Below are 48,079 nucleotides of genomic sequence, written 5' to 3'. Positions count from 1 at the left end.
GCGCGCGCAGCGTCGCCGCAAGCTGCGCTTCCTGCGCCTCCTCTGCGGCCACCACATACGCCACCAGCTGCGGCTCGCCGGCCCGCTCCTCGCGCGCCACCACCACCGCCTCGCGCACCCACGCATGTCCGCACAGGTGCGCGGCCACCTCGCCCGGCTCGATGCGAAAGCCCCGGACCTTGACCTGCTCGTCGGTGCGCCCCAGAAACTCCAGATTGCCGTCCGGCAGGTACCGCGCCAGGTCCCCCGTGCGGTACAGCCGATCGCCCTCCACAAAGGGACTGGCGATGAACCGCTCTGCTGTCAGCTCGGGGCGGTTCAGGTAGCCACGCGCCACCCCCGCCCCGCCAATGTAGAGCTCCCCAGCCGCCCCGAACGGCACCGGCTCGCCATGACCGTCCAGCACGTACACCCGCGTGTTCGCAATCGGACGGCCGATCGGGATAGAGGCGGATCCATCGATAACTTTGGATATTTCAAATGTGACGCTTCCAACTGTCGCTTCTGTAGGACCGAAGTGGTTGATCAGACGCACATTCGGGAAGCGCTTTCGCCAAAACTGAATATCCGCAGGTACTAACGGTTCCCCACCAACCATCAGTGCCTTCGTCGGAGCCGGACCTTCGTAACACTCCAGTTGCCGGTTTAACAGGCTCAGGTGCGAAGGCGTCAGCTTGATCAAATCGTAGACCCGACCATCGTTAGCAGGAGAAAGTAAATCAGTTTCAACAGGAGGTTTTAGAAGATACAGCGCTGCACCTGCCAACAGGGGCCCGAATAAAGTTGTAACGATGCCGTCAAAGCTCAACGAATGTAATATCGGCGAACCATTCAACGCTTCTTCGTAATAACTGCGATGTGACCATTGCAAATAATTCAACAGGTTTCTGTGCTCGACCATGACGCCCTTGGGCGTGCCGGTGGAGCCCGAGGTGTAGATCACATAGGCCAGATGGTGCGGGCCCAGGCCCAGCGCGCGCGCATCCGGATCCGATGACGGCTGCCCGGCCCACGCCAGCGACTGCGCCTCCAGCTCCACCAGCCCCACCCCAGCGAGCGCCTCCCCGCCCAGCGCCGCACGCCCCGCCGCATCGGCCAGCACCAGCCGCGGCGCCGCCTCCCCCAGAATCTGCCGCAGCCGCGTGCCCGGATACGCCGCATCCAGCGGCACATACGCGCCCCCCGCCTTCAGGATCGCCAAGAGCCCCACCACCATCGCCGCGCTGCGCTCCACGCAGATCCCCACCGGCTGGTCCGGCCTGACTCCGAGTGCGACCAGATGATGGGCCAGCCGGTTGGCCCGCGCGTTGAGCTCCCCATAGCTCAGTCTCTCATTCTCATGCACCAGCGCCACCGCCTCCGGTGCCCGCCGCACCTGCGCCTCGAACAGCTCATGGATGCACCGCTCCGACGGATACGCCGCCTCCGTGCGGTTCAGCTCCTCCAGCAGATACCCGCGCTCCGCCGCCGGCAGGATGTCGATGCGGCCCACCGGCTGCCGAGGCTCAGCCATCACAGCACCCAACAATTTTTCCAAATGCTGTGTAATACGTTCGACATTCTCCGGTGCCAAGCGGCTTCTGTCGAAGTGCCATCGAAAGCTACCGTCCAAAGAGCACACTTCAAGCGTCAGCACGTTGCCCGAGCGAAGTATTCCAGAATTCGGCGCTGATCCCAGCTCATGCGAAGAAGCACCTTCCCTTATCGTGATACCAATCGGCCACGGGCACCGCGATCGAAGTGCCTCTATGTTCTTTAACGCCGGGTAGCGTGCAACGAGATCCCCAGCAAAACTTTTGTGTGCTCGAAGCAGAGCGAATTCGGTCTCAACTGTCCTACGCACCTCTGCAAAAGCATCATCGAGATCAACTACAATTTTCATCGGCACGACTGCGGCAATATGCAACCCTGTTGCTTCCGATGCAACTCCCGATACATTGAGCGTAGGACTCCATCCCAACTGAAGCTCAGATTCACCTGAGATGCGGGAAAGATAGATTAGCCAGCCGACCACTATGTGTACCATGCGCTCGATCGGTGCCAATTCAGCCAAAACGCTAAAAGCATTCTCCGAACTGGACTGCCATTTCGTCATGGCCAAAGCCGACGACAAAAAAAAGGGAAGCTGCAACGATCTGAACCCGGCAAGCCGCTGGCGCCAAAATGACTCTTGCACGGCTAACATTTCGAGCTCGGAAGTAATGCTCGACGCCTGTTCTACACCGAATATGTGAAGACGGTCTCCGATATCCAGACCGTGATGCTTCGCGAGCGCCGACGCGTCAATAGATTGACCGTCCGGACCAGAAAACCAAACATCGACATCTTGCGTAGCTGTCGCGACACGCCAATTCCAACGGTGGATCCCCAGCAAGGAACCCGGAAGCTCATCCGAGCATCGATCCAGAACCTTTACGCGTTTGACTGCCACAAGATCATCGACCAAGATAACCTTTGGCATTCCCAACGGATTTGGATAATTTGCTCCGAAATCCAAGGCCCGCACCATTGCAGACAAATCTTCCGCAGATCGATCCCAACGTAAACAGCCCCCAACATCGGGCCTTCGATATCTCGGAAAGTAGCTCCTGTCCAGCATCCTTTGCGGACGTATATCGAGGGCCCCATCGGTCAATCCAATTAACAACTCACGGAACCCCTCGATAGCAGCTTCATAACATCTAATGTTTAGGGTGAATGCAGTGTCGGTCGGCGTTATTAAAACCTGACGCCGAACGACCACATCACCAGTATCGACGCCTTGATCCATACAATGCCACGTAATTGCATATTCGCTTTCACCAGCAAGCAAGGCCCAAGAAGTGGCATGAGTTCCCGCATATTGAGGGAGGGGTCCATCGTGATAATTGAAAGCGCCTTGACGTGCCTGCCTAAGCATACCCACTGGCAATATGAACGGATTGGCGACAGAAAATATATATTCAACGGGCTCAATATCTATAAATGTCGAGAGCTCGTCGACGCTGCTACAACACAGGATATTGGCACCGGTGGCCCACTCGGAAAACCGGGAGTCCGCACAAAGTACCGCGCGGATCACGTGCCCCCTTTCTTGGGCTAGCTGAGCACACCTAATGGCTAGCGTACCGCTACCGACAATAACGCTAGACACCTTTGATAAGGTTAACTGCTTATTCGCCCCATGATCCGGGCGCGCCAAGGAAATACGATTTAACATCTTAATCTCCCAGCCAAGACCGAAGTCATTTGGCCAAGCGTGCCGCCGTTACGACGACACCGCCACGGAAAGCATCGAACGCAATGCTGCCGCCGAATGCGGGTTCGTGAACACGCGCCCGCTATTTGACACAGCCGGCGCGTTGACGAGCTCCCTGCGACTCACGAACAAAGATCCGGTGCTGCTGATGTCGCGATTTCTCCCGTACACGTCAGAATGGCAAGCGTTCGCATCCGCATCACGTCGACGCCTACTGCGAGCAGAAGCTGAGCGCACCGCTTCATCACGATTCCCGCCCGCAGATGTATCTCTCCCCCCTTTGCTCCAGCCCAAACTACCGCTCATGCATTTGCGTTTGCGCCGATCGGCGACGTAGCCAAGACAACGCAACTACTTTTTGCAAACCCGAATAAAGTACCCGACCTTCTGGAATTCGCCTGCCAACGCACGAATGCGCCCCTATCAGTGAAAAACCTTGTGCACGCAAAGCAAATCAGACACTGCAGCCGGTACGGAATGGGTACCATCATGCCACCGTTCGTGCACCGCATTGATATCAAATGTTTTTTCGATGTCCTAGCGATTTTCTAATATCCCCCAGTTTCTGAGGCTTTGAGCGGCACCGAATTTGGCGGAAGCTCCAGAGCGTGGGGAGTTATTCATCCGGTAGTGCCCGACCCAGAAGCATGAATCGAACGACTTCTGCGGGCGGATCAGAGGAGGAGTGCGAATACGAGGCAGCGCTGGCTGAGGTCAGCCGATTATCTAGTGCACCCGAGCCCAAGACGCATGGTCGCGGGTTTGAAGTCGCGCGATCGTTGCCACCTGGCGAGGGTGCGCCCGTTCTGCAGGGAGGCGTCATCTACAGTCGTTGTGGTCGCTTTTCCGACTCCGTTACGCTACGCGGAAGACAGGAAGCCTAATATGTCTGCGATCAAGCACAAGACGCTCTTGGAGAACCTTGCTGCCAGTCAATTGACGGAGCGCCGATCGGGTGAAACAGTTTACGCGTTGATCGTCGCGTCGATGACTCCCGCTGCCGATGACTTGGCAGGGGAGATGCGCAGGGAAATCGAAGCGCGTCACGCTGAAGCCGATCGGTTACGCCTGCGCGCTATAGAACGCGCGCAGGTCGACGCAGATCTTGCGCAACGGCGCTTCATGCTGGTCCATCCAAGTAACTGACCGGTCACCGACACACTCGCGCAAGAATGGAACGACAAGCTGTCGCAGATTGCAGTCTTAAAGAGTTTCTCAAGCAATCGAACGCTGAGATGAGGTGGCCAGCTAGCTAAGATCGGCCAGCCGTGCATACGGTCACGCAGTCACGGGCTGCATCACGTCTGTAGGCGGCGCTGTCCCTGATTGGACAGCAGCGGCAGAAATGGGCGTTGCCAGATGAACTATGGATTGCCCAAGCTATGAGACCGGCCAAGACGCGTTCTGGATCTGTCATGCCTTGCAAGGTCGCGGGATCGAATGCTGTCTTGTCGATCCCACGAGCATCTCTGTGGAACGCCAGAAGTAGCGCGACAAGACGCACCGAATGGAAGTAATCGTGCTGGCCATCAACCTGCGTGTGTTGGCCGCATGGTAAACGGGATCGCATGCACGCGATCCGTGTGCCGTTGCTGCCCGATGAGACGTCGTGCAACGTCATACGCGACCGTGGGCAACTGGAGAGGGAAGTCCCGCAACACCGGCGGCGCACGTGCAAGCTACTGGTCCCGCTCGGTTACTGGGGTCGAGTCGACAGCCGGAAGTTCACCGCACGTCTGTGCACGCGGCGAGGTACGGTGCCACGACGGTACGCCACTACCACTGGAACTTCAGCGACGGCTGTTGCGCGAATGCGAACAACTGGTGCTCCTTAAGCAGTAACTGGCGACACTGGAAAAGGAGACGCTCGGGAGCCTCCCGAAGCCGAGCGGAAGCGAATCGATCGCCTCAAACGCCTGAGTGGCATTGGGGCCGGGTGGCTCGCGACTGGCACTGGAACTGTTCTGGCGGCGGTTTGAGCCTCGTGACAATGGTGAGAGCCAGGTCGCCAAGGCCATCAGCAATCAAGGCAATCGGAGAGTGCGGGCACTACGGATCGAGACGGCATGGGCGTGGATCCGTTATCATCCAGAGAGCGTCATTGACGTATTGGGTTCTCGCAGCGAACAGCTGGCACGGCCCCCAATCGCCGCGCGCGACGGATAGCAATCGGTGCACTCGCACATTTCGTACGGCGGGAAACTGGTCGAGAGCATGCGCCAAGATGCACCGGCCTGCACCATCCAGCGCAGCGCGTTGAAAATATCGCGAATCACATGTCGGCGCTGCGGCGCGGCTTCGCTCGTCAAGAGTACCGTCACTATCGGAGCGAATTGATGACTGTCCCAGCAACCTCGGCTTTCGATGTGCGCGAGCTCGCTGTACCACGTGCTTCGGCAGCAGATATTGAGATCTTTTTCATCACCTTCGATTTTCGCGCGACGCTCGACTGTCCCGCATTCGCTCCACTCTCGGACGATGAGCGTGAAAAGGTCGCGCGCTTCCGACGCCGCGACGATGCGCTGCGTTGTGCCATCACGCGCGTCGTGCTGCGTCAGTTGCTGGCCGAACGAACAGATTTGAAGGCAAGTGAATTGCGTTTCGAGCTAGACACCGGTGGTCGACCGCGTCTCGATAAGTCGATACAAGGGGGCCCCGGTCGGCAACTCGACTTCAACGTTTCGCATTCTGAGCAGTATGGTCTGATCGCAATTGCGCGGCGACGGACGGTTGGTGTAGATATCGAATTTGCTCGCAATGACCTCAACTGGAGGAAACTCGCGTCAGCGGTGTTTGCGCCGCGCGACGAAGCACACGTAACCGCATTGCCGATGCACAGACGAACCGACGCATTTTATGACGTATGGACGGCAAAGGAAGCGGTGTTGAAGGCGCGTGGCGTCGGCATCGGAGGAGGCATGACATGGTTTTCTGTACTTGGCGACGGGCAGCACGAGCCAAGCATCGTAGTTTCCGAGGAGAGTGTGTGCAATCGCGACCTGATTGCGAATCTCGACGCAGTTTGGCTTCGTGCCCTGAACGGTTATGCCGCGTGTGTCGTGTGGTCGCGCGACGCCGCTTGGTGCGATGCGTAGGCACAATGTAGCTTGAGCGTTTCGAGAATTTAACTCCAACCAAAGTTTGCGCTAGCGCGAAGCGAAAGCAGCCGGTCGGCGCATCCGAAATGCATAACCTGTGCAAAAATCATCGTGATCTGATCAAAAGCGCCGTTGCAGAGAAAAGGAATTGGTGAGATTCGGCCCGTTTCCTGAGACCAGAAATACCAAAAATCGAGATTGCCCGTATGGCACGTGCCAACCATGACATGCTAGCAATGGCTGGACTGCCCTTTACACGTCGATGTGTATGTCCAGACTCCCATGTCCCCCCAATACTCTGGAGCCCACATGTCAACGCCATTCGTCTACTTCGTCTGGTCAGCCAACATGTTGTAGACATCGGCGGTGATGCGAGTTGTAATGTCGAGGACGGTAGAGGAAATTTTAGCGCACATCCGGCTGCGGACGTATTCTTCGAGTCGCCGGTAAAGACTACCATTGCTGGGTCTCCGTTATAGGCAGTAATCACACCCCCTTTCATTCCTGATGATGTCGGAAGCGCACTTCAAAAAGGTCTTATAAATTTGTGCGCTGAACTCCCATTTCATGGTGTTCACCATGTCGGTCCAAGTCCGCGTAAAGGACGGTCGCGGCCTAAGGTCTTTCGCGTGGCTAGAGTTGAGACGCGAATCCTCGGGGTTAGGGATACCAGTACTCTCCAGTGAACGTTTCACCAACCCATTTCTTCAAATCGTCGGTCAGAGCCATTGATATTCCCCACTTGTTTGCCCCCAAGGTAAGTCGAATACTAAGTTGGCCATGGCACGACCCACCTTCGGCTTCGAGATCGATTTCGGGAATATTTAGGAAATCGTTCCAAGGCTGATGATGTGCTTGCGGAACGCAGTCGCGGCCGGGCCAAACTTCGCCTCTGTATCGTTCTTTTCGCCGTAGACGTAGCGGATCGTCGTCACGCCGGCCATGTCGCTCGGAAGCTGGACGCCCTCGCCGCGCGGTTCCATCAAGATTGCGCGCTTGCGGCTGAGGCGTCCCATGAATAGGCCAAGCTCGAAACCGACGTTATCGCGCGGGCGCCGACCATTCAGTGACGCGGGCATTGGTGACGCGGGCATTGGTGACGTCGTCGCCATGTGCGATCGCCACCGCGAAATCGCACTAAACCAGCTCACGTTCGATATCGTCGCGCGTATCGTTTGCGACCTCGAACACCCCCTGGTTCCATGGCACGGTCAGGAACTTGTCGTGTGCGAACATGGATTGCAGCAGGTGCGAGACATCAAGCGCCTCAGCGCTCGAAATCACGAAAACGCGGATTTTGTCGCACTTCGCGTTTACGATCTGGTTGCGCCCCGATCAGGCGTTTCCAGGGTTCTTTTGCCATCCGGCGTCAGAGGTCTGCATAGCGGCTGCCGAGCTCGCTCAGTTACTGTTCCGTGATTTTCGCGACAAGGGAATCCTCTGCCTCACGAACCGTCACAGACCATTTCTGGATCGGCTCAACGGCTGCCATCTCTCCGACCGAATCGCCGGGGAACCGCCGGGGAACCGCCGGCGGATCGGCGTAGGGTTGACGACGATGTCGAACGCGCCGGTGATGATGAAATACACGTCGTTGTCGGTGGCGTCCTGCTGGATGATAACGTCGCAAGCCTTGACCTGAATCAGTTCGGCCATGTCGGCCAGCTCCGCGGCCAGATCTTTGTCGCCGCCGACGAGCTTCTGGCCCGTGAACGCTTCAACACGCAGGCGTTTGCCCGTTTCCCCAGAAAATCTCTCAATGATTCTTGCTCTCTCCGTGCCGCCTTTGGGAAACAAGCAGCAGCGATATTCTGATGGAGGACAGGCTACAATTCGGTGCCGGCAGCGCCGTCCGTGGGGTGTCTGCGAACGTGAGAAAGCGGAGTCCGGTCGCAGGTCATCTATCCGGTTATTTCGAGATCGAGTTCGTGCCGCATTGTGGTGGCGGCAAGGTCGACAGCGAGCTCGTGCACACGCTTGTGATGACTGATATCGCGACGGGATGAACCGAATGCCTGGTCAGGCCGTGTCGCAGAGGCGCATTCGTTCTGGAGCATATTAGGCAGGTCCGCAGTGCATTGCCGTTTCCCCTGCGCGGTCTAGATTGCGACAACGATAGCGCCTTCATGAACGAGACGGTGTGCTACTTCTGCAAACCGACGGGTATCGAGCTTACTCGGTCGCGTGCATACAAGAAGAACTACGAGGCGTGGGTCTAGCAGAAGAATGGCGCTATCGTTCACCGCTTGGTCGCCTACGGAAGGCGCCAAGGTCTGGAGGGCCACGGAAATCCTTGCCCCCTTTAGCAGGTCTCGCCGCTCTACATCAACTTCTTCCAGGCGTCGTTCAAGCTGAAATCCAAGACCCGTCACTGCGCGAAGGTGCCAACGTTTTTTTGGGGCGACATGGGGCCGCCAAGGCGACGGCAGTCTCGCTTGATCCTTATGGGTATGTGGCGCGATCCGTCGCAGCCACCGAATCGAAGAAACGGAGGCACTCGGCTGCTGCGATCGGGATGAAGTTGAGGCTGGCCTCACGCGGCCATGGTAAGTACTGGTCGCGTGACACCTACCCGCTAATGGGTGCGGGTAATTGCAAGGGTGAGGCATCGCTTACAGATACGTAGCGCATCGACCTCGCGCAGGCTCAGATTGAAGCGGTGATACAGCGTACCGCGGAGCCGATCACCGCGGCCGGGAAGCGCAACCTTGGAAGACGATTGACTCTTCTTCATCCTGCCGATCTAATGGACTCGACCTTCAATTTGACAAAGTCCGCGCCGGGCGATCCAAGGTGCGGCATTACCGGTCTGATACCGTGCGCTACTATGGTTTTCCAAAATTCAAATAAATGGGCTTCGAATAGGTCCCACGCCCTGCATATGTCACATTGACCCTCGATTCGATTGCGTGAGCGTGCCTGGCGATATCCAGCATAGGTTGACGAATACTTGCGTCGCACGACCATTTCCCCCATTGAAACGGGAGGAAGATTGAGAGCCTGCGAGGCCAATCTCACACTCCCCACCCTGAAGATTTACTTTTGGACTAGAAATATACCCCTCATGATAATATCCCCCGCCAAATACCAAACCAGATGGCAACATCACACCTGCCATCGAAATACAAAGAACATATTTTTTGGCCCACATTTCGCACATCCTAGTAAAAATTCAAAATTAACTACCCATTAAAAATCACCACGCAAAAGCCCGACAGGCGCCCCCATCTACCGAATTCAAACAAATCGCGACTACGTAAGAACACGCGAAAGACAATCAGAATCCCATATTACACCGCCCGATATTACCCTGAACACAATCGTTATATGGAAGGGATGGAGTCTTTGATACGATCTTCTTGCCCGTGCTGGTCGTCATTCCGAAAACGTCTCTGACGTTTGTTAGTAAGATCGGGGCCACGCCATGCGTAGCAATTTTTATTGCGCCGTACTGAACCTTACGTATTTCATCGCTTAGCCGATCCCACCGCGTAGTTCTATTTGAATCTTCGAGACTCAATCGATATGGAGTGAAAGCATCATCGCCTAATGCAGTCGATGCAAAACTCCCTTGGATGCTACGAAACCTTACCGCCTCTGATAGCACTGTTGCGTACGATAGCAAGGCCCTTGCCTCCGCTCCGTTTATCGTACTAGTCGAAGAAACATGATTCATTAGGTTCCTATACCCCTTCATCAGTGAATATCTATCGATTGACAAATCTGTTCTATCCGCGCTTACTCCGGCACTCCTTGCCAACGAGAGATAGCTAGAATCTCCTGTCATATTTACCGTGAAATCTGCCAAACGCCGTGGCGCATTCACCTGTACTCTTCCGCTGGCTGTATCCGAAAAATCAGAAAATCGGTAAAATATACGCGCAACGATAAACCCTGTCAGGTACAAATCGGATGGGTTCATCACAAACCTAACATCTGTATTTGAGGATGGGTCATTGGGACCAACTCCAATTATTTCAATGGTAATCCCCTCTACAATATTTGACGCATCGGGCCTTAATTGATACAAAATTTTATTGCCAGGGATATTCGCGAGCGACATCGCATCGCCCATTGCAGTTCTAATTGCACCCAACGATTGAACATATTTTTGCGGGGAACTAAAATCGACCCTGAATTCGGCAGCATATAAAAATGAACAGGTCGAAAAACACCACAAAATTAAAATGGCCTTCATGAATTTTTTCATCAAAACTCCACCGTTATATCGCGTCATCTCAAAACGAAATTCGCGATCCTGATGCCCCTTTACTTATTAAGCGAAGTTGCCACATATTAAGCACAATCAATTTTATTATCTAATAATCGCATAAATGCACTCAAAACTGAAGCGGCCTTTTTCACATAGCGGCGCCAATTATCAATTTGCGCAAATACAGGGTCACACCGACATTGGATGAGCCTAGCAGCTGGATTACTTACGCATAGCCCCACTCCCACAAGATTAGCCTAACCACATACTCAATTGCTAAATCTATGCCAACAAGCCAACGCCAATAGCAAGTAGAAGCTCGAAAGCCCTTAAAGCCCATTCACCGATAGCATCAACAGACAAACCGGACAATTCCGACAATTTGTGTCGCTACCGTTAGGGGCGTCGGGAATTCAGACAGTGGTGCAAGTGGAACGACTGGTCCTGTCTGCTGCTATCGTTCGGCAGCGAAAGCAGACAAACCTTTTGAGCGGGGCCACAACGACATGTTCAAAAAATCCATGAAAGAATCAGAGACTCGACATCGGTTACACTCCGGTCGGCGGCCTTTTTATTGGCTTTGACGTGATCGCGGGACTTGCAGCTCTGGCATTCTGAGGAGCTTCATGGATGTGACTCTGACTGCGATTCCTCGCTGCGTCCTAACGTAGCGTTCCTTGTGTTCGCTGAGTTCCTCTATCGGTACTTTCACAGCGAAGAGAACAAAGAGCTCTGCTGGCTAAAAACGCGGGAAACCTTCCATTTTTGTCGAGTCGAACTCGAACACTCTGATCTTGGGCTTGTCGACGCTGGAACGCGTGGTTCGGCATGAGAGGAAGGACCGGCGACAATAACCACCGCTATGTGGAAGAGTCAGGCACAGTAGAGACCGCCGGAAAGTGGCGCGGTGCCTTGAAACCGGCAAAGCGGCCTTATAGATATGTAACGTCGGCGGTCTCGGAAACAGGAAACGATCCAATAAAATTGGTCGATCGAATTCGTTAGTGGTTAATAAGGTGACGCAGTCTAACGAATTTGTAACCCGTGCAGCCGTACTCGTCACCAATGGCAACCGTCGAACTTGAACCGCAGGTGCTCGCCAGTCGCCTCGGCGTGGCATTTTCTCTGCCTTCCAGAACCGCGCGATCGAATGCATGATCACGATTACGGCGCTGCAAGCGTATTTGTGCCTCGAGCCGCGCGCAGGCGACGCGCGCATCCTCAAACCTTCGCGATGGTACGGCCGCATGCAGGCGATAGCCGAACGAAAGTTGCTTGCCCATCCCGCAGCAGGAATTGAGCTGACGCTGGCAGATTTCTCGCGCCCAAGAGACACCGGTTTCCGTCTGTGGCGACGGCGACCGAGGACGAGTTCCTGTTACAGGTATAGGCTGTCCCGCTGAATGCTCCTCATCAAATTCCCGTTGCGCTCACTTCGTTTCGATTCGGTCGACACACAGGCGAGCCGTGCGAAAATGCGCGTGTAGTGCGGCCAGCCAGGCAATTTCCCAGACGATTCAATGGCTTGGGCTAGCAGGGGAGGCATCGCCCCAGCGCTTCCTACAGATAGTGAGACCAGTATGGGGTCGAACGCGAGGTCCACCATGCTCAACCGGTCTAACTGGGTCGGCTTAGCCTTGTGACGTCGTAGGTTGCACAAGTTCGAGACGGCCCGCGATTCCACTGACCGACAGAATTGCCGTTGCGCGATCGCTTTATCGGCACGCGCTGACCGCCTCCGGCGAAGCGACGAAATGCCCCGGCGTCACGCCGACCGCGCGCCGGAAATGTCGACCAAGGTGACTCTGATCGAAAAACCCGACCTCGGTCGCGACCTCAGACGGCGGGACGCCGTCGCGCAATAGCCGCTTGGCGTGCTGGATCCGCACCAAACACACATAACGATGCGGCGAGATTCCAACTTCTTTGCGGAACAGCGTCGCAAAACGCGACACACTCAAGCCCGCCGTCGCCGCGAGCGTCGCAAGACTGACCGGCTGCGCGAACGAGCTGTCGATAAAGGCCACGGCCCGCCTGATCGCACGCGACATCACCACGGTCGTGCCGCTGGCGGTGTAGTCGAAGATTCCAGTCATGTCGTATCCCTTCGGGCCACAAAATCATGCGCGCCGCTCGGACGACACCGATTCGGCAAGGCCGATGCCGTCATCGCGCAGCGCGAGTTTCCATCAGACGCGCAGCGTGACGGACTGTGCGAGCCCACCAGCCGCAGTAGCGCCGTCCGGCGGTCCGTTCTGGTACTGCTGCAGTTCCGCTTCGCTGCGATGGCACACCACCTGCGCGCCGCTCTCGAGCGTGCGCGCGGCCGGCTGCGTGCGGTTGCAGACCCCATCGATGCGCAGCGGGCAGCGCGCGAGAAACGTGCATAGCTGCGGCTCATCGGCCGGCTCGCCGATCGGCGGCAGCGTCTGATGACAGCGCTCGCCCGCTTCTTCGAGCCAGCCGGCGCGAAGCTCCGGCGCGGACGACACCAGCAGATGCGAATACGGGTGGTACGGCGGCGCCGACAACGCGTCGCGGTTACCCGCCTCGACGCGGTGCCCCGCGTACAGCACGACGATGTCGTCGCTGATCGCGCGCACCTTGGCGATGTCGTGCGTGATGAACAGATACGACACGCCGAGCTTTTTCTGCAGATCGCGCAGCAGTTCGAGAATGGCTGCGCCGACCACCGTATCGAGCGCGGAGGTGACTTCGTCGCAAAGGATCAGCTTGGGTTCGGCGGCCAGCGCCCGCGCGAGATTCACGCGCTGTTTTTGCCCGCCCGACAACTCACCGGTGCGACGCTGCGCCAGTTCGGCTGGCAGGCGAACCAGGCCAAGCAGTTCGGCGACGCGGCGCCGCGCGGCCTCGCCCTTCATACCGTGATAGAACTTCAACGGGCGCGCCAGCGTGCGCTCGACGGTATGCGTCGGGTTGAGCGCGGTGTCGGCGTTCTGGAACACGATCTGGATACAGCGAAACTGTTCGCGGCTGCGACGGTTCAGGTTGGCGGCAAGCGGCTCACCATCGAGCAGCAGCTTGCCGCGCGCCATCGGCACGAGCCCCGCGATCACCTTCGCGAGCGTCGTCTTGCCCGAACCCGACTCGCCGATCACGCCCACCGTCTGGCCACGGCCGATTGCGAGGTCGACGTCGCGCAGAATGAGCTTGTGCGGCCAGCCGTGCGCGTCGGTGCCGCCGTAGCCGGCCGTCAGCCCGCGCAGTTCGAGCAGCGGCGCCGCGTTGCGTTGCGACGCGTCCAGCGCGGCAGCAGCGGGTGCAACGGGCGTCACCGCGGCAATCAGGCTCTGCGTATAAGGATGGGCCGGCGCATGCAGAATCTGCTCGGTGCGGCCCGTTTCGCGAACCTCACCGTTGCTGAGCACGACGATCCGATCGGCCATCTGCGCGACCACCGCCAGATCGTGCGACACATAGACGGCGGTCATTCCGCATTGCCGGATCACGCCGCGAAACGCTTGCAGCACGTCGATCTGCGTCGTGACGTCGAGCGCCGTGGTCGGCTCGTCGAGGATCACGAGGGCGGGGTCGGTGATCAGCGCCATCGCCGCCATCAGCCGCTGCAACTGGCCGCCCGACACCTGGTGCGGGTAACGCTGGCCGATCTTCTGCGGGTCCGGCAGCGCGAGCGCGCGGAACAGTTCGACCGCTTTTGCCTGCGCGGCGCGCTTGCTGAGCGTGCCGTGAATCAGCGCGCTTTCGATCACCTGGTCCATGATCGAGCGCGCCGGGTTGAACGCGGCCGCCGCGCTTTGCGCGATATAGGCAACCTTGCGGCCACGCAATCCCTCGAGCTGTTTCGGCGAGAGTCCGAGCACGTCGGTGTCGCCGACCCGGATCGAGCCGCCCGCGATGCGGCAGCCGCTGCGAGCATGGCCCATCAGCGACAGCGCGATCGTGGTCTTGCCCGAGCCCGATTCGCCGATCAAGGCGAGCACCTCGCCGCGCGCAATCTCGAAATCGATGTCGTGCACGATCGTCGTATCAGGCTCGCCGGGGCGGCTTCCCACCACGCGCAGGCCCCGCACTTCGACCAGATTGGACGACGGTGACGACGCGGTCTGCGAGGCGGCCGGAAAGTCCGCGTGAGCACGTCTGAACAGGTGTCCCTTCATCAATGGCCTCCATCGGCATCGGGCATGTTCTTGCGGCGCCCACGATGCGGCAGTCCGTCGATCAGCAGGTTCACGCCGACCGTCAGCACCGCAATTGCGATCGCGGGCAGGATCACCACGGGCACGCCTTCACCGAGACCGGCGATGTTCTCGCGCACCAGCGAACCGAGATCGGCATACGGCGGCTGCACGCCCAGGCCGAGAAAGCTCAGGCTGCTCAGCAGCAGCACGACGAACGTGAAACGCAGCCCGGTGTCGGCGAGCATCGGGTGGATCATGTTCGGCAGCATCTCGAAGCACGCGATGTAAAGCGCGCTTTCTCCGCGCGCCCGGGCGACCTGCACATATTCGAGCGTGCCGATATTGACCGCGAGCGAGCGGGCGATCCGGTACGAGCCCGGCATGTAGCTGATGGCCGCTGTCGCGATCAGCAACGGCAGCGACGAGCCGAACGCGGCGACGATCATCAGCGCGAACATCTTCGACGGAATCGAGGTGACCGCATCGAGCAGCCGGCTCATGGTTTCGTCGATATGGCGGCCGGCGACGGCCGCGAGCAAGCCCAGCATCGTCCCGGTGAGCGCCGCGAGCAGCGCCGCGGCGAGCGCCAGCACGACCGTCAGCCGCATGCCGTAGATGATGCGGGTCAGCATGTCGCGGCCCAGGTAGTCGGAGCCGAGGGGCAGCTTCGCGCTGAAGCCAGCGAAGACGTCGGGCGTGATGATCGCGCCCACCGCGTGCGGCGCGATCCACGGCGCGAACGCCGCGACGAACAGCGCGCAACTCACCATCGCGAGACCGATCCAGCCGCCGGTCGACAGATTCATGCGCTGCGCGACGCTGCGACGGCGCACCGGCCGCGGCGCCGGAGCGCCGCCGCCACGCCAGGACCGTGGTGGCTCCGCGCCCTGCGGCAGCATGCTGCTGCGCTGCACCGGCTCGAGCGCGCCGAGTTGGTGAGACGAATCGGAAGAAGGTCGAAGAGTCGTCATGTCCGCAGCCTCGGGTTCGAGATGATGGCGCACAGGTCGGCTAGCAGCACGAGCATCAGATAGCCGAGGCAGAACAGCAGCGTGCAGGCCTGCACGAGCGGGAAGTCGCGGTTGCTCACCGCGTCGACCATCAGGCTCGCGAGGCCCGGATAGTTGAAGATGGTCTCCACGACGATCACGCCGCCAAGCAGATAAGACAGGCTCAGCGCGATCGCGTTGGCGATCGGGCCGATCGCATTCGGCAGTGCGTGGCGCAGTACCACGCGCGCGGGGCTCGCGCCCTTCAGCATCGCCATTTCCACGTACGACGAACTGAGCTGCTCGATCACCGCGGCGCGGGTCATGCGGGCCATCTGCGCAATCACGACTGCGCAGAGGGTTACGACCGGCATTGCATACGCGCGCAGAAAGTCGTGCAGGCTCTCAATGTCGCCGCTGTACGACAGCGCGGACAGCCAGTGCAGCTTGACGGCCAGCACCAGCACCGCGAGCGTCGCGATCAGGAACTCGGGCGTGGCGACCAGCGACAGCGTACCGAGGCTCACGATGCGGTCGATCAGCGAGTCGCGCTTGACCGCCGCCAGGATGCCCGCCGACACCGCGATCGGCACCGACACCGCGGTGGTGATCGCCGCGAGGGTCAGCGACTTCGGCAAGCGCCCTTCGATCAGCTCGGAGACCGGCAGATTATTCGATAGCGACACGCCGAAGTTCGCGTGCAGCAGACCGACGAGCCAATGGAAGTACCGCAGGTAAGCCGGCTGGTCGAGACCGAACTGCTGGCGCAGCGCCGCGACCGTTTCGGCCGTCGCCGACTGGCCGAGTGCGGCCTGCGCGGCATCGCCGGGCAACAGATTGGTGATCACGAAGATGATGATCGAGACGATCACCAGCGTCAGCGCGGTGACGCCGATGCGCCGGCCGATCAACTGGGCGATATTCCCGTTCATAGGCATGACCTCCTCGGTTGAGGCTTTGGGGCACGCGCCGGGGCGACGCCCGGCGCGTGCGCGCGCTTGCGCGTATTACGCGTTCCACCACACGTACTCGGCGAAGCTGAAGCCCATCATCGCGCCGGTAGGTATGGGTTGAAGCCCTTGCAGGCGCTTATCGTTCGCATCGAGCAGGCTCAGGAAGGTCGGAATGCCGATGCTGCCCTGCTCCGCTACCAGCACCTGCATGTCGCCGTACATCTGCTTGCGCTTCGCATCGTCGGTTTCCGAGCGCGCGGCGACCAGCAGCTGGTCGAACTTCGGGTTGTTCCAGCCCGACTCGTTCCACGGCGCGTCCGACTTGAAGAACTGCGTGAACAGCACGTCGGCGCTCGAGCGGGGATTGACGCTGCCGAACCCGAGCGGATGCTTCATCCAGTGGTTCGACCAGTAACCGTCGGCCGGCACGCGGTTGATGTTCAGGTTCACGCCGATCTTCGCGGCGGACTGCTGCAGCAGCACGCCCATTTCGATCGAGCCGTTCGCGTCGGTCGTCGCATAGATCGGTGGCAACGCCGTCCCGATCGCTCCGGCTTTCTGGAAGTAGAACTTCGCCTTGTCCGGATCGTGCGGCCGCTGCGGCAGCGACGCATTGAAGTAACGGTGGCTGGGTGGAATCGGCTGATCGTTGCCGACCACCGCATAGCCGCGGAACACCGCCGTGCGGACCTGGTCACGATCGAACAGATACTTCATGCCCTGCACGAAATCGGGGTTGCCGGTCAGCGGATTGTCGCGTCGCATGATCAGATCGGTATAGAGACCCGACTTGGTCTCGCGCACCTCATAGCCCGGCGTCGCGGCAATGCGCTGCGTCGAGCGCGGATCGACCGCGTTGATCAGGTGGACATCGCCGGACAGCAGCGCATTGATGCGCGCCGCGTCGTCGCCGATACCGATCAGCTCGATCTGGTCGAGGTAGGGGCCGCCGCCCGTCTTCCAGAAGTTGTCATTGCGCACGCCGACTGTCGAGACGCCGGGCTTGAACGTCTTCACCTTGTACGGGCCGGTACCGACGGCCGTCGTGAAGTCCGTCGTGCCGTCCTTGATGATCACGAATTGCGGCGTGGCGAGAATCACCGGCAAGTCCGCGTTGGGCGACGCGAGCGTCAGTGTGACTTCGTTGGGGCCGGTCTGCTTCGCTTCCACGAACTGATCGGCCAGCGTCTTCACCTTCGAAGCAGTGGCCGGATTCTTATGACGCATCAGCGAGTAGACGACATCGGCGGGCGCAAGCGGCTTGCCATCGTGGAAGGTCGCGCTCTTGCGCAGCTTGATCACCCACACCTTCGCATCGCTCGTGTCCACCGCTTCGGCGAGATTCATCCGCGGCGTCAGCGAACTGTCGAGTTGCGTCAGGCCGCTGTAAAACATGAAGAAGCGGATGTAGTCGGCGCCTGCCGATCCCTTGGCCGGGTCGAGCGTATCCGCGGTCGACGATGAGTCGTAGGCGACCCGGATCTTGCCGCCTTTCTTCGGCGCAGTCGCCGCAAGCGCGGGGCGAGCGCCCGCCAGCAAGCCTCCCGCGCCGGTGGCGAGCATGCCGCCGGCAGCCAGCAAACGCATCATGTCGCGGCGGCTGAAACCGCCCGTTTTGATTTCGTCGTCGTACATGGGAACTGCTCCTTACTGGTGATTGAACGCGGGATATCCAGCATTGGTGTTCGACGGCGCTCCGCGTGCTGGTCGCGGCGCGGCGGCACTGCATGAATCGATTTAAGCACTGCCAAAAATGGCTTTGATCGCGTATCGCTGGATTCGACCATTCGAAAACATGGTTTTGAGTGGTCCAAACAGCATGATTTGCCGCTCCTGGCATTGACCCTGACGCGCGAGCCCGGCGCCGTGTGCGATCTTCGAAGCGAGGCGTCGGTGCATGCACATCATCCTAGCGGCGAGCGCACCGCGGATTGCACCGACAAAATTGGCCGTTTCAGCACACCGCACGCAATCTGCACGACCGAGCCACACATTTCGCGTGGCGTGCCCGGCACGGGCGCAGCGGGCGCCTCGCCGGGCGCGGCACGCACGACGATGAGAAGTTCGTACTAGTCAACGCGCGAGCAACGTGCAACAGTCGCGGCACGGCCGACAAATCACGGAGCACCCCGTGCCCGATTCAACCACGCACGCACCTTTCACCTACCGACGCCTGACCGCCAACGACCTGCCCGCCGCACAGCGCCTGTCCGCCGCGATCGGCTGGCCGCATCGCCGTGAAGACTGGGGATTCTCCGCGCACACGGGAAGCGGTTTCGTCGCCGAGACGGCAGGCGCATTAGTCGGCACCGTGGTGTGCTGGAAGTTCGGCGCCGATCAGGCGACGCTCGGGATGCTGATCGTCGCGCCGCAGCATCGCGGCCTGGGTATCGGCCGCACGCTGCTCGCTTACGCGCTCGACGAGATCGGCAAGCGCGACATCACGCTCTATGCGACCGACGCTGCCCAGCCCATGTGCGACGCGCTCGGCTTCGAGCCCTGCGGCGCACTCGACCAGATGCAGGGCGCGGCGTTCCGCCCGCCGCTCGTCGCGCTGGCCGCCAACGAGCGGCTGCGCCCGCTCGGCGCGAGCGACGCCGTGCAGCTCGTCGAGCTGGCATCGCGCGCGAGCGGTCTCGACCGCAGCCACGTGCTGCCACCGCTGCTCGATCTGGCCGACGGTATCGCGCTCGATCGCGACGGCGAACTCCTCGGCTTCTCGTTGTTCCGCCGCTTCGGACGCGGTTTCCTAATCGGCCCCGTGGTCGCCGGCGCGAGCCCGGACGCCGTGCATGCCAAAGCGCTGATCAGTCATTGGCTCGCCCTGAACGAAGGCGCGTTGGTGCGCATCGACGTGCCGCACGGGCAAGGCCTGCGAACGTGGCTAACCGGCCTCGGCCTCGCACCCACGGAGACGGTCGTCAGGATGCGGCGGATCGCATCCGCGCAAACCCGTTCCGAGCCGAGGCGCGCCGACGGCTCGCTGCATCAGTACGCGGTGATCGCGCAGTCGTTGACCTGACGCGGCCACGAACGCTCGGGCTGAACTCCCGTTCGCGCCGCTATTAAGCACGCGCGGCAGAAAATGCTGTCTGTGGGGTAGAAAACGCTGCGCCTGCGCTCTTTGAGCCGTTTTTTGGCGGAACGGCTCGCATGCGGCTCTCGCTACTATCAAGGGGTGACGCTCACCTGATCGCAACCCGCGGGGAAATACCACCATGTCAAGAACATCGCTCATCGACGCCGACCGCAAGCATCTGATTCACCCGGTCATCAACTACCGCGCGCACGAAGCGCGGGGCACCACCGTACTCGGATCCGGACACGGCGCGTATCTGCGCGACATCGACGGCAACGAACTGCTCGACGCGTTCGCGGGCCTGTGGTGCGTGAACGTCGGCTACGGCCAGCAGAGCATCGTCGAAGCGGCGACGCGGCAAATGACGAAGCTCCCCTACGCGACCACCTACTTTCACTTCTCGTCGGAACCTGCCATCGAACTGGCCGAAAGGCTGGTTGCGCTCTCCCCCGCTTCGCTGCAGCACGTCTACTTCACGCTCGGCGGCTCCGATGCGATCGACTCGGCGGTACGCTTCATCACGCATTACTTCAACGCGACGGGGCGTCCGGCGAAAAAGCAGATGATCGCGCTCGAGCGCGGCTATCACGGATCGTCGAGCGTCGGCGCGGGGCTCACCGCGCTGCCCGCGTTTCACCGCAACTTCGATCTGCCGCTGCCGCACCAGCACCACCTGCCGTCGCCCTATGCATACCGTCAGCCGCAAGGCGACAACGCGCAGGCGCTGATCGCCGCGTCGGTCGCCGCGCTCGAAGCGAAGGTGGCCTCACTCGGCGCGGAGAACGTCGCCGCGTTCTTCTGCGAGCCGATCCAGGGGTCGGGCGGCGTGATCGTGCCGCCGGTCGGCTGGTTGAAGGCGATGCGCGACGCGTGCCGCCGTCTCGACATCCTGTTCGTCGCCGACGAAGTCATCACGGGCTTCGGTCGTACCGGTCCGCTGTTCGCATGCGAGGCGGAACAGGTCGAGCCGGATCTGATGACGGTGGCGAAGGGGTTGACCTCGGGCTATGCGCCGATGGGCGCGGTGCTGATGTCCGACGAAATCTACCAGGGCATCGCGGGCGATGCGCGCGATACCGCGGTGGTCGGTCACGGCCAGACCTACTCCGCGCATCCGGTCAGCGCCGCGATCGGCCTCGAAGTGCTGCGTCTCTATCAGGAGGGTGGTCTGCTCGCTAACGGTATTGCGCAGGCGCCGCGTTTTGCCGCCGGACTCGACGCGCTGCTCGATCATCCGTTGGTCGGCGACTCGCGTCATCGAGGCCTGCTCGGCGCGCTCGAACTCGTCGCCGACAAGGATTCGCGCGCACGCTTCGATGCGTCGCTGAAGCTGCCGGACCGGATCGCCGAAGCGGCCTACCGCAACCGTCTCGTGTTCCGCGCATTCGGCGACAGCATCCTCGGTTTCGCGCCCGCGCTTTGCTTCGGCGAGGCGGAATTCGACCAGCTGTTCGGCCGTTTGCGGCGCACGCTCGACGAAGTGCTCGACCATGCGGAGGTGCGTGCCGCGTTGCGCGGCGCAAGCCGCGCAGCCGCCTGAGCGCGTGATAACATCGGCCTGCGCGTCGCTTGACTCTGGCGTTGCGCCATGCAGCGAAAAGCAGAACCTTCGACGGGCAGACCGATACATGACGACAAGCGGCGACACGAAGCTGGACCGGATCGACCTGCGTATTCTTTCGCAACTGCAGAAAAAAGGCCGCATCACGAACGTCGAGCTTGCTGACGCCGTGGGGCTCTCGCCGAGCCCCTGTCTGATCCGCGTGAAACGGCTCGAAAAGGCCGGCTATATCGTCGGCTACGGCGCGCACATCCAACTGCAGAAACTCGGCGACGTGCAGATCGTGTTCACCGAGGTCACACTTGCCGACCATCGCCGCGAGGACTTCGCCAAGTTCGAGGCGGCGATCCGCCCCGTGGAGGAGATTATCGAATGCCATCTGGCGAGCGGCGGATACGATTATCTGCTGAAGTTCGTCACGCGCAGCGTCAATCACTATCAGAGTGTGATCGAAGAACTGTTGGAGCGCGACATCGGCATCGAGAAGTATTTCAGCTACGTGATCATCAAGACGCCATTCGTGAAATCCGAATACCCGCTGGAAACACTGTTCTCGCAACGGCATCAATGAAGCGGTCGCGGGCCCGGTGAGCCTTCAGGTCGCAATCAGCCGTTGGTGCTCAGCCATTCCCCCGGCGTTCTGCCAAGCACGCGCTTGAAATGCCGGCATAGATGGCTCTGATCGAAGAAGCCCACCTCGGCCGCCACGATCGACGGCGGCATGCCTCGCCGCAGCAGGCGTTGCGCATGCCGTACCCGCACCAGCCTCACGTATTGCTGCGGCGACACGCCAATCTCCGCGCTGAAGCGCACTGCAAACCTCGAAATGCTCAGCTCCGCAACGGCGGCCAGTTCGGACAGGCTGATCGGCTCGGCGAAACATGCATCGATGAAGTTGACCGCGCGCTCGACGGCGCGGCTCACTCGATCCGGCACACGTCGCGCATGACGGTTCGCGCCCGCGAGATCGGGCGCGGATGATGACGACGAGGTTCGGCTCGGGCTCAGCATCGACGCTCCGCTCACGCAACGCGCGAAGTGACAGGAGCCGCCGGCGAAGTACCCCGGCTGGCCGCGAAGCGGCGGATGTCGAACGGCTCGAGCGGCGTGCTGGTCGCGCCCGTGTCGATCAGTTCGGCCATCGTATCGCCGACGCCCGGGCCCAGCTGGAACCCGGCGCCGCAAAAACCGAACGCATAGAACAGGCCGCTCGTCGTACCGCTCGCGCCCATGATCGGCCGGTCGTCGGGCATATAGCCTTCGACGCCGCTCCATACCCGGATGATGTTCAGCCTGCGCAGCATCGGCGCGACGCGCTGCAATTGCCTGAACTGCAGCAACGTGCTTTGCGGCAGGACCTTCGCGCGGCGTTCGTCGAGATACGCCGGCGCACGCGCGCAGCCGCCGATCACGATATTGCCGCGCGCGACCTGGCGGAAGTACACGACCTCCTCGATCTGCGGCGACGACACGCCGACCACCGGCTGGATCGCATACGGCACGGGTTCGGTCACAGCCATTTGCGGGCCGTTGACGGCGATCGGCACCGCTTCGCCAAACTGCTCCGAGAGCAGATTGCCCCACGCACCCGCGGTGATCAGCAGCACCGGGGCATGGAAGGTACGGCCGTCGGCGCTCGTCGCGCGAAACTCGGCGCCCTCTTTTTCCACCCTCACGACATCGCAGTTTTCGACGATCTGCGCGCCGAGCCGCGCCGCCGCGCGAGCAAACGCGGGCGCCGCGAGCCGCGGATTCGCGTGCCCGTCCATTCGCGAGTACGAGCCCGCCAGCACCTCGGCACCGAGAAACGGAAACCGTGCGCGCAGCGCGTCGCCGCGCAGCAGATCGAGCTTGAGACCGTAGTGCGCGGCCTCCTTCGCATAGGTTTCGAACTGGTCGGCCTGCTCTTCGCGATAACAGACGCGCACATGGCCGGACATCAAAAACTCGGCGTCGTGCTGGATCAGTTCGGGCAGACGCCCCCAGATTTCGCGCGAACGGTTCGCAAGCGGCAGTTGCGGCAGAAAGCGCCCTTGCCGGCGCACGTTGCCGAAGTTGGTACCGCTCGCCTGCTGACCAACGAGCTGGCGCTCGAGCAGGATCACCGAGCGGCCCCGTTGCCTCAGAAAAAATGCGGCGGAAGCACCCATAAACCCGCCGCCCACGATCAGCACATCGGCTTGTGCGCGGTTCATTCGGTATCCTCCACGGTTGCAATGGCCAGCGGCTTCACGGGTGCCTGCCCGCGAAGCCTGCCAACCTGCTCGAGCGGCACGTGCGCGGCCGCCGCGATCACCTCAGCGCCCGCATGGCCGCAGTAGCGCCCCTGGCAGCGCCCCATGCCGACGCGGCTGAACGCTTTGGCGCGGTTCGCTTCCTGCGCGCCTTCGTCGCGCACCACGCGGCGCAGTTCGCCCGCGGTGATGCCTTCGCACCGGCAAACGATCGTATCGTCCGACAGCCGGGCCGCCTGCCCGGCAGGCCACGCAAACGCTTCAGCGAGACCGAGCCGGAAGCGCTCCATTTTGCGCTGTTCGCGCCTCAACGTGGCGAGCGTCGCGGCCGGCACCGCACGCCCGAGATCGCTCAACGCAGCGTAGGCCGCGAGCCGTCCGGCGATCTCCGCGCCATCCGCGCCGAGCACGCGCGCACCGTCACCGGCGATATAGACGCCCTTTTCGGTCGCGCGGCCGAGTTCATCGATTTGCGGCACCCATTGCCGCGTCGGCGCATCGAAACGGAACGCGCAGCGCGCGAGGTCGGCCAGCTGAGTTTCCGGGCGCAGGTGATAGCCGAGACCCACCGCGTCGCAATCGAACTGCGCGACCTTGCCGCGCGCATCGCGAAAGCGTACGCCAAGCACGCCGTCGTCCGGCGTGCCGAGAATTTCGAGCGGCTCGATGCCGTTTTCGACCCGCACGCCCGAGCGCTTCAACGCCGCCACGAGCGCGCGGCCCTTGCGCAGGACGTCGACACGCGCCAGCAATTTGGGCAGCGCACGCAGCCGCGCACCGGTCGTCGACGTGTCGAGTACTGCCGCTACCTTGGCGCCCGCCTGCACATACTGGTTCGCGACCAGATACAGCAGTGGGCCGGTCCCGATGAATACGACCTGGCGGCCAATCGCGCAGGCCTGCGACTTCAGCGCGATCTGCGCGGCGCCGAGGCTGTAGGTCCCGGCGAACTGCCAGCCTTTGACCGGCATCAGCCGGTCGGTCGCGCCGGGGCACAGGATCAGCGCGTCGTAGCCCAGCGCGCTCGCGTGTCCTTCATGCACGATATGCAGCTTGCCTTGCGCGACGTTCCACGCGAGCGTCTGAGGACGGTAATCGATCTGCGGGCGCAGTCGCTCGAAGCTGCGATGCAGGTCCTCCGCGCGCGCGGCTTCGGTGCCGTACAGCTTCGCGTACGGCCGCGTGAAGCCGTCGGGCTGGCGCCGGTAGATCTGCCCGCCATCGCGCCGTCCTTCATCGACGACGATCGGGCGGATGCCGGCCGCCAGCAATGTTTGCGCGCAGCGCACGCCCGCGGGCCCGGCGCCGACGATTACGATGCGAGGTTCGCCCATTGGCCCTCCGGTTGCGTCGTGACGACGCGCATGCCTGCTTCGACCACGGTGGTGCAGGCGCGGAGCCTCTCGCCGTCCGCGGTCCATACCCAGCAATCCTGGCACGCGCCCATCAGGCAAAAGCCGGCGCGCTTTTCAGCACCGAATTCGGACTGCCGCACATGCCGCACCGAGCACAGCATCGCGGTGAGCAACGTGTCGCCGGCCAGCGCTTCGACGGTCTCACCGTCGATCGTCAGCTCGACTTTGGCGCGAGCCGTCTCGCCCAAGCGTACGAATCTGCCGTTCATGCCGCGGCTCCCGCCATGCCGTCCGGCGACACGTGAGCGTCGCTGCGATTGCTCAGCACGTGGCGCAGGAATTCGCGGGTACGCGCCTCGCGCGGTGAACCCAGCACCTGCTGCGCAGTGCCCTCCTCGATGATGAGTCCCGCGTGCAGAAAGCACACCCGGTCTGCCACTTCACGCGCAAAGCCCATTTCATGCGTGACGACCAGCATCGTCATGCCTTCGCGCGCAAGGGTGCGCATCACGCCCAGTACTTCGCCGACCAGTTCCGGATCGAGCGCCGAGGTCGGCTCGTCGAACAGGATCGCCTTCGGCTTCATCGCGAGCGAACGGGCAATCGCCACCCGTTGCTGCTGCCCTCCCGAAAGCTGATGAGGATAGGCGTGCAGCTTGTGGCCGAGCCCGACCTTGTCGAGCAGTTCGGACGCTTCGCGTTGCGCTTGCGCACGCGCAAGGCGTTTGACGTGCACGGGCCCTTCCATCACGTTCTCGAGCGCGGTGCGGTGCGGAAACAGATTGAAGCGCTGAAACACCATGCCGACCTGGGTGCGCAACTGGTTGATGTTGCGCGCGCGCTGCTCGACGCGCTCGCCGAGCAGGCGGATTTCGCCTTCGTCGTAGGACTCCAGCGCGTTAATGCAACGCAGCAGGGTTGATTTTCCCGAGCCCGACGCACCGATCAGGCAGACCACTTCGCCCTGGTTCACGTTGAGCGAAATGCCCTTGAGAACAGGTACGGAGCCAAAACTCTTGTGCACATTCGTGATTTCGATCATCGCATCCTCACTTCGCACTTACCTGGCCCTGTGCCGACCGAATCGTCGTTCCAGATTGCGGGTCATGCTCATCAGCGGCAGGCTCATCGCCAGGTAGCCGAGCGCGACGAGTGTGTACACCGTCAGATTCTGAAACGTCGACGACGCGATCAACTGGCCTTCGCGAGTCATTTCGGCGACCGTGATCGTCGATGCAAGCGATGAGTCCTTCAGCATCATCACGAGCGTGTTGCTGTACGGTGGCAGCGCGACCTTGATCGCCTGCGGCAGGATCACCCGTACCATCGTCTTCACGCGACCCATGCCGATCGACTGCGCGGCTTCGTACTGGCCCGGATCGACCGCCTCGATACCCGCGCGGAAGATTTCCGCGACGTAAGTCGAGTAACCGAAACCCAGCCCGATGATGCTGGCCTGCAACGCCGACACCTGGATGTGGATATCCGGCAGCACGAAGTAGATGTAGAACAGCAGCACGATCATCGGCAGACCGCGCACGACGTTGATCATCGCGCTCACACCGCGTACCACGTCCGGATAGCGCGACATCTTCAACAGCGCCCAGGTCAGGCCGAGCACGGTGCTCAACAGCAGACAACCCAGCGTGATGATGATGCTCATCATCGCGCCTTGCAGCAGAATCGGTACAAAGTCGGCTATATCTTGCCAGCGCATGTCGTGCCTTCCATTGCTCTTTGCATTCGTTCAGTCCGCCGCTCCGCTGGGGGGCGAACTTCGCAGGGCGGGTCCCGCGTCGTGGCGGGCCCGCCTCTTGTCACGAGAAGCGAATCAGCTCATGAGGTGCCACTTCTTGAGGATCGTGTCGAGCGTGCCGTCGGCCTTCATCTTCGTCAGCGCGTCGTTGATCTTCGCCATCAGCGCGCTGTTGCCCTTCTTCACCGCGATCGCGATGTCGAACTTTTCCATCGGCACATAGGCATCTTCAACCCGCGTTCCCGCCATCGCGCCCGCCGCTTCCTGGGCCTTCAGGATCGGATAGTCGTTAAAGCCCGCGACGATGCGGCCAAGCGCGACGTCACGCGTCATGTCGGCCGGGCTGTCGTACATCTTCACTTCGGTGAAGATACCGAGCTTCTTCAACTGATCGCCATAGTCGGTGCCGGTCGGCGCACCAACCGTCATGCCCTTCATGTCCTGCACCGAGCGATAGACGGCCTTGTTGCTCTCCTTCACGATGATGCCTTCGCCGAACGCCGTAACCGGCTGCGAGAAATCGACCACTTCGGCGCGCTTCGGCGTCGGCGTCATGCCGGCCACGATGATGTCGATCTTGCCCGATACCACCGACTGGATCAGCGCCGAGAACGGCACCGCGTCGTACGACACGCTAAAGCCCTCGCGCTTGCCGATCTCCTTCACGACGTCCGGCATCAGACCTTCGATCTTCTGGGTCTTCACGTTCATGAACGTAGTCGGCGCGCTCGACGGCGGCGAGCCTGCCGTCAGCGTCGCCCCTTCGGCCGCGTGGGCGGCGTGGGCGGCGCCGAACATCATCGTCATCGCGAGGCCCGCGCCAGCGGCAAAGCGGTGCACGGTGTTGAAACGGACGGCGGAAGCAGGCTGGAACATGAAACGCAACATGGGGATTTCCTTTGGGAATAGTGTTTTTCAATCTGCGCGCTGCCCTGGCATCTGACAGTCGCGATCAGTCGATCCGTTCAATGCAGTACATCCTGCAACCTGTAATACGCGCCGACCAGCGGCAGAAACCACGCGCGTCCGAAGTGTCCTGGAATCGCGGGCCATTCGAGCGTTCGCCACGGATTGCGCGCGGCGGCGCCGAACATCACGTCGGCCATCAGTCGACCCATGTGCACGGACATCTGCACACCGTGGCCGCTGTAGCCCATTGAATAAAACAGTCCTTCGTGCTGCCCCGCGCGCGGCAGGCGGTCGGCCGTCATATCGACGAGGCCGCCCCAGCAGTAATCGATGCGCAAATCGGCCAGTTGCGGGAAATAGCGGGCGAGCCCGTCACGCAGAATCCGCCCGCTCTTTTCGTCCGAACGCGGGTTCGACATCGCAAAGCGCGCGCGGCCGCCGAACAGCAAACGCTCGTCGGGCGTGGCCCGAAAATAGTTGCCGATGTTCAGCGTCGTCACATACGAGCGGCGCGTCGGCAACAACGCATCGAGGCGGTCCTTGCCGAGCGGCTCGGTCGCGACGATGAAGCTGCCGACCGGTGCGATGCGGCGCCGGAACCATTGCAGCGGACCGACCTGCGACGCGCCCGTGGCGATCAGCACGCGCCCGGCGCGGACCGTGCCGAGCGGACACTGCACGTCGAACGCGTTGCCGCCGAGCGGCTTCAGGTCCGTCACCGGGGCGTTCTCGTAGATCTGCGCGCCGCGGCGTGCCGCCGCCGTGCCAAGACCCACGCCGAATTTGCCCATGTGCATCTGCATGCCGTTGCGCTGCACGAGACCGCCGAAAAAGCTGTCAGACGCGATCTCCTTGCGGATCTGCTCGGGCGGCACCAGTTCGACATCGGGATCGACCTCGCGCCGCAACACCTCGTAGGACTTCGCAAGCGACGCGAAATGCTGCGGCTTAGCCGCGAGCTTGATCTTCCCGGAGTGGCGCAAATCGCAATCGATTCTCTCTTCCGCGATGATCGATTTCACCGTCTCGACGGCGCCCGCATACGCGCGATAGAACTCCGCCGCGCGCTCGCTGCCGATGCGCGCGGACAACGCGGCGTAGTCCTGCGCGACGCCCGTATTGCAATGGCCGCCGTTACGGCCCGATGCCTGCGCCGCGAGCCTGCCCGCTTCGAACACGACCACCGACTTGCCGCGTTTGGCGAGCTCCAACGCCGCCGACAGTCCGGTGAAGCCGCCGCCGACCACGGCCACGTCCACCCGCTGCGGCAGTGGACTCTGGGCGCCTCCGGTAAACCGTGGCGCGGTGTCGAGCCAGTAGGAGTCGAGCTTCATCGTGATGCATTCCTGTCGGTTGGGTGCGCCGCTCACTGGCGCACGGGAAGCGATGTCGCCAAAGGGCCGAAGCAGTGGATCAGAGACCGAGCAGCGAAGCCAGTTGCGGAATCCCCGACACTTCGTTGACGCCGTAGTACGGATTCAGCGGCTCGTGATTACGGTTGACGAACGCCTTGTGCTTGATGCCCATGTCGTACGCGGTCATCAGGTCATAGCGGAAGCTCGACGACACGTGCAGCACGTCTTCGGGATTGCAGTCCAGTTGCGAGAACATGTACTCGAAGGCTTTCTGCAGCGGCTTGTACGCCTGCGCCTGCTGCGCGGTGTAGACCTTGTGGAACGGCGCGCCGAGCTTGTCGACGTTGCTTTGGATCTGGTCGTTCGACGCATTCGAAAGGATCACCAGCTTGTACTTTTTGGCCAGTCGCGACAGCCCTTCGGGCACGTCCGCGTGTGGGCCCCAAGTCGGCACGGCTTCGTAGATTTTCTGCGCGGTCGCTTCGTCGAACGGCACGCCGGTGCGTTCGCAGGTGCGGCGAACCGAGTTCACGACCACGTCGCGGTAGGGTTTCCATGCGCCCAATACTTCGTCGAGGCGGTAGCCACGGAAGAATTCGACGAACTCGTCCATCTTCGCCTTGTCCAGCTTGTCGCCGTAAAGCTGCCGCGCGGTCTGGCCCATCTGGAAGTTGGTCAGCGTGCCATAGCAGTCGAAAGTGATGTACTTCGGTTCGAAATCGATCATGGTCAACATCCTGTCGTCGTGGCGAACCTGTTCGCAGGCTCGGGGTTCAGTTGCGGGTTGAATCAATGCGGTTGCTGCTTGCGTAAAGCCGGTGTAGCGCGATTGTTCACAACGTTTCGAAATCGATCAGCACACTCTTGTGCCGCATGCTGGCCACCATTGCCTCGCGGCCGAGATCCTTGCCGATACCGGATTGGCCGAAGCCGCCGGTCGGAATGATCATGTCGCCGCTGCGGCCGTAGCGGTTGATCCAGATCGTGCCCGCCGCGATGCGGCGCATCGCCCGCAGCGCCTGGCCGATGTCGCTGCTATGGACACCCGCCGCGAGACCGTAGATCGGATGCGCGGCGAGCGCGATGCCCTCTTCCTCGTCTTTGAATGTCTGTACCGTCAACACCGGGCCGAACAGCTCCTCGCGCACGGCGGGTGTCTCCGCAGTCACATTGGCGATCAGTGTGGGGCGGTGGAAATAGCCTTCTGCGGTGCCTTCGAAAAAGCCGCCGCCGAAGATCACTTCTGCGCCGCCCTCGCGGCTCTGCTCGACCAGCGCTTCGATGCGCCGCGCCTGGGCAGCGCTGATGATCGGCGAATAAGCGGTGCGGCTGTCCCACAGCGGACCAGGCTTGATCGGCTGCAGTTGCCGTTCAATCGCGGCGATCAGAGGCTCGGCGATGCGCTCGTGCACGATCAGCCGCGTACCCGCCACGCAGGCCTGGCCGCCGTTGGCCGTAAAGCCGCGGGCGACGCAGCGCGCCGTATGTTCGAGATCCCGCACGTGCTCGAACACCAGTTGCGGGCTCTTGCCGCCGAGTTCCAGCGTGACGGGCTTGGTGCCGTGCATCGCGGCGTCGCTCATGATCGCGGCGCCCGTGCGGGTCGAACCCGTGAAGCTCATCTTCGAGATGCCCGGGTGACGCGTCAGCGCCGCGCCCGCTGTCGCGCCACGGCCGTTCACTACGTTGAAGATGCCGGGCGGCATGCCGGCTTCGATCGCGAGTTCCGCAATTCGCAGGGTCGAATAAGGCGTCATTTCCGACGGTTTCATCACGACCGCGTTGCCCGCCGCGAGCGCGGGGCCGCACTTCCATGAACACATCGACAGCGGGAAATTCCAAGGCGTGATCGCACCGATCACGCCGTACGGCTCCGATGCAATGAAGCCGAGACTGTCGCGGCGCGTCGCCGCGATATCGCCACCGAGCTTGTCGGCCAGCTCCGCGAAAAAGCGGATCGCTTCGGCGGTGAACGGCACGTCGGACGCGTAGCTTTCCGCCACCGGGCGCGTCGAGCTGACCGTCTCTAGTTGGGCGAGGCTCACCGCATCGCGATCGATCAGCTCGGCCCAGCGGCTCAGCACCTTCGCGCGTTCACGCGGAGAACGCGTGCCCCAGCCGCTCGTCTTCCATGCAGCAAGCGCATTGCTCACTGCGTAATCGACGGTCGCGTCCGACGCATCCGGCACATGGCCGAGCAGAGCGCCATCCGAGGGCCGGTGAACGGCGATCTGCGCCTCGTCCGCCGAATAGTACGCACCGCCAATGAAATGCCCCTGCGGCAACTGAACGGCTGAAGGATTGAAATCGAGTGACGGAGTGGACATGCCTGGCCTGATCAGTAGGTTCAAGTGTGTGGTGCGGCGTGCGTCAACGCACTGATGATTCCGGCACCACCCGGCACTGCTGTTCGCCATCGCGACCACCGAATGAACGAACATCGGATGAAGTTCATTTTAATGAACATCAAATGAAATACTAGTGGTCAAAAATAAACTTTGTGAAAAGTTCGTTGTGCGCTGCGATAGGTTGCCTGCCGCGCAGAAGGCGCCGCGGCACCGGCGCACACGAGCGACAGCCCGGCGCGAGCGCGGCGGGCGAGCAAGGCCATGCGTCACGTCCACCCGTTCGTGCAACGCAAAACCGAAAAGGACAACAGGGAAGGAAAGGCGTCGACGTCAGCCGAGGTCCAGGTGAGCCGGACGCGACGCATCGGAACGATCGGAGGAAACAGAGGAAGGACAGAGCCGCGCGCCACACGGCACGCGGCTCGAACTACGGACGGATCAAAGATGAATCACGGGCGGCTGCGTATTCATGATCCATAGCAAACGCGCGGTCTTCTTGCTTTCGTTGCGCACACTGTGCGGCACCGTGCTCTTGAACTGGAAGCTGTCGCCCGCGCGCAGTTCGGAGCGCCGGTCGCCGACGTTCAGCACGACAGTGCCTTCCAGCACCAGCCCCGCCTTCTCGCCGATGCCGACCAGCACTTCCTCCGAACCGGAACCGGCCGGCAGCATGATGATCATCATCTGCAAATCGTGATCGCCGTGCGGCGACAACAATTCTTTCTGCATGCCGTTCGTGCCGACTTCGAACAGCGGCCGTTCGGCCGCCTTGCGCACGAAATCGCCGGTGACCGGGTCCGAGACCGCGTCGTCTTCTTCGAGCAGCGCGGTGAGCGGAACCTCCAACGCCTGGCGCAGGCGTTCGAGAATCCGCACCGACGGATTGGCCTTGTTGCGCTCGACCTGGCTGACCGTGCCTACCGATACGCCCGCGCGCATCGCCAGCTCGTTGATCGACAGCCCCTGCGCGACGCGCAGCGCGCGCAGACGAGTGCCGACGTCGCCGTGACCCGGGTCGGCCTCGCGCTTCCTGCTGATCTGTGTTCGCTGCATGGGTTTCCTGTCGATGACGTTGCGGTTGTTGTGCCGGACACGCGCCGTGGCATGCGAAGAGGCTTCAGCCGCTTCACCACACCAAACGGTCGTGCCATTTCCATCATTATATTGAATATAGCACCATCGGAGTGAACGACAAAATACCTGCGCGGTTGCGTTACGGGTGACTGGCCGACGCGAATCGAGCCCGACCACGCGCGCGTCCCAATAACAAAAAGATCGTCCTATGAAGCGGGCGCTGGGAATGCGAAAGTCTAGGCTGACCACGCCGCCAGCAGGAGTTTGCAGTGTCCAAAATAGTGAAGAAATCGCCAGGCTACCGCCGTTTCACCTTCGACGACATCGCGGCCGCGCATCGCCTCTCAGTTGCGGTGCGTTGGCCGCACCGCGCCGAGGACTGGCGCTTCATGTACGACGCCGGATGCGGCTTCGTCGCCGAAGACAACGGCACCGTGATCGGCACCGCGCTGTGCTGGAAATTCGGCGCCGACCGGGGCACGCTGGGCCTCGTGATCGTGTCGCCGGACGAACAGGGACGCGGCATCGGCCGCAAGCTGATGGAACTGGTGCTCGAAGAACTCGGCAACCGCGTGACCTTCCTGCATGCAACGGTCGCCGGCAAGCCGCTTTACGAAAAGCTGGGCTTCGTCGCCTGCGGCGCACTCACCCAGCATCAGGGAACGCCTGGCAGCGTGGCCGCCGTCGCGCCGCCGCCCGGCGAGCATCTGCGCGCGGCGACGCCCGCGGACACGCCCCGCCTGATCGAAATCGCGTCGCGTGCGAGTGGCCTCGAGCGCAGCGCGACGATCCCGTCGCTGCTCGAATTCTCGCAAGCCGTGGTGCTCGAACGCGACGGCGAAGTGCTCGGTTTCTCGCTGTTCCGCCCGTTCGGACGCGGCTACTCGATCGGGCCGGTCGTCGCGCAACGCTCCGCCGACGATCTGCGCGCCCGCTCACTGATCTCGTACTGGCTCGCGCAGCATGCCGGCGATTTCGTGCGGATCGACGTGCCGGGTGACGCCGGCATCAACGACTGGCTGACGAGCCTCGGCCTGACGCGCGTCGATTCGGTCGAAAAGATGGTGCGCAACGCTTCTGCCGACGCGCGCGAGGCGGCCCCCGACCCGACCTGGCGCGCATACGGCATCATCAATCAGGCGATGGCATAAACGGCGATGACGGTCCTCTACAAGGCCGATCCGGTGCGTGGCGCGTTATGGGCCGAGCGCTTCGCGCAGCTCGCGCCCGAGATCCAGTTCCGCGTCTGGCCGGACCTCGGTGATCGCGCGGCCGTGCGCTATCTGGTCGCGTGGCAGCCGGGCGACCTCGCGCTCACGCTGCCGAATCTCGAAGTCGTGTTCTCGGTCGGCGCGGGCGTCGATCAGTTGGACCTGTCGCAGATTCCAGCGCATCTGCCGGTGGTGCGCATGCTCGAACCGGGCATCGTCGAAGGCATGGTCGAGTATGTGACCGAGGCGGTGCTGGCGATTCACCGCGATCTGTTCGACTACGCGTTGCAACAGCAGGCGCGCGCCTGGCAGCCGTTGCCGCTCTGCGCCGCCGCGTCGCGCCGCATCGGTGTGCTCGGCCTCGGCATGCTCGGCACCGCGGTACTCGAGCGTTTGCGGCTGTTCGGCTTTGCCTGCGCGGGCTGGAGCCGCTCGCAGCACGACATCGAAGGTGTCGCCTGCTATGCGGGCGAGGCCGGGCTCGATGCGATGCTGGCCCGCACCGACGTGCTGATCTGCCTGCTGCCGCTGACGGACGCGACGCGCGGGCTGCTGTGCCGCCGGGTGTTCGACAGGCTGCCACGAGGCGCGTCGCTGGTGCACGTTGGGCGCGGAGCGCAACTCGTCAGCGGCGATCTGCTCGACGCGCTGCAAAGCGGGCAGATTCATAGCGCGGTGCTCGACGTCACCGACCCCGAGCCGCTGCCCACGGACCATCCGCTGTGGACCCAGCCGCGCGTGCGCATCACGCCGCATATCGCGAGCGCGACGCGGCCCGAATCGGCTGTCGATGCGGTGCTGGAAAACCTGCGTCTGCATCGCGCCGGTGAGCGCATGAACGGCCTGATCGACCGGACTCGCGGCTACTGATACCGATGCACGGCCCGACACGAGAACGCACCCCCAATTGGCGATCCGCGCGGTGCCGGCAGACAGCGCGCGATCAACGCAAGGAGAGACACGTATGACCCGCAAATACCGCATTGCCGTCATTCCCGGCGACGGCATCGGCACCGAAGTGATGCCCGAAGGCCTGCGCGTGCTGGACGCCGCCTGCCAGCGCTTCGACATCGGCATCGACTACCGACATATCGAATGGGCGTCGTGCGACTACTACGCGCAATATGGCCAGATGATGCCCGAGGACTGGAAGCAGCAGTTGCAGGACTGCGATGCGATTCTGTTCGGCGCGGTCGGCTGGCCCGACAAGGTGCCCGACCATATTTCGCTGTGGGGGTCGCTGCTGAAGTTCCGCCGCGAATTCGACCAGTACGTGAACCTGCGCCCCGCTCGCCTGTTCGAGGGCGTGCCCAGCCCGCTCGCCAACCGCAAGCCCGGCGATATCGACTTCATGATCGTGCGCGAGAACACCGAAGGCGAGTATTCGTCTGTGGGCGGCACGATGTTCGAGGGCACCGAGCGCGAAGTCGTGATGCAGCAGTCGATCTTCACGCGCCACGGCACCGAGCGCGTGATGAAGTTCGCGTTCGAGCTGGCGCGGCGCCGCGCGAAGAAGATCACGGTTGCGACGAAGAGCAACGGTATCGCGATCAGCATGCCGTGGTGGGATGCGCGCGCCGATGAAATGGCCGCGCGCTACCCCGACGTGAAAATGGACCGTCAGCACATCGACATTCTGTGCGCGCGCTTCGTGCTGAACCCCGACCGTTTCGACGTGGTGGTCGCGTCGAATTTGTTCGGCGACATCCTCTCCGACCTCGGTCCGGCGTGCACCGGAACGATCGGCATTGCGCCGTCAGGCAACCTGAATCCCGACCGGCGCTTTCCATCGCTGTTCGAGCCGGTCCACGGTTCGGCGCCCGACATCGCCGGCAAGGGCATCGCCAATCCGGTCGCGATGATCTGGTCGGCCGCGATGATGCTCGACTTTCTCGGCAACGGCGCGGGCGTCGAGCGCGATGCGCATGACTCGATCGTCGCCGCGATCACGCAGGTGCTGAAGGACGGCCCGCGCACGGGCGACCTGGGCGGCAGCGCATCGACCAAGGAAGTCGGCGCGGCGATCGCGGCGCGCGTCGCCAGCGCGAGCCGTCGATAGGCACCGATCACTGACAGCGCAGACGGCCTGACTGCCCGGCGCGTGTCGGGCGCTCCGCCGTCGCACGCCAACCGCACTGGAGACCCCAGATGAGCACGAATCTCGAACAACAGGCCCGCGCGCTGATCCGCACGGACAACTTCATCAACGGCGAGTGGGTCGCGGCCGCGAGCGGCCGCCGCTTCGCGGTCACCGATCCGGCAACCGGCAAGCTGATCGCCGAGGTGGCCGACAGCGGTCCCAGCGACGCGCGCGCCGCCACCGACGCCGCCGCCAAGGCGCTGCCCGCATGGCGTACAAGGCTCGCGAGCGAACGCGCAGCCGTGCTGCACCGCTGGCACGCGCTGATCGTCGCGAATCGCGACGCGCTCGGCGCGCTGATTTCGCTCGAACAAGGCAAGCCGCTCGCTGAAGGGCGCGGCGAGGTCAGCTATGGCGCGTCGTACGTCGCGTGGTTCGCCGACGAAGCCACCCGCATCTACGGCGATCTGATTCCACAGCAGCAGCGTGGCAAACGCATGAGTGCGATCAAGGAACCGATCGGCATCGTCGCCGCGATCACGCCGTGGAATTTTCCGCTCGCGATGATCGCGCGCAAGATCGCGCCGGCGCTCGCGGCAGGCTGCACGGTCGTCGCGAAGCCCGCTGAAGACACGCCGCTCACCGCCATCGCGCTGGTGATGCTGGCGCACGAGGCGGGCGTGCCAGCCGGCGTGCTCAACCTGATCTCGGCCTCGCGCGCCGGCGCGGCGGAGACGGTCGGCGAATGGCTCGCCGACCGCCGCGTGCGCAAGATCACGTTCACCGGATCGACGCCCGTCGGCAAGCACCTCGCGCGTGAATCGGCTGGCACGCTGAAGAAGCTTTCTCTGGAACTCGGCGGCAATGCGCCCTTCATCGTATTCGACGACGCCGACCTCGATGCCGCGGCCAATGGCCTGCTCGCCGCGAAGTTCCGCAATGGCGGGCAGACCTGCGTGTGCCCGAACCGCGTGTACGTGCAGCGCGGTGTCTACGAGCATTTCTCCGCGCTGCTGTGCGCGAAGGTGGCCGAGCTGCGGGTCGGCCCCGCGAGCGATCCCGCTTCGCAGATCGGCCCCATGATCAACGAACGGGCCGTGGACAAGATCGCGCGTCATGTCGACGACGCGCTCGCGAATGGCGCGCTCGTGCTGACCGGCGGACGACGGCTCACCGAGCTGGGACCGCACTACTACGCGCCCACGGTGCTGGGCAACGCCACGGCGTCGATGGCGTTGTGCGGCGAGGAAACCTTCGGCCCGGTCGTGCCGCTGTTCCCGTTCGACAGCGAGCAGGAAGCGGTGCAGGCCGCGAACGACACGCCGTTCGGGCTCGCGTCGTATTTCTATAGCGAGAGCATGCGCCGTATCGAGCGCGTGTCGCGCGCGCTGGAAGCGGGTATCGTCGGCATCAACGAAGGCGCGCTCGCCTCGGAGGCGGCGCCGTTCGGCGGCGTGAAGGAATCCGGCTATGGTCGCGAAGGATCGAAGTACGGACTGGATGACTATCTGTCGATCAAGTATCTGTGTCAGGGAGGACTGGAGTAAACATGCAAGCCTATCCGATCGAAGTCGAATTCCCGGACATCTCGGCGCACGCCGACGGCAATACCGGCATCGCATACGTGCACACGTTCGACTCCGGCCAACCCGGGCCGCACGTGATGATCAACGCGCTCACGCACGGCAATGAAGTGTGCGGCGCGATCACCGTCGACGCGTTGTTGCGCGGCGGGCTGCGGCCGCGCCGCGGCAAGCTCACGCTGTCGTTCGCGAACGTCGCCGCCTACGCGCGCTTCGATCCGGCAATGCCCGACAAGGCCCGCTTCGTCGATCAGGACTTCAATCGCGTATGGACCGCCGCGAAACTCGACGACGTTGCAGCGCGCTCGTCCGAACTCGATCGTGCGCGCGCGATGCGGCCGGTGATCGACACGGTCGACCTGCTGCTCGATCTGCATTCGATGCATGAAAAAAGCGCGCCGCTGATCGTCGCGGGCCCGCTGCGCAAAGGCGCGGAACTGGCCGAGCGGCTCGGCGCGCCCGCCACCGTGATCCAGGACGAAGGCCATCCCGAAGGCCGCCGGATGCGCGACTACGAAGGCTTCGGCGACGACGCGAGCGCGAAGAACGCGCTGCTCATCGAATGCGGCCAGCATTGGGAAGCCAGCGCGGTGACGGTCGCGCGCGACAGCACCGCGCGTTTTCTGTTGCTCTCGGGCATCGTCGACGAGGCGGATCTGCCGTCCGGCTGGATCAGGCCGCTGCCCGACGAAATGCGCATCGTCCGCGTGACCGAACCGGTCGTTGCAAAGAGCATGGACTTCCGCTTCGCGGGGCCCTACACCGGGCTCGAAACGTTCGAGCACGCCGGCACCGTGATCGCCTGGTCCGATGGCCAGCCGGTCGCGACGCCGTACGACGACTGCATGCTCGTGATGCCGTCGCTGCGCCAGTTGCGCGCCGGCGTCACCGTGGTCCGGCTAGGCCGGATCGAACGCCGTATCGACCTGCGCTCACGCCAACAGGAACAAACCACATGAAAGTCCAGCAGATCAGGCAAGCGGCGGAAGTCACCGCCCTCGAGGATTGGGGAACGGCCGGCCTGCCCGGCACCGAGCCGTCACGCGTAGCGGGACGCCAGTACGTGATTCCGGGTCATGACGCGGTCGACACCGGGCTGTTCGAGTGCTCGCCCGGCACCTACAGGCGCTCGGTCAAGCAGGCGGAGGTCATGCATTTCATCAAGGGCAGCGGCACCTTCACACCCGACGGAGAAGACACGATCCGCTTCGCCGCCGGCGACACGCTGTTCTTCGAAGCCAACACCGAAGGGCTTTGGAACATCGACGAAACGCTGCGCAAGATCTATGTGATCTTTTGACTGCAGCCACACGCACCCGGTAATCGCCGCTCACATCCATCATGGTGGCTCGGACATGCTAAGAATCGACGAAGTTTCGAATAGCGACGGATTCCCCGCTCGCTGTGACGTCGCGGTGATCGGCGGCGGCATTATCGGCGTCAGCACCGCTTACGAGCTTGCGCGGCGCGGCGTATCGGTCGTGCTGCTCGAGAAAGGCATCATTGGCGCCGAACAATCGGGACGCAACTGGGGTTGGGTGCGTCAGCAGAACCGCGATCTGCACGAGTTGCCGCTCGCGATGCAAAGCCTCGCGCGCTGGAGCGAGTTGAGCGACGAACTCGGCGAAGACATCGGCTTCAGGCGAGCCGGCATCCTGTACGGAAGCGAGCAGTCCGCGGACGTCGCGCAATGGGAAACATGGCTCGGCAAGGCCCGTGCGCTCGGCTTCGATAGTCAGTTGCTGTCGGCTCGCGAGCTGGCGGCGCGCGTTCCCAATGGTCAGGCGAAGTGGGCAGGCGGCGTGTGGTCGCATTCCGATGGACGCGCGGAGCCGTCGAAAGCGGCGCCCGCCATTGCAAGAGGCGCGCAACGGCTCGGCGCGCGCGTGCATCAGACCTGCGCGGTTCGCGGACTCGATATCAGCGCGGGCCGTGTCTCCGGTGTATGGACCGAGCGCGGCCTGATCGGCGCGAGCAGCGTCGTGCTGGCCGGCGGCGCGTGGAGTGCCCTCTTCTGCCGGCGTCATGGCATCGATCTGCCGGCGGTCAACGTGATCGGTACCGCGCTGCGCACAGCCGAAGCGCCGGCCGTGATAGACGGGTGCTTCTCCGGCCCGAACTTCGCGATGAGGCGGCGGCTCGACGGCGGCTATACGATCGCGATCCCCGGCTACGGACGCATGGAAATCTCGCCGCAGAACCTGCGGCACGCGGTCAAGTTTCGCAAGATGTTCCGCAGCAAACTCAACAAGAAGCTCAAGTTCCGGATCGCGCAACCATTCTTCGGCGGCCCCGAAGGGAGTGCCGACTGGCGTAACGACGACATCTCGCCGTTCGAGCTAACGCGGGTTCTGAATCCTGTGCCCGATGCCGAGTGGCCGACCCGTGCGCTGGCAAACGTCGCGACGGTGTTTCCCGAGCTGTCGGGATTGCGTGTCGCGCATGCTTGGGCCGGCGCGATCGACACGACGCCCGATCTGGTGCCGGTGATGTCGCGTGTGGACAGCACGCCCGGCCTCGTGATCGCGTCCGGGTTCAGCGGTCATGGCTTCGGGTTGGGACCGGGAGCCGGCATGCTGGTTAGCCGCATCGTGACCAATGACGCAACCGGGATCGATATTCAGCCCTACCGGTTGACGCGCTTTACCGATGGAACCCGGCTGGCGAGTCCTGAGATGATGTGACGACCCCACGCTGCGCATCGGGTCATGTGTTCGAGTTCGTTGAATTCCTCAGTGAGATACCACCTCGCTCAGCGTAGGCCGCGCAATCTCATCGCCGGCGTCATGCGGAAGACGCCGAGTGATCGGAATCGAGCCAATCGAGCCAAAACCGGCGATGAGCAATGCCGGCCAGAAGTCCGACGACATCACATGCGGATGGCCGTTCAGCAAACGCGTGATCTCCAGCGCATAGCCGCCACCGACCACGCCGACGCCGAGTGACATTTGGCTGAACCACCGCTGAAAGACTGGTGGCGCGCCCGATGGCGCCGTTCTCGATGTCCGCATAGACGACGAGGTTCAGGCTCTTGAACTGCAAGCCGGGAAAGAAGCCGCCGAGCAGCACCACGATCCAGATGTACCACACCGGTACGCCCGGCACGAAGGTACCAAACGCGACGAACATCAGGCCCGACAACACCGCGTTATAGATGAGCACGGTGCGAAAACCGATTGTGCAGCGTGAAGGAGCTGAACGCGCGCATGAACATGCTGCCGAACGCGGAAGCGCAGGTAATGAGGCCCGATGCGAAGGCGTTCATGCCGTCCTGCAAAGCCAGCGGCAGCAGGAAGGGATCGCGCCGAAGCCGATCCGGAACATCGACCCGCCCAACACGCTCGCGCGAAACGTCGGAATCTGCAGAAACTTCAGGTCGAGGACCGGGCGCGCGGCACGCCGCGCGTACAACACATACAGGGCAAGCAGTAACGCGCCGCATGAACTCGTGCAACGACGGCGACGCCGCGCACATCAGCGAGCCGGCGACGAAAATCCCGATCGCCGTCAGAAAGACCGATCGTGAGCCGAAGCGATCCGCAAGCCAGCCGCACACCGGGATGAAGACCCCGAGGCTCACCACATAGCTCGTAATCGCAATCTTGAGCGTATCGGCGTCGGCGCCGAAGTCGCGCGCCATCGAGGGCAACGCAGTGACGAGGATGTTTGCGTCGGCGTTCTCCATGAACAGCGTGCACGCGACGATCAGCGGACCGATGAGACCCGCCGTCAGCTTCAAGGGGTATCCCATTCGGGTGCCCATGCGACCTTGCTTTTGCGGCCGTCGGGCCTGGCGAGCCCGGCGATGCGGCGCAGATCTTCGTCGTCCAGCGAGAAATCGAATACGTCGATGTTCTCGCCGATCCGTTGCGGGTTGGCCGACTTCGGCACCGCAGCGACGCCGGGCTGTTGAACCAGCCAGCGCAACAGGATCTGCGAGGGCGTTTTATCGTATCGCGCAGCGATCTGTGCGATCACCGGATCGTCGAGCAGCCTCCCGCTACCGAGCGGCGTGTGCGCGACGAAGGTCAGGCCGTGTGTTGCGCACGCTGCCAGCACCTTGCCCTGATTCAGGTAAGGGTGGTATTCGAACTGATTCACCGACAGCGGCACCGGCGACAGCGCAACCGCACGTTCGAGCCACGCGACCGGAAAGTTCGATACACCGACATGGCGCGCGAGGCCCTGCTGGTGTGCCCGCGCCATCGCACCGAGGGTCTCCTCCAGCGGAATGTCGGGATTCGGCCAGTGGATCAATAGCAGATCGACATAGTCCAGTTTCAGCTCGGACAGACTGCGCTCGACCGAGCGCAGCAAGGCGCTCGCATGCAGTTCGGTCCACCAGACCTTGGTGGTCACGAATAGCCCGTCGCGCGAGATGCCGCTCTCGCGGACGCCCTCGCCCACCGCTGCTTCGTTCTGATAGCGCGCCGCCGTGTCGATGTGCCGGTAGCCCTTTTGGATCGCCGTGCGTACCGCGCGCACGCCATCGTCGTATTGCGATTGCCTGGTTCCCAGCCCGATCGCGGGCAGATGCAGTTCCCGGGTTTTCGACGTCACCGTCGGTGTGTCAATCATGATGTCCCAGCGAGCCCCGATCCGCGGAGCGGACGTTGGTCGCAGCGCAGCCGGGCTGCACGGCACAGCCTCGGCCGCGTTCACTTCGCAGCCACGACGCGCGGCAACACGTCGTCGAACGCTGCGGTGATGCGCCTGACGATGTCGGTGCCGAGCGCGCGCACCAGCAGGCCCTGTTCCCGCGCTGCGTTGACCACGCTCGCATTGATGCGTCGCTGCGCGGGGAACGGCGTGCGCGTCGCGGGGTCCTGCATCAGCTGGATCGCCATCAGCATGCCGACGCCACGGATGTCGCCTACCGCCAGATGATCGCCAAAGCTCGCGCGCAGGCGCCCGAGCAGATAGCCTCCGACACGGTCAGCGTTCTAGACCGGCCGCTCGCGCTCCATGATGTCGAGATTCGCCAGCCCGGCCACCGCGCGCCCAGCGGATGGCCCGAACACGTCCAGCCGTGGCCCATCATCCCGTGCTCGCGCGAACCGCTCATCAGCACGTCCCAGAAGCCTTCGCTGACTGCGACGGCCGACAGCGGCGCGTAGGCGCTCGTCAGTCCCTTGGCGAACGTCGCCAGATCGAGTGCGATGCCGAACCGTTCGCAGCCAGTACGCGCGCCGAGGCGGCCAAAACCGCACACGACTTCGTCGGCGACCAGCAGGATGTCATGGCGGCGCAGCACCGCTTGCACCGCGGACCAATAGCCGGCGGGCGGCGGCACGAGCCCGCCGGTGCCCTGCATCGGCTCGGCGATGAACGTGGCGATGGAGCCGGGCCTTCGCGCTCGATCAGTGCTTCCAGTTCAGCGACGCAATGCGCGGTGAAGTCGGACTCGCTGAGGCCGGGTTCGGCATCGCGGTAATAGTCGGGGCACAGCGTGCGCAGCACCCGATCGAACGGGCAATCGAAGTTCGCGTGGTAGACAGGCAGACCGGTCAGCGCGCCGGCGACGATGCCCGAGCCGTGATATGCGCGCTCGCGCGCGATGATCTTCTTCCGGTTCTTGCGGCCGAGGATATTGTTGTAATACCAGACCAGCTTGATCTGCGTTTCGTTCGCGTCGGAGCCGGACATGCCGTAGAACACCTTGACCATACCGGGCGGTGCCCAGTTCTCGATGAGCCGTTGCGACAACTCGATCACCGGCTCATTGCTACTGCCGACGTACGTGTGGTAGTACGACAGGCGGCGGCACTGTTCGGCCATCCGCTCCGCAATCTCCTCCCGGCCGTAACCGACATTGACGCAATAGAGCCCGGAAAAGCCGTCGATGTATTCGCGGCCCTCGACGTCGGTCAGATGAATGCCGCGGCCTTCGCTGATGATCAGGCCTTTCAACGCACCTGTTGCATGGTCGTAGGCGTGTGTACCCGGATGAAAGAAGTGACGGCGATCCGACTGTTCCAGCGAAGTCATTTTCGGTCCTGTTCTGTTCGATCGCATTGTCTACGTGGCGTGCGATTTTGTCGATCACGCAAATCGATCATCAATAGATGATGTTGGGTGCCAGCGTTTCCGTTTCCCCCGTCACGATTGCTTGGGCGAGCATGCGGCCCGCACCGAGCGAGCTGCTGAAGCCGTGTCCGCTGAACCCGGTGCACAGATAGATGCCGGGATGCTGGACGCATTCGGAGACGACCGGAATTCCATCGGGCGTATTGTCGATCGCGCCGCCCCACGCGATGTCCACCTTCGACGGATCGAACTGCGGAAACACCTTGCCCGCTTCATCATAAGCCGAGCGCACCAGCGACAGGTCCGGCGCCGGGTCCAGCACGCGGTTGCGCACGAACGGCGAGCGTCCGAGATGCAGATAGCTGAACTCGTTCCACAGCTGCCGGAAAAACTCCCCGCCGAATTGCACCTTGATGCTGCTGCGCCGGCTCGCATACAGCCTTTGAAACGCATCCCGTAGCGCAGGCTGTTGGGCACCACGTGCACGGTCCCACGGCCGCTCTTCGCGAGCGTGTCGCCACCATCGGCGCGCTCGCGCAGCGCAAATTCCGGTGTCTTCAGCGGCCCACTGAACGCGAGACAAATATCGCCGCCCGATTTCGACGCGGACGAATAGACGTTCAGCGCCGGCAGCACGATCTTCTGTTTCAGGCAGAACAGCGACGACCATGCGCCTGCGGCGATCACCACCGCATCGGCGCGCACGCGTTCGCGCTACGTCTCGATGCCGGCGATGCGGCCGGCCTCGAAGATAAGATCGTTGACCGCACAGTCCTGCGGGATCGCCACGCCTCGCGCGGCCGCACGCTGCGCGAGCAGCGGAATCGCGCAAGACGAGTCCGCGTAGCCGTCGTCGAAGGTGCGCACGCCGCCGATCCACGGCGAGCCTCCAGCGGCGTACACCTTGTTGGCCTCATCGCGCGAAAGCATCTGCGCGGCGACCCCACTGCGCCGCGCAAAATCGAACCACGCCTGCCAGCCCGCGAGTTCCTGTTCGCTGCGCGTGACGAAGGTGATACCGGTCTTGCGAAAGCCGACGTCCGCGCCGATTTCGCCGGCGAGATCCGTCCAGCGCTGCACGCTCAGCTTCGCCATGCCGAGCTCGCGAAGGTCGCGGCCGAACGTGCGGCACCAGCCCCAGTTGCGGCTACCCTGCTCGGCGGCGATATGACCTTTTTCGAACACCGCGACGCGCTTGCCGAGCCGGTTCAGTTCATAGGCGGTCGACACGCCCGCCGCGCCGCCGCCGATCACCGCGACGTCGACATGCGTCGGCAGCGTCACGTCGATGTCGATTTTCAATAACGGTTGTTTCACTTTTGAGCCGGGCCTTGGGGATAAAAGCGTGCAGTTGGAACATCGCCGATCCGCTCCGTCGAAGCTCGACGACGCAGCATGGTGAAGCCACATCTGATCGCTGGACCCACACTGTCGGCATGCAGTTGAGCTCGAAGTGTAAGAAGCAATATTCGCGATGACAAATTCGCAAGTGTCGGGAGGCCATGCTGTTTTGATATGGTCGGCGCCGCGTCCGCACCCATATCAAAAAGCGATGAGGGGTCAAAAATGGCGTATTTGGGTAGGCGGCGCATCCATCAATAGAATGAATCACCGGAGCGGCCGGATCGGCGAATGTAGCGACGAACGCGATTCTCCTGCCGCAAGATCGCTGATCACTCGATGAGACCAGAGACATCTTCGAGCTGTTCTACACGTCGAAGTCGCCCACCAATGAAGCGCATTGGCAGCATCCGAAGCTCGATCAACTGCTCACCGCGGCGCACTCGGAAGGGGACTTCGCGAAACGCAAGGCGATCTACGGCGATACGCAGACGCTCGTGCACGAAAGCTCGGGCACCGTCGTGCCGGTGTTCGACGTGATTCTCGACGGCGTATCGAAGAAGATGGGCGGCTACAAGTCGAATCCGTCCGGGATGAATATGGGCTACTGGTTCGCCGAAGCCGTCTGGCGCGCGTAAGCCGGTTTTGTAAGGCATCGACGCCGTTCAGTCGCGAGACTGAACGGCGTCGTTTGTTTTTCTTCCAGCAACGCGGCACGACGGTAGCGACCGCCGTGCGTTGCGCCGCTCACGCTTTCGCGCGCATGGCCGTCTCCTCGAGCCAGTTCACCCGCATCTCCGATACCGAATCGATCAGCAGCGACGTGTACGATGGCGGGGCTGGCTGAACAACGCGCCGCGGTCGCACACATCGACCTTGTGGCCTTTGTACATCACGACGATGTCGTCGCAGATCGAGCGCACCGTCGACAGGTCGTGGCTGATGAACAGGTACGACATGTCCAGCTCGCGGCGCAGTTCGACGAGCAGATCCCAGAATCGCCGCGCCAACCACCGAGTCGAGCGCCGACGTCACTTCGTCGCAGATGATCAGCTCGGGCTCGGCCGCGAGCGCGAGGTTCACGCGCCGCTTCTGTCCGCCCGACAGCTCGCCAGGAGCACCTTGTCGGCGTTCTGGAACGCCAGCTTGATGCGTCGATATAGGTCGCGCTCTCGCTCGGCAAACTTGCCCGCGAAGCGAATCTCGCCTTGCGCCGGCGCGAGCAGTCCGGCAATCACATACGCGAGCGTCGACTTGCCCGATCCCGATTCGCAGATCACGCCCAGCGTGTTGCCACGACGCAGCACCAGGTTGATGTAGTCGAGCACGCGCACCGGCGGCATGCCCGAACGATCGCGGTCGCCCTAACCCGCGATCAGTCCGCTGATCTCGAGCAGCACCGGACGCCGGTTCGTTTCGTCGGCGTCGCTTTCGGTCAGCCAGCACCCGGCCTCGGCGGCGGCCAGCAGGCAGCGATATTCAATATTTTCCCGAATTGAGCGATCATTCGTCGTCTCGCGCGCAGACGAGCACATCGCGAGGGTTTTACTTTTTAACTACACGACAAATAACCGCATCATCTGATCGACGATCCGCAAGACGATTTCCCGCCACAAGCCGGCTTCGGAAATCTGAGCCCGCTGACCTTTGTTTCCTCGAGGTTTGCCGCCGAACGGATCTTCCTTTCCGAACAAGCGACGTCACCACTGAGTAACCCCTGCCAGGCAAAGCTTTGAGCGTCCTCCAAGAAAACCTGTGTATCCAGATGCTTGCGGGATCGCCATTGTGCAGCGCAGGCCATTGAATTGCTGCAGTAAGCGACGAAAGCAGCAAAGGCACTCCTGCGATCCGCAGAGATGCCAGGTCGGCAAGTGCTCAGCCAATCTCATGGGGAGCATAGCGATACGGTCGGTACCCGACAGGACGAAGGGACGACACTGAACGTACCACCTCGTGCGGCACCCTCAACCGCTCCTAGGGAACGACGACACTTGGCGAGGTTGCGGAAATCAACGAGTGGGCGCGTTCCGTCAGTCGCGGATGTTCTTCGCGTCAAGCGCGCAGGCTCGCCGGGGCCGCCCGGAAGCTGCCGCACGAGCCACCCGGCGGCACCCGCTGCGAAGTCTGCCGCGCACGACTATGTCGCGGTTCACACCTGCCAGTCGTTGCATGAAACGCCTGCCACGCACTGCGCCTACCGCAAGGAGGCTGAACGCCTGATCCTCTGGGCCATCGTCGAGCGCGGACGAGCATTGTCCTCACTCACGACCGAGGATGCGATCGCCTATCGGAGCTTTCTGCGGTATCCCGGTCCCCGCGAGCGGTGGGTCGAACCGCCGCGGCCGCGCAACGCACCCGACTCGCGCCCGTTCTCTGGAAGCTTGTCGGCGCGCTCGACAGCCTACGCACTCTCTGTGCTTGGTGCATTGTTTCGCTGCCTGATCGAGCAACGCTACGTGCTCACCAATCCGTTTGCTGCTATCAAGGTTCGCGGCACGACCCGCGTCACGCGACTCGACACGTCGCGCGGCTTCACAGATGGAGAATGGGGGTTGGTTCGCACAATTGCCAACGCGCTGGAATGGTCCTGCGGCTGGGAAGCACCCGCCGCGCAGCGGCTTCGCTTTCTGCTCGACCTTGCCTACGCGACCGGGCTGCGGGTGAGTGAGTTCGTCGGCGCGAGGTTTGGCGATATCCTAACGATGAACGCGGTGCCCACTGGCTCAATCTCGTGGGCAAGGGCGGTAAGCCGGGCAAGGTAGCTTTGCCGCCCCTCGCGCGCGTCGCTCTCGAAATACCCCGTGCAGAGGCGCCTGCCGGTGACACCGCAGCGCAGGGATCCGAAAGCCCCACTACTGCCGAGTTTTGACGAAAGGAGCAACAGGCTTCACCCGTTCCTGTCTGTGGTTATGATGCGCGGCTTTTTCCGCCTGACCGCCGATGTCATTGGCACCGATCATCCCGTACTGGCTGAAAAGTCGCGCCGCGCAAGGCCTCACTGGACGCGTCATACCCACGCCCCCCATGCACTCGCTCGCGGCGCGGAGTTGACGACCGTGCGAGACAACCTACGCCACGCCTCCATCGCAACAACCTCGATCTATCTTCAAAGCGACGAAGTCAAACGCTCGCGGCAGATGGATGAGGCGTTCGCCGCACCATAACTGGCTACCCAAGCACCGGGGTTCATCGGCTAAACGTGCTAATGAGATGATCACCCCCACCTGCGACGCGTGCGCTAACCTTACCGCGTCAATTGCGAACAGGAGAACATCGTGCAAGACGTGACGCTCATCGGAATCGATCTCGGCAAACATTCGTTCCATCTGCATGGACAGGACGCAAGAGGAAAGGCCATATTCCGCAACAAGCTGAGCCGCAAGCAGCTGATCGAGTTTCTCGCGACGCTTCATGCCTGCACGCTGGTAATGGAGGCATGTGCAGGCGCGCACCACATGGCGCGGAGGCTGGCGACCTTGGGCCATCAGGTGAAGCTCACCTCTCCGCAATTCGTC

At 62.5% G+C, this 48,079-nt stretch carries 35 protein-coding genes and 7 pseudogenes; 16 read left to right on the top strand and 26 right to left on the bottom strand.

The features are described 5' to 3' along the window. A partial coding sequence (locus tag GCT19_RS34805) for an amino acid adenylation domain-containing protein (protein ID WP_152854456.1) occupies positions 1 to 3,199 on the bottom strand: 3,199 nt, incomplete at its 3' end. 924 nt (positions 3,200 to 4,123) lie between these two features. Between GCT19_RS34805 and GCT19_RS42975 the strand changes: the two genes are divergently transcribed. Then, on the top strand, positions 4,124 to 4,384 hold the full coding sequence (locus GCT19_RS42975) for a hypothetical protein (protein ID WP_026228740.1): 261 nt from the start codon (positions 4,124 to 4,126) through the stop codon (positions 4,382 to 4,384). A gap of 1,130 nt (positions 4,385 to 5,514) precedes the next feature. Continuing rightward, positions 5,515 to 6,333 (top strand): 4'-phosphopantetheinyl transferase family protein, encoded by an 819-nt coding sequence (locus tag GCT19_RS34790; RefSeq protein ID WP_152854455.1) that lies wholly within the window; start codon positions 5,515 to 5,517, stop codon positions 6,331 to 6,333. An 827-nt stretch (positions 6,334 to 7,160) separates the two neighbouring features. Here GCT19_RS34790 and pycTIR read toward each other — a convergent pair. After that, positions 7,161 to 8,100: pseudogene (gene pycTIR / locus GCT19_RS44660) on the bottom strand (Pycsar phage resistance system effector protein PycTIR). A gap of 1,513 nt (positions 8,101 to 9,613) precedes the next feature. Next, on the bottom strand, positions 9,614 to 10,546 hold the full coding sequence (locus tag GCT19_RS34770) for a ribosome-inactivating family protein (protein WP_084598368.1): 933 nt from the start codon (positions 10,544 to 10,546) through the stop codon (positions 9,614 to 9,616). Between the two features lie 1,068 nt (positions 10,547 to 11,614). Here GCT19_RS34770 and GCT19_RS43725 point away from each other — a divergent pair. Then, positions 11,615 to 11,877 (top strand): annotated as a pseudogene (locus GCT19_RS43725) (DUF1488 domain-containing protein); the annotation flags it as partial. Between the two features lie 387 nt (positions 11,878 to 12,264). On the opposite strand, the gene GCT19_RS34760 reads toward GCT19_RS43725, so the two are convergent. The 5 genes from GCT19_RS34760 to GCT19_RS34740 form a co-directional block, all read right to left on the bottom strand. Beyond that, on the bottom strand, positions 12,265 to 12,645 hold the full coding sequence (locus GCT19_RS34760) for a helix-turn-helix transcriptional regulator (RefSeq protein WP_018435697.1): 381 nt from the start codon (positions 12,643 to 12,645) through the stop codon (positions 12,265 to 12,267). Between the two features lie 93 nt (positions 12,646 to 12,738). Continuing rightward, entirely contained in the window at positions 12,739 to 14,688 is a 1,950-nt protein-coding gene (locus GCT19_RS34755) for an ABC transporter ATP-binding protein (RefSeq protein ID WP_176137770.1), read from the bottom strand. Further along, positions 14,688 to 15,680 (bottom strand): ABC transporter permease, encoded by a 993-nt coding sequence (locus GCT19_RS34750; RefSeq protein ID WP_018435695.1) that lies wholly within the window; start codon positions 15,678 to 15,680, stop codon positions 14,688 to 14,690. Before GCT19_RS34750 ends, GCT19_RS34755 begins: the two co-directional genes overlap by 1 nt. Beyond that, positions 15,677 to 16,630 carry an ABC transporter permease gene (locus GCT19_RS34745; RefSeq protein ID WP_152854452.1) on the bottom strand — a complete coding sequence of 318 codons (954 nt, stop codon included), beginning with the start codon at positions 16,628 to 16,630 and terminating at the stop codon, positions 15,677 to 15,679. The genes GCT19_RS34750 and GCT19_RS34745 overlap by 4 nt, the downstream gene beginning before the upstream one ends. Before the next feature lie 75 nt (positions 16,631 to 16,705). Next, entirely contained in the window at positions 16,706 to 18,286 is a 1,581-nt protein-coding gene (locus tag GCT19_RS34740; protein ID WP_018435693.1) for an ABC transporter substrate-binding protein, read from the bottom strand. Between the two features lie 496 nt (positions 18,287 to 18,782). On the opposite strand from GCT19_RS34740, the gene GCT19_RS34735 reads away from it, so the two are divergent. From GCT19_RS34735 to GCT19_RS34725, 3 genes are all read left to right on the top strand, one after another. Further along, entirely contained in the window at positions 18,783 to 19,673 is an 891-nt protein-coding gene (locus GCT19_RS34735) for a GNAT family N-acetyltransferase (protein WP_018435691.1), read from the top strand. Positions 19,674 to 19,869: 196 nt separating this feature from the next. Beyond that, on the top strand, positions 19,870 to 21,270 hold the full coding sequence (locus tag GCT19_RS34730; RefSeq protein WP_018435690.1) for an aspartate aminotransferase family protein: 1,401 nt from the start codon (positions 19,870 to 19,872) through the stop codon (positions 21,268 to 21,270). An 88-nt stretch (positions 21,271 to 21,358) separates the two neighbouring features. Further along, positions 21,359 to 21,862 carry an Lrp/AsnC family transcriptional regulator gene (locus tag GCT19_RS34725; RefSeq protein WP_018435689.1) on the top strand — a complete coding sequence of 168 codons (504 nt, stop codon included), beginning with the start codon at positions 21,359 to 21,361 and terminating at the stop codon, positions 21,860 to 21,862. A 35-nt stretch (positions 21,863 to 21,897) separates the two neighbouring features. On the opposite strand, the gene GCT19_RS34720 is transcribed toward GCT19_RS34725, so the two are convergent. From GCT19_RS34720 to GCT19_RS34670, 11 genes are all read right to left on the bottom strand, one after another. Continuing rightward, positions 21,898 to 22,302 (bottom strand): helix-turn-helix domain-containing protein, encoded by a 405-nt coding sequence (locus GCT19_RS34720; protein ID WP_035491270.1) that lies wholly within the window; start codon positions 22,300 to 22,302, stop codon positions 21,898 to 21,900. Between the two features lie 11 nt (positions 22,303 to 22,313). Then, entirely contained in the window at positions 22,314 to 23,486 is a 1,173-nt protein-coding gene (locus tag GCT19_RS34715) for an NAD(P)/FAD-dependent oxidoreductase (protein WP_018435687.1), read from the bottom strand. Beyond that, positions 23,483 to 24,859, bottom strand: a complete 1,377-nt coding sequence (locus GCT19_RS34710) for an FAD/NAD(P)-dependent oxidoreductase (protein WP_152854451.1) — start codon at positions 24,857 to 24,859, stop codon at positions 23,483 to 23,485. Before GCT19_RS34710 ends, GCT19_RS34715 begins: the two co-directional genes overlap by 4 nt. Further along, the gene (locus GCT19_RS34705; protein WP_018435685.1) at positions 24,838 to 25,149 is read right to left on the bottom strand and encodes a (2Fe-2S)-binding protein; all 312 of its coding nucleotides are present in this window, start codon (positions 25,147 to 25,149) and stop codon (positions 24,838 to 24,840) included. Before GCT19_RS34705 ends, GCT19_RS34710 begins: the two co-directional genes overlap by 22 nt. After that, positions 25,146 to 25,922: an amino acid ABC transporter ATP-binding protein gene (locus GCT19_RS34700; protein WP_018435684.1), complete on the bottom strand. Its 777-nt coding sequence runs from the start codon at positions 25,920 to 25,922 to the stop codon at positions 25,146 to 25,148. The genes GCT19_RS34705 and GCT19_RS34700 overlap by 4 nt, the downstream gene beginning before the upstream one ends. A gap of 18 nt (positions 25,923 to 25,940) precedes the next feature. Beyond that, positions 25,941 to 26,597: an amino acid ABC transporter permease gene (locus GCT19_RS34695; RefSeq protein ID WP_152854450.1), complete on the bottom strand. Its 657-nt coding sequence runs from the start codon at positions 26,595 to 26,597 to the stop codon at positions 25,941 to 25,943. A 114-nt stretch (positions 26,598 to 26,711) separates the two neighbouring features. Beyond that, a complete protein-coding gene (locus GCT19_RS34690; RefSeq protein WP_018435682.1) occupies positions 26,712 to 27,524 on the bottom strand; it encodes a substrate-binding periplasmic protein in 813 nt (270 codons plus the stop codon). Between the two features lie 77 nt (positions 27,525 to 27,601). Next, a complete protein-coding gene (locus GCT19_RS34685; protein WP_152854449.1) occupies positions 27,602 to 28,879 on the bottom strand; it encodes an NAD(P)/FAD-dependent oxidoreductase in 1,278 nt (425 codons plus the stop codon). A gap of 79 nt (positions 28,880 to 28,958) precedes the next feature. Then, on the bottom strand, positions 28,959 to 29,627 hold the full coding sequence (locus tag GCT19_RS34680; RefSeq protein WP_026228738.1) for a haloacid dehalogenase type II: 669 nt from the start codon (positions 29,625 to 29,627) through the stop codon (positions 28,959 to 28,961). 106 nt (positions 29,628 to 29,733) lie between these two features. Beyond that, positions 29,734 to 31,227 (bottom strand): aldehyde dehydrogenase family protein, encoded by a 1,494-nt coding sequence (locus GCT19_RS34675; RefSeq protein ID WP_152854448.1) that lies wholly within the window; start codon positions 31,225 to 31,227, stop codon positions 29,734 to 29,736. A gap of 459 nt (positions 31,228 to 31,686) precedes the next feature. Then, positions 31,687 to 32,301 carry a cupin domain-containing protein gene (locus GCT19_RS34670; RefSeq protein WP_018435678.1) on the bottom strand — a complete coding sequence of 205 codons (615 nt, stop codon included), beginning with the start codon at positions 32,299 to 32,301 and terminating at the stop codon, positions 31,687 to 31,689. 290 nt (positions 32,302 to 32,591) lie between these two features. Between GCT19_RS34670 and GCT19_RS34665 the strand changes: the two genes are divergently transcribed. From GCT19_RS34665 to GCT19_RS34635, 7 genes are all read left to right on the top strand, one after another. Continuing rightward, positions 32,592 to 33,473, top strand: a complete 882-nt coding sequence (locus GCT19_RS34665) for a GNAT family N-acetyltransferase (protein WP_035491259.1) — start codon at positions 32,592 to 32,594, stop codon at positions 33,471 to 33,473. Positions 33,474 to 33,479: 6 nt separating this feature from the next. Beyond that, positions 33,480 to 34,403 carry a 2-hydroxyacid dehydrogenase gene (locus GCT19_RS34660; protein ID WP_018435676.1) on the top strand — a complete coding sequence of 308 codons (924 nt, stop codon included), beginning with the start codon at positions 33,480 to 33,482 and terminating at the stop codon, positions 34,401 to 34,403. Between the two features lie 94 nt (positions 34,404 to 34,497). Continuing rightward, positions 34,498 to 35,592, top strand: a complete 1,095-nt coding sequence (locus GCT19_RS34655; protein WP_018435675.1) for a tartrate dehydrogenase — start codon at positions 34,498 to 34,500, stop codon at positions 35,590 to 35,592. An 89-nt stretch (positions 35,593 to 35,681) separates the two neighbouring features. After that, positions 35,682 to 37,160 (top strand): NAD-dependent succinate-semialdehyde dehydrogenase, encoded by a 1,479-nt coding sequence (locus GCT19_RS34650; RefSeq protein WP_152854447.1) that lies wholly within the window; start codon positions 35,682 to 35,684, stop codon positions 37,158 to 37,160. Positions 37,161 to 37,162: 2 nt separating this feature from the next. Further along, positions 37,163 to 38,155, top strand: coding sequence for a M14 family metallopeptidase (locus GCT19_RS34645; RefSeq protein ID WP_152854446.1), 993 nt, complete (start codon positions 37,163 to 37,165; stop codon positions 38,153 to 38,155). Continuing rightward, a complete protein-coding gene (locus tag GCT19_RS34640) occupies positions 38,152 to 38,496 on the top strand; it encodes a cupin domain-containing protein (RefSeq protein ID WP_018435672.1) in 345 nt (114 codons plus the stop codon). Before GCT19_RS34645 ends, GCT19_RS34640 begins: the two co-directional genes overlap by 4 nt. Positions 38,497 to 38,551: 55 nt before the next feature. Beyond that, entirely contained in the window at positions 38,552 to 39,880 is a 1,329-nt protein-coding gene (locus GCT19_RS34635) for an NAD(P)/FAD-dependent oxidoreductase (RefSeq protein WP_026228737.1), read from the top strand. A gap of 48 nt (positions 39,881 to 39,928) precedes the next feature. Here the strand turns inward: GCT19_RS34635 and GCT19_RS34630 are convergent. The 5 genes and pseudogenes from GCT19_RS34630 to GCT19_RS43715 all read right to left on the bottom strand — a co-directional run bounded on the left by GCT19_RS34630 (position 39,929) and on the right by GCT19_RS43715 (position 44,540). Next, positions 39,929 to 40,881: pseudogene (locus GCT19_RS34630) on the bottom strand (MFS transporter). Between the two features lie 50 nt (positions 40,882 to 40,931). Further along, entirely contained in the window at positions 40,932 to 41,774 is an 843-nt protein-coding gene (locus GCT19_RS34625) for an aldo/keto reductase (protein ID WP_018435670.1), read from the bottom strand. 80 nt (positions 41,775 to 41,854) lie between these two features. Then, positions 41,855 to 43,184, bottom strand: a pseudogene (locus tag GCT19_RS34620) (aminotransferase class III-fold pyridoxal phosphate-dependent enzyme). Positions 43,185 to 43,254: 70 nt separating this feature from the next. Further along, entirely contained in the window at positions 43,255 to 43,893 is a 639-nt protein-coding gene (locus GCT19_RS43720) for an NAD(P)/FAD-dependent oxidoreductase (protein ID WP_227717693.1), read from the bottom strand. A gap of 44 nt (positions 43,894 to 43,937) precedes the next feature. Beyond that, positions 43,938 to 44,540, bottom strand: a complete 603-nt coding sequence (locus GCT19_RS43715; RefSeq protein WP_227717692.1) for an NAD(P)/FAD-dependent oxidoreductase — start codon at positions 44,538 to 44,540, stop codon at positions 43,938 to 43,940. A gap of 521 nt (positions 44,541 to 45,061) precedes the next feature. Between GCT19_RS43715 and GCT19_RS43710 the strand changes: the two genes are divergently transcribed. Further along, positions 45,062 to 45,202 (top strand): hypothetical protein, encoded by a 141-nt coding sequence (locus GCT19_RS43710; RefSeq protein WP_018435666.1) that lies wholly within the window; start codon positions 45,062 to 45,064, stop codon positions 45,200 to 45,202. A gap of 109 nt (positions 45,203 to 45,311) precedes the next feature. On the opposite strand, the pseudogene GCT19_RS34605 reads toward GCT19_RS43710, so the two are convergent. Continuing rightward, positions 45,312 to 45,859, bottom strand: a pseudogene (locus GCT19_RS34605) (ATP-binding cassette domain-containing protein); the annotation flags it as partial. A gap of 69 nt (positions 45,860 to 45,928) precedes the next feature. Next, the gene (locus tag GCT19_RS45105; RefSeq protein WP_018435664.1) at positions 45,929 to 46,099 is read right to left on the bottom strand and encodes a hypothetical protein; all 171 of its coding nucleotides are present in this window, start codon (positions 46,097 to 46,099) and stop codon (positions 45,929 to 45,931) included. A gap of 537 nt (positions 46,100 to 46,636) precedes the next feature. Here GCT19_RS45105 and GCT19_RS34600 point away from each other — a divergent pair. Together GCT19_RS34600 and GCT19_RS34595 are read left to right on the top strand one after the other, a co-directional pair. Then, positions 46,637 to 47,728 (top strand): annotated as a pseudogene (locus GCT19_RS34600) (tyrosine-type recombinase/integrase); the annotation flags it as partial. Between the two features lie 111 nt (positions 47,729 to 47,839). Beyond that, positions 47,840 to 48,079: pseudogene (locus tag GCT19_RS34595) on the top strand (IS110 family transposase); the annotation flags it as partial.

It is taken from the genome of Paraburkholderia atlantica, assembly GCF_009362785.1.
GTDB classification, from domain to species: Bacteria; Pseudomonadota; Gammaproteobacteria; order Burkholderiales; family Burkholderiaceae; genus Paraburkholderia; species Paraburkholderia atlantica.
Note: the sequence above shows the minus strand (reverse complement) of the source record. Positions and strands in the feature narration are given on the sequence as shown.

Coding starts and splice junctions, on each gene's coding strand:
- GCT19_RS34790 (WP_152854455.1), top strand. CDS start 5,515: ATGTCGGCGCTGCGGCGCGGCTTCGCTCGTCAAGAGTACCGTCACTAT.
- GCT19_RS34750 (WP_018435695.1), bottom strand. CDS start 15,680: ATGACGACTCTTCGACCTTCTTCCGATTCGTCTCACCAACTCGGCGCG.
- GCT19_RS34640 (WP_018435672.1), top strand. CDS start 38,152: ATGAAAGTCCAGCAGATCAGGCAAGCGGCGGAAGTCACCGCCCTCGAG.
- GCT19_RS34700 (WP_018435684.1), bottom strand. CDS start 25,922: ATGATCGAAATCACGAATGTGCACAAGAGTTTTGGCTCCGTACCTGTT.
- GCT19_RS34635 (WP_026228737.1), top strand. CDS start 38,552: ATGCTAAGAATCGACGAAGTTTCGAATAGCGACGGATTCCCCGCTCGC.
- GCT19_RS34770 (WP_084598368.1), bottom strand. CDS start 10,546: ATGAAAAAATTCATGAAGGCCATTTTAATTTTGTGGTGTTTTTCGACC.
- GCT19_RS34685 (WP_152854449.1), bottom strand. CDS start 28,879: ATGAAGCTCGACTCCTACTGGCTCGACACCGCGCCACGGTTTACCGGA.
- GCT19_RS42975 (WP_026228740.1), top strand. CDS start 4,124: ATGTCTGCGATCAAGCACAAGACGCTCTTGGAGAACCTTGCTGCCAGT.
- GCT19_RS34745 (WP_152854452.1), bottom strand. CDS start 16,630: ATGAACGGGAATATCGCCCAGTTGATCGGCCGGCGCATCGGCGTCACC.
- GCT19_RS34650 (WP_152854447.1), top strand. CDS start 35,682: ATGAGCACGAATCTCGAACAACAGGCCCGCGCGCTGATCCGCACGGAC.
- GCT19_RS34625 (WP_018435670.1), bottom strand. CDS start 41,774: ATGATTGACACACCGACGGTGACGTCGAAAACCCGGGAACTGCATCTG.
- GCT19_RS34715 (WP_018435687.1), bottom strand. CDS start 23,486: ATGAACCGCGCACAAGCCGATGTGCTGATCGTGGGCGGCGGGTTTATG.
- GCT19_RS34710 (WP_152854451.1), bottom strand. CDS start 24,859: ATGGGCGAACCTCGCATCGTAATCGTCGGCGCCGGGCCCGCGGGCGTG.
- GCT19_RS34660 (WP_018435676.1), top strand. CDS start 33,480: ATGACGGTCCTCTACAAGGCCGATCCGGTGCGTGGCGCGTTATGGGCC.
- GCT19_RS34740 (WP_018435693.1), bottom strand. CDS start 18,286: ATGTACGACGACGAAATCAAAACGGGCGGTTTCAGCCGCCGCGACATG.
- GCT19_RS34755 (WP_176137770.1), bottom strand. CDS start 14,688: ATGAAGGGACACCTGTTCAGACGTGCTCACGCGGACTTTCCGGCCGCC.
- GCT19_RS34705 (WP_018435685.1), bottom strand. CDS start 25,149: ATGAACGGCAGATTCGTACGCTTGGGCGAGACGGCTCGCGCCAAAGTC.
- GCT19_RS45105 (WP_018435664.1), bottom strand. CDS start 46,099: ATGTGCTCGTCTGCGCGCGAGACGACGAATGATCGCTCAATTCGGGAA.
- GCT19_RS34690 (WP_018435682.1), bottom strand. CDS start 27,524: ATGTTGCGTTTCATGTTCCAGCCTGCTTCCGCCGTCCGTTTCAACACC.
- GCT19_RS34720 (WP_035491270.1), bottom strand. CDS start 22,302: ATGCTGAGCCCGAGCCGAACCTCGTCGTCATCATCCGCGCCCGATCTC.
- GCT19_RS34645 (WP_152854446.1), top strand. CDS start 37,163: ATGCAAGCCTATCCGATCGAAGTCGAATTCCCGGACATCTCGGCGCAC.
- GCT19_RS34675 (WP_152854448.1), bottom strand. CDS start 31,227: ATGTCCACTCCGTCACTCGATTTCAATCCTTCAGCCGTTCAGTTGCCG.
- GCT19_RS34725 (WP_018435689.1), top strand. CDS start 21,359: ATGACGACAAGCGGCGACACGAAGCTGGACCGGATCGACCTGCGTATT.
- GCT19_RS34680 (WP_026228738.1), bottom strand. CDS start 29,627: ATGATCGATTTCGAACCGAAGTACATCACTTTCGACTGCTATGGCACG.
- GCT19_RS34695 (WP_152854450.1), bottom strand. CDS start 26,597: ATGCGCTGGCAAGATATAGCCGACTTTGTACCGATTCTGCTGCAAGGC.
- GCT19_RS34730 (WP_018435690.1), top strand. CDS start 19,870: ATGTCAAGAACATCGCTCATCGACGCCGACCGCAAGCATCTGATTCAC.
- GCT19_RS43720 (WP_227717693.1), bottom strand. CDS start 43,893: ATGGTCGTCGCTGTTCTGCCTGAAACAGAAGATCGTGCTGCCGGCGCT.
- GCT19_RS34670 (WP_018435678.1), bottom strand. CDS start 32,301: ATGCAGCGAACACAGATCAGCAGGAAGCGCGAGGCCGACCCGGGTCAC.
- GCT19_RS34655 (WP_018435675.1), top strand. CDS start 34,498: ATGACCCGCAAATACCGCATTGCCGTCATTCCCGGCGACGGCATCGGC.
- GCT19_RS34760 (WP_018435697.1), bottom strand. CDS start 12,645: ATGACTGGAATCTTCGACTACACCGCCAGCGGCACGACCGTGGTGATG.